This is a genomic window from Parabacteroides sp. HGS0025 (genome assembly GCF_000969845.1).
Classification (GTDB): Bacteria; Bacteroidota; Bacteroidia; order Bacteroidales; family Tannerellaceae; genus Parabacteroides; species Parabacteroides gordonii.
Window position 1 is genome coordinate 792768 of the sequence record NZ_KQ033903.1, and the last position, 57671, is coordinate 850438.

The window sequence follows — 57671 nt, forward strand, 5'->3', positions numbered from 1 at the left end:
CTTTCAGATAGGTGCCGTGTACGTTGATCGCGTCATCCATCATCCCTTCATACAGGCCGCCTACAGAGACGATTTTACCTTTACAACCGGAGAAATGGGTTGCATCCGCCTGCGTTGTAAAATAACGCGGATCATTCTCACCGCGAAGGCATACAGAGAATTTATTAAGCGTGATGTTCTCGCTCATCTGTGCCAGTAAACCCATGCCCTCGGCATAATGAACCTGGATATTATCCAGTGTCGTATTCGTATCGTAAGAGATAAAGATACCCGGTGTCGGGCGCCCCCAGCCACGCATGGCAACAACTGTTCCGGGGATCAGTTTCTTATTATTCCATTTAGTCGACTTAATTACACGGGGAGAGATTTCCGATACGCCTTTCGAACCGACAGCAATATCGCTGGTCGTATAGACGAGGCGTTTGGTGTCTCCTTCAAAAGCAATTCCCCAAGCAGGGATATGCTCCCAACCTTCTCCTTTGGCAACAAATGCACTGTCGCGTATTTCATACTCGACCCAGGGAGCCACCTCATACGTTATAGCTCCGGCTACCGTATCATTTTCCAGCACTTTCACCTGGCTGATATGCGGGTTCTCGAAGTCGATGCTGAAATTCTTCAGTGTACAGTTTTCAGAACGGATCAACGAAACGGGTAACATTCGGCCGTGGAAGATCAGCTCCGAACCTTGTCCGTCGAAAACGACGTTCTTCATATTCTCAAAAGGAAGTCCTACCAGTTTCGGGTTGTCCTGATCGTGGTTGGAGATAAAGTATTCCTTCTGTGCGGCTCCTTCCGGATAGAAATCATAACGTCCTTTGGGCAGGACGATCGTGATCGTGTCATCCGAAGTGTGGGAAGCGGCGATCTGTTCCAATGCCTTTGCCATCAACGGGGAGGCATTTTCCTTGTTGTCGGGAACAAGACCGAAATTCGACAGGTCATACGGATTCTTTGTCTGCGTACAGGAACACAACAAGGCAAGACAGAACAAAGCCCGAATAGCAGTGAGAGTTTTCTTCATATTGTTTATTATCTAGTTATTAACCGGACAAATATACGAATTCTTTGCAACCCTGTTGCATTTCTTTCTGTCTACCTTTGTATCAGTAAACGAATAAAACAGATAAAGATATGGGACATTCTTGCAGTTGCAATTGCCAGGGGCATTCCGAAGAACAACATCGTTTTCCACCTTATATACTTCCGGCCGTTTCTTTCGCCATGTTGTTGACCGGGCTCTATATGCAGCATACCGATGCAGAGCTATTCAGTAAAGAGATTGTACGGTTCGCCTGGTATCTGCTGGCTTATCTGCCGGTCGGGCTTCCGGTGATCAGGGAAGCGATAGAAAGTATCCGGGAGAAAGATGTTTTCAGCGAGTTTACCCTGATGTGTATCGCTACGCTCGGCGCCTTTTACATCGGGGAATATCCGGAAGGGGTTGCCGTTATGCTATTCTATTCCATCGGAGAGATCTTTCAGGAGAATGCGGTGGCTAAAGCTCGTAAGAACATCAGTGCCCTGCTCGATGTAAGGCCGGAAACGGCAACGGTGATCCGTGATAACGAAGCGGTCACATTCGCTCCCATGGATGTTCTTCCCGGAGAGATTATCGAGGTAAAGGCCGGAGAAAGGGTTCCACTCGACGGGAAATTACTCAGCGAGGTCGCAGCCTTCAATACTGCCGCCCTCACCGGTGAAAGTACGCCGCGTAATATCCACCGGGAAGAGGAAGTACTGGCGGGAATGATCGTCACAGACAAAGTGATCCGGATAGAAGTGACAAAGCCCTACAACCAGAGTGCGCTGGCCCGTATCCTCGAACTGGTGCAGAACGCATCGGAGCGGAAAGCGCCGGCAGAATTGTTTATCCGCAAGTTTGCGCGTATTTATACACCGATCGTAACCGGGCTTGCTTTCCTGATCGTGCTTATCCCTTTCATCTATTCGTTGATACAGCCGGATTTCCTGTTTGTCTTCAACGACTGGCTGTACCGGGCACTGGTATTTCTCGTAATCTCCTGCCCTTGTGCCCTGGTGATCAGTATTCCGCTGGGATATTTTGGAGGGATCGGGGCGGCTTCACGACAAGGTATCCTGTTTAAAGGAGGAAATTACCTGGATGCCATCACCAAAATAAACACGGTGGTATTCGATAAGACGGGGACGCTGACTAAAGGGATCTTTGAGGTACAAAGCCTGTCTGCTGCGAATCATATACCGGAAAAAGAACTGCTCCATATCATCGCTTCTGTCGAAAGCCGGAGCAATCATCCTATTGCCAAGGCGATCGTGGCATACGCCCGGGAACAACAGGTGGAAATCGACACAACCATCGATACAACCGAACTGGCAGGTTATGGACTAAAAGCAGTAGTCGACGGGAAAGAGATATTGGTAGGTAACTCCCGTCTGCTGGACTCGGAAGGAGTTTTGTTTCATCCTAATGAAACAAGTGTTTCACCTAGGAGAAACAACTGTTTCACTAGGATGAAACAAAATTCAGATACCGTGGTTGTCTGTGCGATCGACCGGCAATATGCCGGCCATATCCTGCTCGCCGATACGCCCAAAGAGGATGCGGTGAAAGCCATCAAACAATTAAAAGAATTAAATATTAATAACCTGGAGATATTATCGGGAGATAAACAGATAATTGTTTCTAAATTAGCTACCCGTTTGGGAATATCCCGGGCTTATGGCGACCTGCTGCCGGAAGGAAAGGTGGCTCATCTGGAAGAACTGAAACGTAATCCGGAGAACCGGATCGCCTTTGTGGGCGACGGTATCAACGATGCTCCCGTCCTGGCTCTCAGCGATATCGGTATTGCTATGGGAGGACTCGGCAGCGATGCGGCCATCGAAACGGCGGATGTCGTGATACAGACCGACCAGCCGAGCAAGGTGGCTACGGCGATCCGTATCGGAAGGTTCACACGCAACATCGTGTGGCAGAACATTTCGCTGGCATTCGGAGTCAAGCTGATCGTCCTGATCCTGGGAGCCGGAGGTATCGCCACCATGTGGGAAGCCGTTTTTGCCGATGTGGGTGTCGCCCTGCTGGCGATCCTCAACGCTGTAAGAATATTAAAGACTAATAAACCGGATTGATATGGATGCTTATTTAGATATACTCAACAAAAGGAAGATCAAACCGACTGCCATCCGCTTGCTTGTACTCAAAGCGATGATGGAGTTTGAACGGGCTTTCAGTCTGCTCGATCTGGAAAACTATCTCGATACGGTGGATAAATCGACTGTATCACGGACGATCAACCTCTTTCTCGACCATCATCTGATCCATTGCATCGACGACGGGTCGGGCTCACTGAAATATTCGGTCTGCGGCGAGGATTGCAGTTGTTCGATAGAGGAACTGCATGCACACTTTTATTGCCTGAAGTGTCACAAGACCTTCTGCCTGCGGAATATTCCCGTCCCGACCGTGCAGCTGCCACGCAATTTCACCCTGGAAAGTATCAACTACGTATTAAAAGGTTGCTGCGAAGATTGCTCAAAATAGACAAAGACATTATCTTTGCGGTTTAAATGATAAAAAGATATGGAACATCCGTTAAGTATTTACAACACGCTCACAAGAAAGAAGGAACAGTTTATTCCGTTGCATGAACCCCACGTAGGCATGTATGTCTGTGGACCGACGGTTTACGGCGATGCGCATCTGGGACATGCCCGTCCGGCGATTACATTCGACCTCTTGTTCCGTTATCTTACCCATATAGGATATAAAGTACGCTATGTACGCAACATAACCGATGTCGGCCACCTGGAACATGATGCCGACGACGGCGAAGACAAAGTGGCTAAAAAGGCCCGCCTGGAACAGTTGGAGCCGATGGAAGTGGTGCAGTTCTACGTGAACCGCTACCATAAGGCGATGGAAGCCCTCAATGTGCTTCCCCCCAGCATCGAACCGCATGCATCCGGCCATATCATCGAGCAGATCGAACTGGTGAAGAAGATACTCGACAACGGATATGCTTATGAAAGCGAAGGTTCCGTTTACTTCGACGTGGAGAAGTACAACAAAGACCATAACTACGGTGTCCTTTCCGGCCGTAACATCGAGGATATGCTGAACACGACCCGTGCATTGGACGGTCAGGATGAAAAGCGTAACCCGATCGACTTCGCCCTTTGGAAATGTGCACAACCGGAGCATATCATGCGCTGGCCTTCACCGTGGAGCGACGGTTTCCCGGGATGGCATTGCGAATGTACTGCGATGGGTAAGAAATACCTCGGACAACATTTCGACATCCACGGGGGCGGCATGGACCTGATCTTCCCGCATCACGAATGCGAGATCGCGCAGGCTGTCGCTTCACAGGGGGACGATATGGTTCACTACTGGATGCACAATAACATGATCACCATCAACGGTCAGAAGATGGGTAAATCGTTGGGTAACTTCATCACGCTGGATGAGTTCTTTACAGGGAACAATAAAACGTTAAGCCAGGCTTATTCGCCCATGACGATCCGTTTCTTTATCCTGCAGGCTCATTATCGCAGCACGGTAGACTTCAGCAACGAAGCGTTGCAAGCTGCCGAAAAGGGATTGAGCCGTCTGATGGATGCTTACAACCATCTGCAAAAGCTGACCGCTTCGGACGCTTCGACAGTGGATGTGAAAGACCTTCGCAAGAAATGCTACGATGCATTGAACGACGACCTGAACTCTCCGATCGTTATCTCCCATCTGTTTGATGCTGCCCGCGCCATCAACTCTGTAAAAGATGGTAAAGAGACAATCTCCGCCGAAGACCTGAAGGAACTGCAGGAAGTGTTCCATACATTCCTGTTCGATGTTTTAGGCATGAAAGACGAAGCGGCTTCCGCCGGAGGCGATAGCTACGAGACATTCGGTAAGGCGGTAGACTTGTTGCTCACCATCCGCCAGCAGGCGAAAGCCAACAAAGACTGGGCCACTTCCGACAAGATCCGTAACGAACTGACCGCTATGGGCTTCGAGATAAAGGATACCAAGGACGGGGCTGAATGGAAGTTAAGCAAATAAGGTTATGACAATCAACGAATTTCTTCAGGGCGACAAGTTTGCCCTGTTTGCCGGAGTAGAATTGTTAGAGACGGGCAACGGCTATGCTAAAGCCCGTATGGAGATCAAACCGATGCATCTGAACGGCGGCGGTGTCTGTCAGGGTGGTGCTATCTTTACACTGGCCGACCTGGCCTTTGCAGCTGCCACAAACAGCCATGCACGACTTACGTTATCCATCACTTCCAATATCAACTTCTTCAAAGCCGAAAGCAAAGGGTTTCTTTATGCCGAAGCACGCGAGGTATTCAGCCATAAAAGGCTTGCCAACTGCGAAGTGAATATTACAAACGAAGCGAGTGAACTGATCGCCACATTCAGCGGCTCAGGCTACCGGAAGGATACGGAGTTGCCGTTTGCACCGATAGAGTAGACAAAACAGATACAAAAAGTCCCGGCATACAACCGGGACTTTTTATTTGGTTACTATTCATACCGCAACGACCGGGCAGGTTTGCTAAGGATTGTTTTAGCAGTCTGCCAGCCTATGGTAAGCAGGGAGATCACACACAACAAAATCACCGGAACGAGGAAGAACCAGGCTTTCCAGTCGGTGCGGAAAGAGTAATGACTCAACCAGCCGTCCATCACCCACCACGACAGCGGAAGGGCAATGACTATCGCAATGCCGATCAGGATAAAAAACTCGCGGCCTAATTCATAGAACAATTGTGGCTTCGACGCCCCCAATACTTTACGGATACCCATTTCACGTACACGGGTCGAGCAGGAGAACATCACCAGCACCCAAAGCCCCATGCAGGAAATAAAGATCGCCAGTATGGCAAAGAGAGCAACGATCAACCCGAATACTTCGTCCTGGCGGTACTGCTGGTCGAAGAATTGGTCGAGGAAGAAGTAATCGTAGCTAGAGTCGGGGAAATAACGGTTCCAGACCGCTTCCGACTGTTGTACCAGTTCGCGGGGATTACCGTTTTCCATCACAACGGAGATATAACGCTGTTTCATCCAACTCAATTTATCATGTAAGGCAAACAAGATAGGCGTATAATCTTTGTTCAGGGATTGCTGGTGATAATCCTTCACCACCCCGATGATCTGCATAGGCTGATCGACCGTCTCCACCGAAAGACGTTCCCCCAGCGCGGCGTCGGCAGAAGCAAAACCGAGTATACGGACAGCCGCTTCATTCAGGACGATATTGTAAACGTCGCCACCGAAATCCTCGGCAAAACCACGGCCGGCAACAAACTCCAGGTCGTACGCATCCAGGTAATACACGTCGCAGCTAAGCATTTCCAGCAGACGGGTCTGCTTGGTGGCATCGCTCAGGCGGACGATCGAAAGGAAGTCGGCAACCTCCGTCCCGGGAACAGCACCGGAGACAGTTACATTCTTCACGGAAGGCAAAGACTTCAACTCTCTCTTCATCGCGGCCAGCTTCGTAGACAGCTCCTCGCAATGAGCCGGGAATTTCAGCACCAACGTCTGATCCGTACGGACACCCAGCGAAGCGTTCCGCATATATTGCAATTGAGCATATACGATCAACGTCCCGCACAGCAAAGCCAGCGACGCCGTATACTGCAACACCACCAGCACCTTGCGGGTGATCGTCGCATTCTTCGTATGCGTAAACTTCCCTTTCAGCATCCGGATCGGCTTGATACCGGACAGGATCGTTGCCGGATAGAAGCCGGACAGGAACACACCCAGGGCAAAGATCAATAGCAGCATCCATCCCAGCGAGGTCGTAACCCAGACAGAGAAACCCAGGTCGCGTCCGGTCAGGTTGTTGAATGCAGGCATCAGCGCTTCCATCAATCCGATGGCGAGTACAAAAGCGATCCCGTTCGTCACCAACGACTCAAACAGGAACTGTGCCACGATCTGCCGCCGTCCGGCTCCCGAAGCGCGGCGTATGCCGATCTCCTTAGCCCGCTCCATCGAACGGGCCACCGTCATATTGATATAGTTGATCCAGGCGATACAAAGGATAGCCAACGCCGTACAGATCAGCACCAGCATGGAGGAGCTGTTGCCTTTTGTCTCCGGCTCGTAAGCTTTCTGAGGAGTCAGGTGGATATCGCGCAGGTTGGTCAATTCGATAGCCCAGGTCTTATTCTTCAGGGCTTCTTCCGTCTTATACTTCTCCGCCATCGCCGGGAAGGCATCTTCCACCTGTTTCTTCAGGGCGGACGATTTCAGCAGGACGTACGAATAGACTTCGTGGCGGTACCAATATTCATCCATCCATTTCGGAAGAGTTTCATACGAGATCATCATGCTGTAACGCACATGCGAATTGATAGGCATATCCTTCATCACACCGGTCACTTCACAGGCTTCTTCACCGATATTACTACGGAAGATCAGGATCTTTCCGATCGGGTCGGCTCCCTTGAAATATTTACGGGCGATGCGTTCGGTAATGACCACTTTGTTCGGGCCGGCCAGACAGGTGTTCTTATCTCCTTTCAACAGATCGAAGTCGAAGAAGTTAAAGTAGTTCTTTTCGCCGTAGCCGATGTTTGTTTCGCGATACAGGAGTTCGTTGTATTTAACGATCTGCTCCGGATAATACTGGCTGCCTACACGGGTGTAATCCTCTATGCCGGCCAGGTTGCGTTTCATGGCTGTGGCATATCCGGCGGAGCTGCTGGCCCAGTTGTCGGTCAATTCCCCGTTCTCATAGAAGCGGGCTTCCACGCGGAAGATACGGTCGGCGCGGCTATGCATGTCGTCGTAGCTGTACTCGAAGGCCACATAGGTCAGGATCAGCATGGCGGCGGCCATACCGATTGCCAGGCCGAGTATGTTGATTGCGCTGAAGCCTTTCTTCTTCGTCAGGCTGCGGAGTGCGCTATTCCAATAGTTTGATATAATCATGATACTAGTTTTATTGCTTGTTACTTAGATACGACCCGTCCGTCGAGCAGATGGATCACGCGATGGGCGTAGGTGGCATCCCGCTGCGAGTGCGTCACGATCACGATCGTTGTTCCCTGGTTGTTCAGTTCGCGCAACAGCTCCATCACTTCGACGCCGTTGGTGGAATCCAGGTTACCGGTCGGCTCATCGGCCAGGATCAGCGGACAGTCGGTCACCACGGCACGAGCTATGGCTACACGTTGCTGCTGTCCACCCGACAACTGCTGCGGGAAATGACCGGCACGATGGGCGATGTTCATCCGTTCCAGCACTTCCATCACCTTCTTTTTGCGTTCGCTCTTCTTGCCGTTCAGATAGACAAGCGGCAACTCCACATTCTCGTAGACGGTCAGTTCGTCTATCAGGTTGAAATTCTGGAAGACAAAGCCGATATTCCCTTTACGGAAAGCGGTGAGCTGGCTTTCGCTCATCTTATCGATCTCCTTATCGTCAAAATAATATTTGCCGGAAGTAGGCGAGTCGAGTGTCCCGAGGATATTCAGCAGGGTAGATTTACCGCAACCCGAAGGCCCCATAATGGCAACAAATTCGCCTTTCTTTATCTCAAGGCTTACTTCATTCAATGCTTTGGTCTGTACATCTTCGGTGGTGAAGATCATAGACAGGTTCTCTGTTTTAATCATATCATGTTCTGTTTTATAAATTATTCACTCCTTAATATATGCATCGGTTTCAGGCGGATGATACGCCATACCTGACGAACCACCGTAAGGAAGGCGATCAACATCAGCAAGGCGAAAGCGACGGCATACACCCACCAGGGCTGCGAAATATGGAAAGCATAGCCTTCCAGCCAGTTGTTCATCAGAAACGCGGAAACAGGGATACCGATCACGGAAGCCAGCACCGTAAGGAGTAATAATTCACGCGTCAAAACTACAAAAAGATTTGCTTTCCCTGCACCGAGCACCTTCCGGATGCCAATTTCTCTCACCCGTGCCAAGGTAGAGAAGAGCGTCACCACCCACAGCCCCAGACAGGCAACGAAGACGGCCAGCAGGGCGGAACAGGCAAACATCCAACCGAAGTTCCTGTCCACCTTATATTGGTTATCATTAAAATCATCGAGGAAGAAGTAAGAGAACAGCGAAGTCGGGAAGAAATTGCGGTAGGTCTGTTCTATCTCCGCCAGGCGGGCAGCATCGATCGTTCCGTCCATGCGGAGGGATATATAAGGTGTCCCGATAAACGGCACGCGTTCTTTGATAAAGAAGATGATCGGTTTATAAGGGACAGCCAGCGACTGCTGATGATAATTCTTTGCCACACCGATTATCTGGAGAGGTTCTTCCACGACTTCCATCGACAACTGCTTGCCTAAAGCGGCTTCGGCGGAAGGGAAACCGAGCAGGCTGACGGCTTCTTCATTCAGGACGACTTTATTCAACTCATCCCCGTATGCTTCGGAGAAACCTCTGCCGCACACCATTTCGGGCGAATACGTCGGCAGATAATCATAATCGACGGCAAACATCTGGATCAGTTTGCTCTCCGTCTGGTCGCTTCCATAAAGTCGGTTGGTGAAATAGTTGGCGACCTCCACGCCCGGGACGGCACCGGATACTGTCACTTGCCGCATATAGGATTTCTGCAATAACTGCTTCTTAAAGCTCTCCATCTTCACAGACATATCGCTGGTGAAAGAGGGATATTTCAGCACCAGTATCTGTTTGAACGAAGCGGATGCCGTCTCATTCTGCATATACCGCACCTGACCGACGACAACGAACGTTCCTGTTATCAGGATAAACGAAGCGACGAACTGCACGACAATCAGCGCTTTCCGTATCGTATTCCCTTTCCGGCTATGCAGCAATTGCCCGCGCATAATGGCTGAAGGACGAATACCGGTCAGCAGATAAGAGGGATATAATCCGGTAAACAGCGTCCCCGCCACGATCACAGCCAGCACCAGCCCCCAGAAGCCGGGTTGCAGCAATGAATCCGCTCCGAAACTCTGCCCGGCCCAGGTATAGACGAAAGGGAGCAACACTTCCAGCCATCCCAGAGCGATCAGGGCTGCCAGCAGGTTGACGATGCCGGCCTCTATTAATCCCTGGAAAAGCATCTGCCGGCGGGAAGCGCCGAATGCCTTCCGCACACCGAACTCTTTCCCGCGTTCCAGGAAACGGGCGACCATCAGGTTCAGGGCATTCACCCAACCGATCAGAAGCAGGGCGATCGCCATCACAGAAAGGATATAGACTGCTGTACGGCTCCCCTTCGTCTCTTTTTCGTACGATTTCTGCGGGGTTAGATGGATCTCTTTCAACGGGATCAGTTCGACCCGCCAGTTCTTATGCTTCAGTGCCGCTGTCTTATATTTGTCGGAGATAGCACGGAAAGCCTTTGCGATCTCTGCTGGGTCTTTTCCCGGTTCCAGGCGGACATAGGTATAAACGCCATGGATGTACCAGATATCCTGCCGCTCCTTTGGAATGGTGGCGTACGAAAGCAGGAAATCATAATGCAGGTGCGAGTTGACCGGCATATCGGCAATCACACCGGTCACTTCAAAATGCTGTTCTGCCGTGGCGGTGCGGAAAGTCAGTATCTTTCCCAACGGCTCCGCCCCGCCGAAATAACGGTGGGCGGCACTCGCTGTCAACACCACAGTGTTAGGTCGAACCAACTGACCTTCCTTCTCCCCTTTCAGGATCGGGAAATTGAACAATTCGAAGAATGAAGGTTCGGCATAACAATACCGCTCTTCGGCAAACTGTTTATCCTGGTATGTAACCACCTGTTCACGATCCTGTGCCGTCAGCCGGACATACTTCTCGATGCCGGGAATTTCACGGCTCATGGCCGGGGCATGCCCGAAAGAGGTGGTTGCCCAGTTATCGGTCAGCGTTTCCCCTTCATAGAGGCGGCTTTCCACCCGGTAGACGCGATCGCCGTCGTGGAAAGTATCATAGCTCAGTTCGAAACGGACATAGAGCAGGATCAGCAGGGCGGCAGAGATACAGACGGACAGGCCGAATATATTGATCACCGAAAGCGACTTCCGCGCCCGCTGGCTTTTTATGACTTGCGACAAGTAATCCATATTATTGGGTTATTATCTGATTATTAAACGCTCGTTCTCACCAAACAGTTCATACCCGGAAATGATCACTTTCTCGCCCGGCTTCAGACCTTCGGTCACTTCATAATACTGCGGGTTCTGACGGCCTATCTTCACCGGGCGGCGGCGAGCGGTCGTTTCATCTTCATCCACGACATACATATACAGGCCTCCGCTTGCCTGATAGAAGCTACCACGGGGAACCAGGATGGCCTGTACCGGATCACCCAGTTGCAGGTTAAGGTGATAGGTTTGCCCGGCACGGATATTCTCCGGACGATCGGAAGTGAAATGAAGGTCGGTACGGAACTGTCCTTCGCGCACTTCGGGATAAACTTTGGTCACTTCCATATTGAACAGTTTGCCTTCGCGCTCAAAGCTGGCAGGCAGGCCGGGCATGACGCGCTCCACATAATGTTCGTCTATCTTGGCTTCCACCTTCAGTTCCGGAGTAATGACCTGGCCGATACGTTCCCCTTGCGCGATAGACTGGCCGATCTGGGCTTCCAGGTTACCCAGCTGGCCGCTTACGGGCGCTTTCACCTTCAGGTTCTCCAGACGTTCGCGGACAAGGGCGAGGCTTCGTTTCATATTGCGGATGTTCTCGTCCAGGCTCTCCAACTGGCTGCTGCGGAAGAGGTCGTCCTGTTTGATGCGTTGGTCTACCACATCCAGTTGGTCGCGGGCGGCATCGTAGTCTTCTTTCGCCTGCAGATAATCTTCGCGGGCCAACAGTTGTTTGTTATAAAGGCGTTCGTATTGCCGGTAGCGGCGTTCCTTCTGAACCAGTTCTTTGCTGAGGCCGATCCGATCCTGTTTCAGACGAAGATGTTCCTGTTCCATGCTCAGGCGGGTATTGCGGAGTTCGTTTTCCTGATACGCCAGGTCGGCTTCGCTTTGCAGGATACCGATATTCAGGAGCGGGTTGCTCAGACGCAGGATCACGTCACCGGCTTTCACCTGTGCCCCTTCCTCAATCAGACGTTCTTCCACACGCCCTCCTTCGATGGCATCCAGATAGATGATACGGTCGGGAATGACCTGCCCGATCACGCGGATATAGTCGTTAAACTCTCCCTGGGTGACGGCCGAAATAGTCAGCCGCTCCTTATCCACCTTCATGGAAGAAGTCGTGTCGCGAAAGATAAAATAGAGGATGCAGACGATCAGGAAGCCACCGCCCGCTATCGCATAAATATGTTTCTTCTTCAAACGGGATTTCCGTTCGATCCGGGTATCCATGTTGTTGTTCATAGTATATTATCGTGTTTATTTTATTCCTAAAAATGATCCTGACTGATAGAAGCGCACCATACGTTCTTTCAGGTCATATTGTAATTGCGTGCGCATCAGTTCGGCTTTTGCCAGGATATATAAATTCCGCTTTTCCATCAGCTCGAATACGGAGATCATGCCTTCCTCCCACCGCTGTTCATTCTCTTTCAGCGTAGTTGTTGCCGTGCGAAGTTGTAACTCAGCCTGCCAATGTTCCTGCGCGGCGGCCTGCAACGACAGGCAGGCCTCTTCTATCTCCTTATATAAAGAGATACGCTGCTGGTCGTTGTCATTCCTGATCTTCCGAAGACGGAAACGTTCTTTCCGTACTGAAGTAATACGCGAAAGCCCGCTAAAGATCGGGATAGAAACCCTGACGCCAATATATTTATTCAGATTATTCTTCATCTGGTTGCTAAAAGAGGTTATATTCCCCTGTTCGTCCCGCTCCGTATCGTAATAACCGGAATAAAGGCTGAACTCCGCACGGATAGAGGGAGAGAAAGCCCCCGAAGCAATAGCCAGCGACTTGCGTGAAGCCTTTTCGCGTAGCTCCATGATACGGAACTGGGGCAACGCCTCTTCCGACTGCAAATAGACATCTTCTGCCGAAAGATCTTGTAGAAGGGGGATTTCCCGGCCGGTTATATCCTCACCACCGATCACCAACGTATCTGTCCCCCTCATCTGCAACAGTTCTTTAAGAGCCAGCAGGGAAAGGCGGCAACTGTTCTCCTTCACCGTTTCCTGGTAGATATCAGACTGTAAACGGGCTTTTACCTCCTGCAAGTCGGATGGTGCACGCAATCCGAGGTCAACAAATTCGAGCATCTGCTCATGATACCGTTCGCTCAGTTTCCGTTGCTCGGAAGCCAGCTCATACATTTTCTTATCAAAAAGAAGCAGATAATAGGCGTCCATCACTTCAAAGGCGATCCGGTTTTCTTCCACCTTCTCCGTCAATCCGCCGATCTGTTTGTTCAAGCGGGTAAACTGTGCACGGTTCACACGGGTGAAGCCATCGAACACAGGCAACGAAATATCCAGTCCCATCGTACTTTCCAAGAAAGAAGAGGAAGTGTACATATTCGTCTTGGGATCGACCGAACGCCCCAAACGTTTCCCTAGAGCGCCGGATGTACTGACCGAAGGCAGAAAATCGCCGATGGCAGCAGCAAAGTCTTCACCGGCGATACGGGTGTCGAGCCGGCTGTTTTTCAGGCTCACATTCCTTTCTATGGCATACTGCATACAGGAGTCGACCGACCAGGAAGTAGTCTGAGCATGTATTCCCGGCATACAGCCTGCAAGTAGCAGGATGGCAAGCCGCAATCCATATTTTGTTGTTATTTGTGTATTCATCTTGTAAATGAATAGGCAAAACACGTGCCACAAAAATGACATCCCAATAATCAAGGCATGCCATTCCAACGCCTCCGTCAAGTGTCAAAATATTTGACGCCCGATTGTCAACTATTTTGACGGTGCGCATTGCGGTCGAAACCAGAAAAAGGTAAACAAAGATGACTCATATCTGGCAATAGGTGAAACACTCATATCATTTCCTTTTTACATGATAAAAAAGCATTAAAACCGTTCACTGTTCACCTGGCAGAGTGCGACGGCATGCAAATCAATGTATAAGACGCTTATTTCCCAGGTGAATGGTCACTCAAAAAGGTGAATGGTTTATACGAACCTTTCACCCTCGTCTTATCCGGATTACTTATTTTTACAGCTTATACTATTGCTCAGTAAATAAAAGGTCTGAACTGATTAAGGTCAATATTATAGCTTATTTACTTAACGACTAACGTCGATAAGCTTGCTGAGCATCGTCGCAAAGCTTAACAACTAAGGTCGCAAAGCTTAACGATGGCGGTGTCCGGATTTATAAGTAATAACTAAAGAGTTAGTTTGCAATAGGTTTAATGGTAATGGATAATAAGGGGAAAGATACTTTTTAAGTTGCCGGATAAATACTTATATATAGGAAGGTGAATGGTTGGATCCAACCATTCACCTTTTTATCCAACCATTCACCCTGTATATATGTTGTTAAACAAAATATAATCAATAAGTTATTATGTGCAAGGTGAAGGGTGAAAGGTTTATTGCCTGATTTTGCATGAATAGTTGCTCCGAAGCAAAGATTGCAACACTGATAGCTCAAATCGGGCAGTAAGTGAACCTTTTTTGTAACAAGAAAGTCGATATATCTTGTTTCGTCCTTACAGGACTTAAGAAAAGAGGATAGACTATCAGGAACCCAGGGTTAAAAACCCCGGGCTGATTTTGTGATCAGGCTTACAGCCTTCAAGACAACGACATCGTAAGGGCGGTTCGCGAACCGCCCTTACCAACGACACTACATTCAAAACTGGCAATACGTGAAACATTCAAATCTGCCAAGAATTGAAACATTCAACCCCGCCAAACCTTCCAGTCAATATCTTTCAGCTTATTGCTTTTACCTTTCATTTTTTTGTAATGCATTAAAAAAGACATGTGGCAAGTTGCGGCTCTGTTGTTTGAGGTCGCAAATTGCGACTTCAAAGAGGGAAACAACGAAGTAAGGGCATTAACAATAATAAATTGAAATAACAGACGGATTATTATAGGTTAAAATAGTATTAATATGTATATTTGCATTCGAAGAAGGCTTTTGAATTGAAGACTTCTGTTGCGTGTGATATTTGTGCGGCTAAATGAAAATCGGCTAAATTTTCTAAATAACGAATGCACAAAGAAAGCCCCCGCAACCCTTTACCAAATATACGTGTTATCTATGCTACTGTGTAGTAGGGATATATTATTGTATACAGATAAAGGGGGGCGTGCGGCTGACTTTTATTCGTTGTTGGGTCTTAGCCGAACCTTCATTTAGATAAAAGTTCAGTCCGCCGCCCTTTCTTTTTTTTATGAAAGGACTACTCTACTGCATAACGCCATCTAACATCCGCATATTTTAAGGACAACCGTATATGTTTTATTAATAACCTTATTAGTATGCCTGAACATATTAGCATTGAAAAAGTCGTCGAAATGACTAGCTTCCCGAAAGAAGAGATTCAAAATGGGCGAAATCCAGAAAGATAAAACTCGAAGTCAATAGGATATGAAAAAGAAAACACTAGTACAACTCCGCCACATCACCGACCGCATCCCCAAGCAATGCCCCTGCGAGATCGCTGCCTTCCTCTGCCCCATCTGTGATGAGTGGAAATTTGCTTTTTTGAACGGTTGCCTGGTATTTATGCCGGATGGAGATCCTGTCCTCGTCATGCCGCTAACCACTATTTATGGGACATTAAGAATCGGCAATACCCTCTATATCCTTTGTAATAACGGGGTACTGCATTATTTCGACCAGAAGACACACCAACATTGGGTCACTTTCCTCGACAATACGGACGAAGATATCTTCAGTAGTATGTTCAACTGATGCGGATAAAACGAATAAGCAAAGTGAAAAAAATTGACAGAGTTCGTTCAGAACTCTAGTAGTCTTATTGAATATTAAGCTATCACCGATTTCGATGTATTTGGTTATCTGATAATTCGCCCTTTATCGGATCTGTTTTCTAAGGAATAGTTTCGGGAGGGTATACCGACACGGTACCCTTTCAGAGTACTAAATAATGCTTTTTTGAAGTGTTATTTTAGCTTATTCTTTGATATCTCCGATGTTGCATTGTTTTTAATTGCCAATATTTATTACCTTTACCGCCATAATTGACAAAGTTCTGAACGAACTCTTTTAAATTGATTGTTCATAAGCCCAAAAGCCCCAGAGATACGCAGGGGCATATATTTTCAAATTGCAAAGGAAATGCAACCGGCGTGATTCATTCAATTTTTAGGTTCTTTACAGTGCAGAATAGCACCCTGCTTCTACCGTAAAAACAGAATGAGAATCAGTAGTAAAGCATATATTATAAAATAAGGTTTAAAATCATGAACAAGAACGAGTTGATCCAATACGTGACGGAAGACACCGGATTAAAGAAAAAAGATGTCAGAGCAGTGCTTCAATCCATACTCAGTGCATCTACAAAAGCCTTACAGCAAGGTGAACCGGTAACGATGATAGGTTTCGGAAGCCTTCACCCGTGGAAACAAACCAGCCGTCCGGCCAGAAATCCTAAAACAGGCGAGCCGGTCATAATCGCCCCACGCACATCCGTCAAGTTTCGTGCAGGAGTAAAGCTACTGGAAGATCTGAATAAATAAGTGTCAAATATTTTGACGCTTGCTTGCAAAGTATTCCGGAAGCGAATACCTTTACGAAAAAACAGATCGTATGCAAGCAGGAACAGTTCTTATAGTAGATGATAACAAGAGCGTACTGACATCGCTCGAGTTATTGCTGGAAGACGAATTCGAACGGGTGGAGACAGCCTCCAACCCGAACAGGATACTTTCAGTACTCGACACTATGCCCGTCGATCTCGTTATCCTCGACATGAACTTCTCTGCCGGCGTCAACACCGGCAACGAGGGCTTATTCTGGCTCCGCCGCATACAGGAAATCGTTCCCGGTCTGCCTGTTATCATGCTAACCGCTTACGGGGATGTGGAGTTGGCTGTGAAAGCCCTGAAAAGCGGAGCAGCAGACTTCGTACTCAAACCGTGGGATAACGACGTATTGCTCGACAAGATACATACCGCACTGCAAGCCGCCTGGGAAGAACCCAACAAACAGGGTATCGGAAAGAACACCGCCCCCCGACCAGCCGAACCGGCCATGATCATCGGGCACTCACCCGTTATGATGAAGCTGATCAAAGTGGTCACCAAAGTGGCTAAAACAGATGCGAATGTTCTGATCACAGGCGAGAACGGGACAGGCAAAGAAATGCTGGCTCGAGAAATACACCGCCTCTCCCTGCGCAGCCGACGGGAAATGATCAACGTGGATATGGGTGCCGTCAGTGAGTCGTTGTTTGAAAGCGAGCTGTTCGGGCATGAGAAAGGAGCCTTTACCGATGCCCGCGAAAGCCGTCCCGGTAAATTCGAAGCCGCCAGCGGCAGCACCCTGTTCCTGGACGAGATAGGCAACCTGCCAGTCGGCCTGCAAGCCAAACTGCTGGCAGTCCTCCAGAACCGTGAGATCACACGCCTGGGAAGCAACCGGAAAATACCTGTCGACATACGCCTCATTGCCGCCACCAACCGGAACCTGCCGGAAATGGTCGCCCGGTCTTCTTTCCGCGAAGACCTGTTCTACCGCATCAACACGATACAAATAGAAATACCGCCGCTCCGGAGCCGACGGGAAGATATTCCGCTATTCATCGACTATTTCCTGAAGAAATATATCGCGCTCTACAAACGAACCGGGCTGACCCTGCATCCGCAGGCTGCCGCCAAACTCGAAGCATACGACTGGCCGGGAAATATCCGTGAGTTGCAGCACACCATCGAAAAGGCCGTTATCCTGGCTGAGAAGAATATGATCCGTGCCGGCGACCTGTTCATCCGCCCTGGAAAGGCTGTCTCCTTCACCGAAGTACCCAACCTCAGCGATGTGGAACGCCAGGCTATCGAAGCCGCCATCACACAGAATGACGGGAACCTGACTGCTGCCGCCGAACAACTGGGAGTAAGCCGGCAAACCCTGTATAACAAACTGAAACGGTTCAACCTGTGAAGCGCATGTTCAGCCTACGCATCTACATACGCATTATCCTGCACGTCGCCCTCGTCATCGTGGTGGCCGGGACAGGCGTTATCGGTATCATAAGCGGCAAAGCGATTATTCTGGGGTCGGTAGCACTACTTATCGCCTTATGGCTGGCGGGAGTGCTCGTTTACTATCTCAACACCTCCAACCGGCGGATACAGCTTTTCCTGGATGCGATCGAAGACAATGAGTCGATGCTTTATTTCCAGGAGAACACCGGCACCGACGAACAACGCCGCCTCCATGCCGCCTTCAACCGTATCCACAAATTAATGACGGAAAGTAAACAAAGGGAATTCGACCGCGAGCTCTACCGGAAAGAATATGAGTCGTACGACAAACTGATGCACGTGCTGACCCACGAGATCATGAACTCGATCGCTCCCATCGTCTCCCTCTCCGGCACGCTTCTCTCCTATTTCCAGACCAAAGGAAATGCCCGGAGCAACGACGAGATCACCGATACGACCATCCGCAAAACCATCCGCGGACTCGACACCATCAAGAGCCAGGGACAAAGCCTGATGAACTTCACCGACTCTTACCGTCAGCTGGCCCGGCTGCAACCGCCCAAGCCCAAGCCTTTCTCCCTGTCGCGCCTGATAAGGAATATCGAAATACTGTTTCAATCAGACCTGCACCGGCAGCATATACAATTCCGGGTAGATCTTTTCCGGGAAGAGATAGAAATAAACGCAGACGAAGAACTGCTCTCGCAAGTGCTGATCAACCTGTTGAAGAATGCCATGCAAGCTCTCGAAGGCCAGGACAACGGCAAGATATCACTGACAGTAATACAAGTCCGGACAACTACTTATATAGAGGTGAAAGACAACGGCCCCGGCATTCCCCACGATATACTGGAAGACATCTTCGTCCCTTTCTTCACCACCAAAGACACAGGTACAGGCATCGGCCTCAGCCTCTCGCGGCAGATCATACGCATGCACGGCGGCGAATTGCAGGTCAGCTCCCGTCCTTACAGCGAAACATCATTCACGATCTCCCTGCCGCTAGCGCCTGGGAATCTCTACGCGTGAAGTAAGCGGATAACGTAATCCTTTGGATGATTTATAATAGACTTCGGCCGCACCGATCTTCAGCTTAGCCCGTATCTTCACGGGGATATGGTTTGCATCGTCACCGATCCAGATCTCGGCTGCCGCCTTACTTTGGGTAAAGGCATCGTCATAAATATCGATAAAGAAATGACGGGTACGGTATTTCAACGTCTCGCTACGTTCCACGATCTGCTGGCCGGTATACCGGAAACTTATATTGATCCGGTCGCGCCCGATCGCCACATGAAACGGGAACTCATCACCCTGCTTCATCTTTTCCCAATCCAGCGAACGGAGATACATGGTGGCACCCAGCATATCGAACATATATTGTTCGGAGACAAGCAGGGTGTCGATCTTCGTCCGGCTCGGCGTGTAGCGATGGGAATGTGCGGAGGTGTGTCCGTCGGTATACGAGAATTTCAAATCGTCTATCAGGTAATAATCATTCTCATTCACCCGTTTCTCACTGCGGAGCAGTAACATCTCGGGAGAGAAATAACAGTCGATGGTATCGCGCATCGCAAATATCTTCTCAAACATGCCCGACGTACGGAACAACAGGCGGTAATGGTAAGCTGGCTTGCTTTCATACCGGGCATCCTGCACAGACAAAGAAGCTTGTCCCGCACGAGGCATCAGAAGCCCCCATTTGAAGTACAACTCATACTGTACCGTCTCGCCGGCGCTGAACCGATCTTTCACCGGAATGGCCTGTGCCTCTGCCATTGTCGGAAGGAATAGCCATAAAGCCATCACTCCTAGGCAAATCAACCTAAAACGGCATACCGCTGCGGCCACTGTTGCTCGTGCTACCACTGCTGTTGCGTGAAGAAGATTGTTGTTGTCCTTCATTTTTATAGTCTCTTTTCTTCTTGGTTGCTTCTTTTGGTTTATTCTTCGTGATCTCGAGCGGCTTCTGTTTAGCCCACGGAGTAGCCTTCACATCCCAGGTTTCTTCTACCTGCCAGTTCTGCATCACATCGTATTTTACCGGCGAATAGAACACTTCTTCCGGCTGACGCTTTGCAGCATAATTGCCGGTATCCCATTTCCCGTTGCCGTTGAGGTCGACCACCAGACGAAGATAATACTTATCCGGTTTCAAGTCCATGAAAAGGGCACCCCCGTCTTTCACCTTCACTTTTCGTATCGGAGCATCGCTGCCGTTCAGTAGCTCGACATAAGCAGTCGTATCGACCCCTACGATATTGATATACAAATGGCCGTATTCATCTTCTTTCTTGATCTTGAACTCACCGGAATAGGGTTCGTTCCATTTGTCATAGATGCTGAAGATCGTAGCCGAGTCGACTTCCAAGCGATATTCCTCACCATATTTCCACGGACGGCGTATAAAGTAATTCAGGCTGTTCGTCGAGTCCGGGAACAGCTCGAAATCGACCGGAGTCCACACCGTATCGACTTTCTGATCCAGGTAGAACAGCTCTTTCGACAAATCGAGCACCGGTTCGTTGAATGTAACAGACACCGTATCGAACAAGTCCATCGACCCCGGAGCATCGACCTGCATACCGAGGAAGACAATCGGTTCGGGCTCATCATCCTTCTTCTTTTTCTTCTTCTCCGGACGGCGGCGCATCACAAACTGAAGCGTATCCGTTTGCGGACGAAGTATATTCAGCGAATCGCTCTTCGGATAAGACAATTCCACCCGCAATGTATCCTGTTTCCAGACAACCGAGTCGGTCAGCCAGAAGTTAACGGCCGTTCCGCCTTCCGTCTCCTGCATAAAATACCAGGATGAATCGGACGGGGTGAAATTAATCGGACGGGGAAGCGGGATCGTATCCAACGGAGAGTTGAAACGGACTACCAACAGGTTTTCCTGCTGGCGCTCGGGCTTCAACAGATACTGGCGTACAAAATCTTCTTTGAACAGACGTAGCTCGATATCATTGGGAAAATAGCGGGTAAAGGCTACCGTCTTGATCGTGTCGATCGTCAGGCTGTCTTTCCAAAGCGTATCCTGACGGCTGGTCAGCTCGAAGGAAGGGATGATGATAGAGTCGTTGAAAGCAATCTCTTCGCCCGGCTGGTCGAACTTATAATCGCGGTTCACATCATTCAGACCGAATATGCGGTAGCTGCCCGGAGAGATATTGCGGATCGTAAATTCTCCTTTATCGTTCGTACGGGAAGTACGGTCGAACGGCATTTTCACGAAAGCCGAGTCCTCCAGGTTGCGGTGCAGACCGATCGTGATACCGGGCATCGGTTCCAGGTTCTCCGCATTCAACAAGATACCCGACACTTCCAGCGTATCGATATTCTCTCCCGTAGAAAAGGCGAAAGAGTAATTCTCGAATACATTCTTTTCATTATTGTCGGAGATCGAATTGGTAAAATCGATCGTATAGGTCGTATTCTCTTTCAGCGTATCTTTCAGCTCGACAATGACTTTCTTTCCGGCTGCACGGATGATGGGCAATTGCAACTGCGGCGGCGTGACGATCACATTCTCCGACGGCTTATCGAGTTGCACCAGTTCGTCAAACAAGATCTCGACTCTTTTCCCTTTGTAGTTCGTCTGGTTCGGAGCCGGCGTACTGCTGACGTATTTAGGCGGCGTCTCATCATAAGGCCCCCCGTTCGGAGAAGCCATATTCGCACACGAATACATCGTGACCAACAGGAATACCCCACAGACAGCCAGCAGTAAATCTCTTATATATCTATTTCCCATTCAAATCCTTTTTAATCAGAGGGCAAAAATAGGGAAAAATCCCGTGACTAATAGTGATATATACGCTAAATAAGAAATCTTTGCATTCTTAAGAAGATGAAAGAGGTTGTTCCATGTTAAGATTCTCCTCGTTGTTTTTATTTCACCGACTCCTTTTGTGTAATAACCACGCTCTCCGACGAACTCAAAAAGCCTGCGACATCAATAACAAGCTTCCGTTCATAGGGAAACTTGTTCTGTGCGATGTCAACCTGAAGATCTCCGGCCTTGTTTTTAATGATTTTAAACCAGTCGCCGGCCAGTGTATCCCTATAGAGAATAATATCCTTCATCCGTTCGTCCGAGTATTTGTAGGTCGTATTATGCAGAGTCGAGCTTTCGCCATTGACCATAGTCCGGCTACGCAAAACATACCAGGTGATCCTATCGGCTCCCACTCCGACAGTCACACAGCTATCCGAAGAACCGACAGTGAGATTATTTTGTTCCAGATTAATCATTGATAATCTTCCCGGAGCTTCTATGGTATCATCACAGCTTATCATGCCAAGGATGCAAACTAAATATACGGCGATCTGTTTCATAATGCAATATTTACAGTTTCAAAGATATAAACACGCCAACACATGAATTATATGCGACGAATATAGCAAATAATTCTTAATACACAAGCGATTACAGCCATTCTTTATTAATTAAAATCAGAGGCCGGATAGCATGCCTGCCAGAAGGGAAACGCCAGGGTATCTCAACGTTTCAAATACCTGAATCCGATCCGGCAATACAGGCACTTTTTCTTCTCGCAATATTCCCGTTTCAACTGGATAAGCGCCTGGCTGTCTCCGGCATGGCAAACGTTGATCCCTGCCCGGGTGAAAGCGGTTACAATCGTATTCTTCTCCGGGGGAAGCGTTTCGAGGATACGGATGGCACGTTCGCAATATTCCGGACGTTTATTTCTCACTCCATAGGCAAACATTACCGGGACAACCGTGTTGATCAGCAAGATACACAGAGAGTTCTCTCCTATCGGCTTATCTTTCTTTTCCGAAACACTGCGAAAATGATAATGTGTTTCCCAATAATCAGAAGGACGAACCCGGAAACACTGTTTGATCTGCCCGACATTCCCCGCTTCCAGGATAACGGAAAATAACGTATCGTGCTGCACCCAGACGGAAGCCAGTTGTGCCAGTTTCAGGTAAGGGAAATTGACCGGACGGGTGCGCAGGCTCCTGAACTGCGAGTCATCCAAAGGAGTCAATCCGAATTTATGCCGCAGGAACTGGTATTCGCGTTGAAGCAAACGGTAATAATGGCAATCGCCCGGTTCTTCCAGCATGCCGGCCTGGCCGAATAGCAAGGCTTCAACCTGCGAATGGCTTCCGCGTTGCTTCTGAATATATCGTAAAGGCAGGCTTTTGGCCAGACGCTCGAAGATATCATTATTCACTCCAAAGCCGAAATTACGGGTTAAAGTAATATAAAAGACCTCATTCCAGTCATTCCCATACTGATCCAGGAGACGGAATATATCAGCCGTTTTCCGTTCCAGCCGTTCGCTTAAGAGGGCACTCAGCCAGGAAGTTACATGAACAGGTTCTATCTGAGGAATATAACCGGCACAAGGAAAGGAGATATCACGGTATAACAACCAGTCGATATTCTGCGCGACCGACTCCGGCACGGCCAACTGCATTTGTGGAATAACCTCTCCATTCGTGCGGTAAACGATACAATCGGAAACTTCCACAAGATGAAGGATGACCGCATCATAGGCCTTATCTTTATCATGGCGATGAAGCAGCCAGTCGGAAGCTTTTGTATGGATTTCAATACATCCGGCCCAAAGCGTACCGTCTATCTTCACCTTGGCATTGAAGAAGTCGGGGCCCGCATCGGTATTGGGTATTCCGGGGTCGATCACTGAGATTATACTTCCGTCGGTAGTAAGAAGCGTAGTGGTTGGATACAGCCTGTATTTCCAAACATAATGTAATAAACGTTCCATATTATTTTCAGAGTTAAGATTTATGCCACAAATCTAATTCATTTTCTTTATATTTGCACCCCTGAAGGCTAAGTTATTAGCTCTATTTATTCATTTTATTCTGAAAAGATATGAAGATTGCACTTATCGGCTACGGCAAGATGGGTAAAACCATCGAACAAATTGCATTGAACAGAGGACACCAGATCGTCTCTATCGTAGATATAAACAACCCGGAAGAATTTCAGTCAGACAATTTCAAAAGCGCAGATGTCGCCATCGAGTTCACGACTCCGGCCACGGCTTTCGACAATTATATGAAAAGCTTCGCAGCAGGTGTCCCGGTTGTTTCCGGCACCACCGGATGGCTCGACCGTATCGGTGAAATAAAAGAGAAGTGCGCCAAGGAAGGAAAAACGTTCTTCTATGCGTCCAACTTCAGCATCGGCGTGAATATCTTTTTCGCATTGAATAAATACCTGGCGAAAATAATGAATAATTTCCCCGTATATAATGTCAGCATGACGGAGACCCACCATATCCACAAGCTGGATGCTCCCAGCGGAACAGCGATCACGCTGGCGGAAGGTATTCTCGAAAACGTAGACCGGAAAGAACGCTGGACACTGGAAACAGCCGAACAGCCCACCGACCTGCCTATCCATGCTATCCGCGAGGGAGAAGTGCCGGGTATACATGAAGTCACTTACGAATCAGACGTCGACTATATCAGCATCAAGCATGATGCCAAGAGCCGTGCCGGTTTCGCTCTCGGGGCAGTTGTCGCTGCCGAATTTACTGCCGGGAAAAAAGGGTTCCTCGGTATGGATGATATGCTTAAATTTTAATTCCACAGAAGTCTACAAATGAAAAAGTTTTCCAAGAAACAATGGATCAAGTTCGGCATCGCAGCCGTATTGTATATACTCTTTTCAATCTGGATGCAGAACCTTTGGCTGCTGCTGGGATTGATCGTACTGGTGGATATTTTCCTGACGCATTATATTCCCTGGGGAGCATGGAAACGGTCGAAGAATCCTGCCGTACGCAATGCGTTGGAATGGGTGGACGATATCCTGTTCGCTCTGATCGCAGTTTATTTTATCAATCTGTTCGTTTTCCAGAACTACCAGATACCGAGTTCTTCGCTTGAGAAGTCGTTGCTTGTAGGCGATTATTTGTTTGTAAGCAAACTGAGCTACGGGCCGCGCGTGCCGAATACGCCGCTGTCTTTCCCGTTGGTACAGAATACACTGCCGTTCTTCAACTGCAAATCGTATCTGGATTGGTCGGAATGGGGCTACAAGCGTGTGAAAGGCTTCGGCCATGTGAAGCGCAACGATATCGTGGTGTTCAACTTCCCTGCCGGCGACACAGTTGCCCTGAAACAGCAGAATCCAAGCTACGACGAGCTGGTGGCTATGTACGGCCGCGACCGTATCTGGATGGATAAAAACACTTTCGGAGATGTGATCTATCGTCCGGTAGACAAACGAGAAAACTATGTGAAACGTTGTATCGGTATGCCGGGTGATACCATCGAGTTGCGTAACAACCAGGTTTATATCGACGGAAAAGCCGCTAAAAATCCGGAAAACATACAGTTCAACTACTACGTGGAAACAGACGGTTCACCGATCACGGAAGAACAGTTCCGCCTGATGGATGTTAGCAAGGACGACCGGATGTTGGCATCCAACAACGGATATTATCAAGATGCGATGTCTTTCTTAGGCTTCAAACCTATCGCTTCCGGCCAGTTCAACCCGATCTACAGGATGCCTCTGACACCGAAGGCACTCGCCATCGCAGAGAAGTTGCCTTCCGTAAAGAAGATTGTTATCGAACCGGATGCCTTGGGTGGGCCTACTTATCCTGCCTGGTATGAAACAGGTTGGACACGCGATAACTTTGGCCCGTTATGGATTCCGAAGAAAGGTGCTACAATTCCTCTGAACGAACGCAACATCGCCTTATATGGCCGTTGCATCAAGAATTACGAAAACAATACGTTGGAAGAAAAAGACGGACAGTATTATATCAACGGTAAACCGGAAACAAGCTATACCTTCAAATACGACTATTACTGGATGATGGGCGACAACCGTCACAACAGTGCCGACAGCCGTTCATGGGGATTTGTTCCGGAAGATCACATCGTAGGTAAACCGATCCTGATCTGGCTATCGCTGGATAAAGACCGCAGCCTGTTTGACGGTGGTATCCGCTGGAACCGCCTGTTCAGGATGGTGCATCCGGATTAATAAAATATGGCAAAACGTTCCTTTATATCTGTAACGAGATGGCTGGCAACTATTGTGTTGCTGGCGGGGATCGTAATGGCAGTCCGGTACTTTTGTATGGAGTCATTCCACGTCTCCACCGACTCGATGGAAGTGGCCTTGCATAAAGGGGATTATATCCTGGTCAATAAACTGCCCCTGAAAGATAATCCGGGGCGCAACCGGGTAGTGCTCTTCACCAGTCCGCTGCTGAAAGACACCGTATCGAATCCTTTATTCCTCAGCCGATGTATCGGTATGCCGGGCGATACCATCCGGATCAGCAACGACGGATACCGGGTAAACGGCAAACTGATACCGCATTCTCCCCGGTCGCTCAGTACTTATATCGTGACACAGGATGCGCTGGACGAGGTGTTGAGTACCCAGAAAAAACTTAACATCCCGCTCAGGAACCTGAAAGAGGAACCGTTCGGTATTTCCATCAGCCTGACATCTTTCGAAGAATATCAACTCCGTGAAGAATTGTCGGAAGAGGCCAATATCCGTTTCCTTAAAAACCCGATGGAGAGCTATGAACTGATCGTTCCCCAAAAAGGAAGAGCCTACCGGCTGGATGCCGCTGCCCTCACTGCTTGTCGTGAAGCGATCCAGACGGAAGCCGGAGACAAAGCCGTTTTCCGCGATGGCAAACTGTTCCTCGACGGACGCGAAGCCGCTTTCTTCTTTTTCGATCAGGATTATTACTGGATGCTTTCGGACAATGCCAATGAAGCGGTCGATTCACGCCACCTCGGATTTATCCCCCGCAACCATATCATAGGAAACGCCTGGCTTTGTTGGTACAGCAAAGAGCGGCAACGAATTTTAAAACCCGTAAACTAAACATGCAACCCGTATATATTTCATCGGCTTATCTGGGCCCGGTACAACAATATTGTAAACTTTTCCAATTCAAAGAAGTACGGATAGAGACGGCAGAAAACTATCTGAAGCAGACCTACCGTAACCGTTGTACGATCGCAGCCGCCAACGGCCCGTTATCTTTGTCCGTACCGATCGTCAAGCCCGATACACTGAAATGCCTGACGAAAGATATCCGTATCTCCGACCACGGCAACTGGCGCCACCTGCACTGGAATGCGTTGGTTTCAGCCTATAATATGAGCCCGTTCTTTGAATATTACGAGGATGATTTTGCCCCGTTCTACGAGAAGAAGTTCGAATACCTGTTCGACTTCAATGAGGAATTAAGAATATTGGTTTGCCGTCTGCTGGATCTGCCGGCAGAGGTCGTATATACCGAGGAGTATCATCCGGAAGTACCGAACGATTTCCGCGAGATCATCCGTCCAAAACACGAAGGGGAAGATCCCGCCTTTATCCCGCAACCCTATTACCAGGTATTCCGGGATAAATTCGGATTCCTCCCCAACTTAAGTATCGTAGACTTACTTTTCAATATGGGGCCGGAAGGGATTCTGGTCTTACGCGATTCTATTCACCGGCTCCCTTGATCAAATCAGGCGACAGGCCGGCAATATTTTCCAACAGCTTTTCCATGTCTTTGGGAAAAACATCCCCGATATTACCGATGCGGAAGGTGTCGGCATCCGAGATCTTACCCGGATAGATCACAAATCCTTTCTGCTTCAGTGCCTCGTAGAATGCGACAAAGTTGAAATCGGCGGAAGGGTACAGGAAAGAGGTGATGATCGGGCCTTGCGATGCGTCGGGAAGCAGCGTCTTAAATCCGAGGGCACGCATACCGTCAACCAGCGTACGATGATTTTGTTTGTAACGCTCGTAGCGGGCGGCAATACCTCCTTCTTCGTTCAGCTCCTTCATGGCCTGGAAGAAAGCGCGGACAACATGCGTCGGAGAGGTAAAGCGCCATTTACCTCCGCCCTTCTCCATCGTTTCCCACTGGGCATAGATATCGAGCGAGAGTGAACGGGCTATCCCTTTGCAGGCCATCAGTTTCTCTCTCTTTGCAATGATGAAACCGAAGCCGGGAACGCCCTGGATACATTTGTTGGCACTGCTCACCAGAAAGTCGATACCAAGCGCTTTCATGTCGATAGGCACACCGCCGAAGCTGCTCATCGCATCCACGATAAAGGTGATACCACGGCCACGGATTACATCGGCCACTTCTTCGATGGAGTTCAGCAGTCCGGTAGTCGTTTCACTATGCACCATAGAAAGGTGAGTGATACCGGGATTGGCTTCCAGTGCACGGCGGGCCACTTCACCGGTGATCAGTTCCGTTTCATGGAGCGACACCAATACATGATCGATATGATAATAACGGGCTATCTCGGCCATACGTTCACCGTACGCACCGTTGGCGAGGATAAGCAGTTTATCGGAAGACTTTACGGTTGCGCCGATAGTTGCTTCCACACAGTAAGTACCGCTGCCTTGCAACAAGACAGTCGTATATTCGTCTTCGCTGAGTCCGGAAATGGCCAGCAGGCCTTTGCGGATCGGGGTCACGATACCTTCGTTATAATCTTTATCCCAGGTACACCAATCCTGGAGCATGGCTTCGCGTACTGTCTGTGAAGTACTTAAGGGGCCGGGAGTAAGCAACAGATAATTTCTCATTTGGATGGATATGTTATGTTTTTGTCTTATTCTTAATTAATGATCTTAACGGTTGATCTTTTCGATACAAGCCGGAAGTTCGGTGATATTGTCGAGTACGAAATGTGCTCCGGCCACCATCATACGTTCGCGGACTTCCTGCTTCAGGGCAGCCAGTTCATCGGGTGTACGGCGGTTGTATTCTTCTTCTGTAATGCCCATTTCATTACTACCGGTGATGATGCCGATACTCCATACTTTAGCGTTAACACCTTCCTTGATATCGGCAATCGTATCGCCCACCTTCACGACGTTATCGACGGAAGGGATAGCGAGGTCGATCATATTCTTATAGATCATATAAGGGGCAGGACGTCCGGCAGGCAAGTTATCCGGAGTAACCAGATTGTCTACGACATAGCCTTTAGCTGCGGCACCGGGGCGCACAACATCCATCATGGCCTGTGTATAGCCTGTAGTTGAGCCGATCTTGATACCGCTTGCGCGCAGTTCCTTTATTGTATCCAGTACGCCGGGGATCGGGGTGGTGAAGTTGCTTAACGAAGCGAACAGGTGCTTTTCGAAGCTCATGTACATTTCGTTTACATCTTCCATATTCCAGTCGCGGCCATAACGTGCACGAAATTTTTCGTTCACTTCCGGCATGTTGAGGATGGCTTTGATATGGTCGATCTTGAGCAGTCCCATCGGCTCACGTGCCTGGCGGTAGGTAATATCTATTCCCTTTTCTTCAGAGAACACTTTCAGGAAAGCATTCAGCGGAGCGAAACAACCGAAATCGACAGCCGTTCCGGCCCAGTCCATAATAACACACGAAATCTTCTTCATAACTAACTTATATATTTATATTATTATACTAGTTTATCTGTCAGGCAACAGTGATGGCATTCTGCGGAGTGGCTTCGATCGTCTCTTCACGGGGGCTGTCACACCTGTTTCCTTCCGGAAACGCTGGTGCAAATATACGAAGGAACAAACGAAAGTGACACAGCAAAAGATACCTACATATCCGGCAAACTGGTTATAAAATACTGCCCAATCGATATCCGGGTTACAGAATTCTTTCAAGACAAGCACCAGCACTGTCCCGGTATATCCCAGGAAGTCGGTCGTTACGATAAAGAAGCCTACATTACCGCGAATCCTGAAACAAGCGATGAAACGGTCGAAAAAGATCGTCTGGAAGGTCAAGTAAGCAATATACAGGCACAGGCTCTGGATAAACAGCCATATAACAGGTGAAAGGCGGAGTTGCTGCTGTCCGAAAGAGACGACCGACATAACGATCATCCCCGCGATGATCAACCCGAATAAAACGGAAAGGGCTTTCAGATTATCCTTCACCAGCACCATCAACCCGAATATGCCGAGGATGATCAATGTAACTACACTGTCGATCTGGGCAAAGAGCCAGGGCGAATAGGCAGAGACATCGATAATATTCACCAGAAAATCTTCTTTTATATCACGCAAAACGACAATCGCAATATTAGCAATGAACAGCATACTCAGGAAAGGCATAAAGCTTTTGAAGAGTTCCCAGCGCTGCTTGCCATTCAGCGTTTCGCGTTCCGACTTCATGGCGATATCTTCTTTGTTCGGCTCCGGCAGTTTGTTCAATGCCCAACCGAGCAACAAGAGAAGAGGGAGAGCTACAGCCCCGATCAATGCCGGCATCCAGAACTCGCTGACATGAAGATGGTTCATTACATACAGTCCGACAGACTTGGCCGTACCCGAACTGATCACCATGCTGACACCCAGCAGACTTGCCAGGATATCAGTCACCCGCCGTCCTTCGATAAAGCTGAAGATCACTCCCCACATACAGCCCAGTGATAAACCATTCAGGAACATGGCTGCCACATTGAACGGAGTGGAAAGCAACCCGAACAGGATCAGCGAAGCCTCAGCCAGCAATACGGAAGTCAGGATAAACTTAAACCGCTCTTCCGACTGCAGTTCGGATATGAGTTTAATGCCGATAAATTTGGAAACTACATATCCCAGGATCTGTGAGATCGTTACCACCACCTTATAATCCATATCGAAAAATTCTGCATTCTCGAAAGAAGCAGCGGTAAAAGGTTTGCGGAGTGCATAAACCAAAGAATAGGATAATAGAGCGGCGCCTCCGGCCCATAAGATGAAGAGAAAGTCGGAAAGACGCTTCCGGGTTGTTTCGTTTATCTGCAAAAAGTTATTCATATTCATGCTGTCGTTTTGTTTCCGGCAGCAAAAGTATTCCAGCGATATTACAGGAATATTACTGAACGCATGAATCTATATTATTAATATATAATGCATTATCAATAAATTATAAAGAAATATTTATGTAACATTCATGTAACCGGAATGCAATATCACGGCGGTTATTTTGCATAATAATTACAAACAACAAACGCATGACAAACAACTTCCAGGAGTTTTATAAACGCATCGGTTATTTGCGTAGCAGTGGGGTAAAAATGAAGGAAATAGCCGACTGGATCAGCATTGCCCCGAGTGTTCTTTCTTCACTTTATACAACCGTATTGCCCGATTATTTCGAATCGATTAAGACCAATCATCCCGACGAGGCGCTCGACCACGCATTGGCACAAGTGAACAACGTTTCCAAAAGACGGTTACTGGCCAATATGGAGAAAATGCTTACCCGGCTGGAAGAACTCGAACCATCGCAGCAACCCGGCAAGAAAGAAAACCCTTTTATGGAACTGCTAACGGAAGAAATGCAACTGACTACCGGCAAGGTATCGAGTATCTGCGGATTATATACCAGCTACAGCCTCTCCTCTTCGTCCGATTGTCTGAAAATGGAGCCGTTTATCATCGCTTTATCCGAAAACAACGACCATGTCCGTATCGGCCGGCTGAATGCCTACGGGGAAGCTCAATGGGGCATTGGCGTCAGCGGAGATCCCCAAAACTTCTACTGCATGTTCAGCGAAAGCCGGACTTCGCAGTTCATCCCCGTCACGCTATACTTGCAAATACCGTTCTTCAACCAGCCCAGGCAATTAAGAGGTTTATATATGGGATTGGATTACAACCGTAATCCGGTTGCCCGGCGAATCGTCCTGATAAAAGAATCCGAAAGCACTTCCACCGACGACTTCCTGGCGATGAAAAGCGGCCTGGTCGCCAAAGAAGATTTCACACCCGAACAACAGGCTTATTACGACTACACCTGCCAGACCGGCGACTATATAAAAATGTGTACCGTGCCTTCCCTCCGCATGGACGAAAGCGACCTTATAAAAGAAAAGAAGATGCTGGCACTGTAAGCAACAGGCTGGAACAAATGCAGCAAGCCTGTTGCAATACCTGCAACTACCCGGCGGAAGTTCCGCGAGCTTGTTGCATTAGTGTAACGATTCGGCGGAATTCCCGCGAGTTTATTCCTTCTGGAATTTTCGGCTCACCTTAACCAGGTTGGCAGTAAATGAAACCACATTCTGTGCTTCCTGTACCATATTCAGATAAACCATGCTGACTTTCGTGCTGCCGCTTTGTCCCTGGATACGTTTCAACTCACCTTTCTTTAAGGCTGTAAGCTGATTGGTCAGTGTTACGGATTCGGCCACTACATCGTCCAGACGGTGGTAATCGTTCTTTTCAATCATAGAAGCACTGCGTTTGAGGTAGGCAATGATACTTTCCGTCATCTTGCCGAAATCGCCTTTCTGCACTTCACTCAGCGGACTGAAGTTATTATCGACATGTTCCTTGCTCGGTTCTGTGAGGCGGCGGATACTGAAGATGATCTCGCTGGCAAAATCATTTCCCTGGTAATAGTACAATCCTTTTTCTACGGCAATATCATGTTCCAGATGGGTAACGCCCAATGTTCCGACACGTTTTACCTGCTTCAGGTGAACCTTCTTCTCTTCCACCTCATTCAATACTTTACGTAACTCACGGAGATTTTCATTCATAAAACCGTGAACCGACCTGTCGAGTGCGTCAGCGGCAAACAATAAGACAGAATTTAATTCCTCGCGGCTGTGTTCACGGAATAAAGAAAGCGCTTCGTGGCTGTCTGTCGTATCGCGCAGTTTAGCTACTGTTGTGTTGACTTCTTCTTTCAGGGCTTCTTTCTTTAGTTTTTTCTTGTAAGCCATCTGGCTGCGGATCAGCATATAAACTGCCAGTCCGACCATTGCAGCCATCGCCGCAATCCCTCCGAAATAAATAATGATAGCTACCAGGAAGCAAATCGTGAATGCTGCACCGGCCGTAATAAACCATCCACCGATAACGGACAGTACGCCGGTAATACGGTAAACCGCACTTTCACGTCCCCAGGCACGGTCTGCCAGCGAACTACCCATTGCGACCATGAATGCCACATAAGTAGTAGAGAGCGGCAACTTCAACGAAGTACCCAGTGCGATCAACAATCCCGAAAGCACCACGTTTACCGAGGCACGAACCAGGTCGAAGCTGGCTCTGTCTTCCAAAATGATCTCATCATTATTAAAACGGCTGTCTATCCAGTCTTTTACCCGGGGAGGAACTACACTGAGAAGAGTGCTCGATGCATTATTGCAGGTACGCACCAGCATACGTGCAACCGGCGAAGTTCCGAAACTCTCATTACCTTCCGACTGACGGGCCAGGTCGAGCGAAGTCTTTACAACGCTGTGTGCCTTTTTGGAAGTGGCCAGCGCGATGACCATCACCAGTCCCGAACCTACCAGGAAATACCAGGGCGTTTGTGCCGGAGCGAGCAACGATTCCATCAGGAATGTATCTGTAGTGGTCGTTCCGCCCTGCGCCATCAGGTCTATATATGAGGAATATCCAACGAGGGGCACACCGATAAAGTTCACAAGGTCGTTACCGGCAAAGGCCAGCGCCAGGGCAAACGTACCCATCAGGACAATCACCTTAAAGACATTTACTTTCAGCCAGTGAAGCACCTGCATCAGGATGGTGAAAAAGATAAATGCCCCCCAAACGACCTTATCTGTATTACTATATATCAGAGTCTTCAGTTCGCCGTCCATGAATGCGCTTTCCTTCAACCCTTTTATCAACATAAAATAAAGGATTGAAGTGGCTGCAAGTCCGCCGAACAAGGCTATAAAATATTTTGTGTGTTTCTTATAATTAAAGGTGAAGATAAGACGCGACAAATATTGCACGACCGTTCCGAAAAAGAAAGCGATTGCCACCGAAAGGAAGATCGCAAGGATTACGGTAAAGGCCTTATCCGTATTCAGCAGGTTTCCCAGTTGTAAAGCGTCGTCGGAATGGGCAATCTTAACCAATGCAATAGCCACCGTACCGCCTAACAATTCAAAGACCAGAGAGACTGTAGTGGAAGTGGGCATCCCCAATGAGTTAAAGATATCCAGCAATACCACGTCCGTCAGCATAACGGCCAGCAGGATACACATGATCTCGGAGAAAAAGAAGTGTTGCGGCTGATAAATCCCGTGCCGGGCAATATCCATCATACCGTTTGACAAGGAAGCGCCGACAAATATACCTATCGCGGCGATAACCATAATAACTTTGAAAGATGCGGCCCTCGAACCGATTGCAGAGTTTAGAAAGTTTACTGCGTCATTACTGACTCCCACCGACAGATCGAACACCGCCAGCACAAAGAGAAAAATTACGAGGAACAGATAAAATGTTTCCATAATTGATTGTTACATATTCGACTACAAAGGTCTGAAACAGATATTTCACATGTGTTACATGGATGTTACAAACATGTTACAGCCGACATTTTTGTATTTCATGTAAAAAAAACATTTAAAATAGGATATTGCACTAAGGGTTTTTCAATTCAATTACGACTTAATTATTATATTTGTTAGCTTTTAATCATTGATAGGATACAAGGAGAACATAACACAATGGATCTGCGAAATGGCATTAACCGATTCGCAAACGGCACTTAAATCGTTATATCTGGCTTACTTTCAGAGGCTGATGCGATTTACGAAACTTTATGTTTCCTCTTCAGTAGAAGCAGAAGAGATTGTATCCGACACTTTCCTGGCTGTATGGAACAACAGAAAATCACTCTTAAAAGTATCCAATTTCGACTCTTATATTTATTCCATTGCGCGGCATAAAGCTATCAGTTATTATCGTTCCATCCATATGGAGCAAATTGAATTGAATGAAATACCGCTCGATCTTTTTACTCAAACAGATACGACACCGGAAGACGATTTGATCTCGAAAGAAAGGATTAACCAACTGAACAAAGCCATAGACGCCCTTCCTGCGAAATGTAAAATGGCATTCAAATTAGTGCGGGAAGATAAACTCAAATATAAGGAGGTGGCTGAGATACTCGATATTTCCATAAAAACCCTCGAAGCGCATCTGGCAAATGCAGTTAAAAAACTACGCGATTCACTCGCTTCAGAGCAATAAACAAAAAAGCCAGACATAGCAATCAAACCCTCTTATTTCGAAACATCGCGAACCGCGGTGTTCTCTATTTCAAAACTACATTAAACAGGCAAGGCGTACTGTAACGATCAGCGAGCATCACATGAAGATATGGAATGAAATTTGATTGGTTATCAGCTAAAATTGGCTGGTTTATGAAACAAATCATACTGACAAATAGGTTACATTTGCTTCTGAAAACTTATTGGGAAATAAGGGGGTCGGTTAAGTTAGAGAGGGAAAGGCTTGGAGTTAAATCCAAACTTTCCCTTTCATTGTTTTTGTCTCTTCCGTAAAAGTGATATTTTTTCTTCTCATCCAGTAGGGGTATTTATGGATTTCCTGTCTTATCAATAGAAATAGAATTCAAGTTTTTAGCCAATATCTTTACAATATCACTTCGATTTTTCCATTTTTTTCGTTCCTTTACAGTATCAATTACTGTAAAGGAACATTTTTTTCATGAAGCACATAGCAACCTGAATGATTTCAGCAGCAATACAATGGGAGGAAGCCAGCATGACTTATCGATCGGTGTCAACTACTATTTTAATAAATACATATCTTCCCGCCTGAACTATGCACATCTTTGGATGGATAAATACTCGGCATTAGGTAAATGCGGGATTAATATGATGCAACTCAGGCTACAAGTTCGGTTTTAAATAATTATTTCTGTTTTTTTAAACTCCTGTCTAGGGGTTTTTCTCATATGCTGCGACTATAATTATAGAATCAAATGATAGCATGGAGAATAAAGTAGATCATATTATAGCCAGAGTTCTGAATGGGGAAGCCTCTTCGGAGGATATCTTGTTCCTGAGTAAATGGTTGAATGAAGACGATAAAAACCAAAAAGAATTCTGCGAGCTGAAAAACTACTGGAATGCGGAGGTAAACACGCATACCGAAATATATCCGATCGTTTCTGCTGAAAAGTTACAACAAAAAATCAATAACCAGACCAAGCGGACTCAGAGCAGGCAATTACTGAAATCTATAATCCCATTGGCTGCCGCAATAGCTTTACTATTCGCTCTTTCAATAAACATGCTGCTTCCGAAAGAACAGCAACCGCCTACCGAATATTATACATATCTGACCAGCGAAAGTACCGGTAACCTAACGATGGATGACGGAACTAAAATTACCCTGAATAAAAACAGCCGCCTGACCTATTCGAATGAGTACGGAAAAGAGGATCGTTCTGTGAAGTTAACCGGAGAAGCTTTCTTCGATGTGGAAAGAGACTCTCTAAAACCTTTTAAGATAGAAATGGGAAATGCTTCTGTCACGGTTTTAGGAACGACCTTCAATATTAAAACGGAAGAAAAGAGCAACAAAATCACAGCTACACTGATAGAAGGCTCGATCCGCTTCAAAGCGGCTGATCAGAATATCATCCTGAAGCCCGGCCAGCAACTGACTTTCCATCAGAATACCAGCCATATCAATATCGAACACGTAGATACGGATATGTTTACATCCTGGACCAGCGGATTGTTGAAGTACAAATCGATCCCGTTCGTAAAACTCATATCTGAATTGAAGGAGAAGTTTCAGGTGGATATTATCATCCGGAATAAACAGCTGGCCAATCCGGCTCTTGTTGTTTCAGGAACTTTCAGTGAAGATCAGAGCATCGGAGATATACTAAAAGTTATATCGAATAGCCTACCCTTTCAATGGAAAAAGACAGATGATACGTATATTATTAAATAACACAGTTTTCAACCTTTAAAGATAATGCCTATGATACAAAAGAAAGAACATAGCTAACCAAAAAACCGGCCATACAAAAGTATAACCGGTTCTATTCCTAAAATTAACATTGCATCCGCCACTCCGCGACCAAACATTGTGGCGATGCAGATTATTAATCTTTAAATCAATACAAAAATATGGAAAATGTTTCGTATTACAAGTCTTTCCTTTCCAAAGACTTAAAAAAAATCTTTGCAATTATGAGAATCACTGTTCTTTTCCTGTTTACAGTTTTGCTTCAGGTGATGGCGGTAGAGTCGTCTTATTCGCAGTCTGCTAAATTATCGGTTAAAGCAGAAAAAATGTCCCTTGCCGATCTTTTTACACAGATAGAGAAGCAAAGCGAGTTTCTGTTCTTTTATGTCGATAAAGAAGTAGACGACATCCGTGTAAATGTGAAAGTATCCGACAAGCCGATAGAAGAAATTCTCTCTAATGCGCTGAAAGGTACCGGCCTTACTTATATCATCAACGACCGGAATATCAATATTATTAAAAGAAATACTACCCTGCAGCAATCCAGAAAGAGAATAACAGGAACGGTAGTCGATCCGGCAGGCCTTCCTGTCATCGGAGCGAATGTTGTGGAAAGCGGTACATCAAACGGAACTATTACAGATATAGATGGAAACTTCTTGTTGGAGCTGCCGGAAAATGCAACTATACAAGTCAGCTATATCGGCTATAACCCGCAATTCATATCTGTAAAAGGAACATCGACATTCAATATACAACTGGAAGAAGATACAAAGGCATTGGATGAAGTAGTTGTTGTTGGATACGGCGTGCAGAAAAAAGTATCTGTCACAGGTTCATTAGCCACGACAGCCGGTAGCGATCTGGCGAAAGTTCCGACCCCAAACGTAACAAATACACTAGCCGGACGTATGCCGGGACTTGTTTCTTACAACCGTAGCGGTGAACCGGGCTACGACGATGCCAAACTGTTGATCCGGGGAGCCAGTACAACCGGAGACTCTTCACCCCTCGTTGTTGTCGACGGAGTGGCCGACCGTGCAGGCGGTTTCAACCGTATCGACCCGAATGATATCGAAAGTGTCACGATCCTAAAGGATGCCTCAGCAGCCATTTACGGATCACGTGCAGCCAACGGTGTGATACTGGTAACAACCAAACGCGGTAAAGAAGAAAAAGTAACGATCAATTACAATGGAAATGTAGGTATCAGTTCACCGACTATTCTACCTAAAATGGCATCTTCAGCCCAATATGCCGAGTTGTTGAACGAGATCAATCCGAATACTTATTCAGCCGAACAAATCCAGAAATTCAGAGATGGTAGCGATCCGGTCAACTATCCGAATATCGATGCTTTCGACTTGCTGACCCGCCAGGCTTTACAGACACAGCATAATGTATCTGTCTCCGGCGGTAGCAAGATTGTTAACTTCTACGCCTCGTTAGGTTATCAATACCAGGATAACTATTATAAAAACAGTGCAAGTAACTATAATCAGTATAACTTACGTTCGAACCTGGATATAACACCGCACAAGAATGTAAAAATCGGTTTGAACGTTGCTTTCCGTCAGGAAGACCGCAACTCTCCTATTTACGGTTCGGAAGACATCTGGCGTTATATGATCAAATACAATCCGATGGTTAATGTCTGGTGGCCGGGCACCGATTACGGTAATAACGCTTCCAAGCAAGATAACTTCGCACCATCAACAGGTCTGGATAATACGATGGGATACACAAAAGATAAAAAATCATATCTGAACACCGATATCACCCTGCACCTCGATCTACCCTGGATCACGGAAGGTTTATCGATCGATGCCGGTGCTTATATCGACCGCAGCGATTTCTTCTGGAAGAAGTTCCAGCACAAATATAACCTGTATAACTACGATCAAACGAACAACGAATACACAGCTGTCGAACAAGGTTCAAATATTCTCGAACAGAAAATGGAACAAACGCTGGGTATCACCTTCAATGCTCGTCTGAATTATGCCCGTGTATTCAACGATATACACAACCTGAATGTCTTCGTGGCATACGAACAGTACAAAAGCCGTTACGACTATATGCAGGGACGCCGGCAAGATTTCATCTCCACGTCGATCGACGAACTGTTTGCCGGCGACAGCAACAGCCAGACGAACGACGGTACGGCCAAAGAGACAGCCCGTATGAACTATTTCGGCCGTGTCGATTATGGTTTGATGGATCGCTATCTGTTCCAGTTTAACTGGCGTTACGACGGTTCCGAAAACTTTCCTTCAGGTAACCGCTTCGGTTTCTTCCCCGGCGTATCGGTGGGCTGGAGAATATCGGAGGAAGATTTCTGGAAAAATAATATCTCCTGGATGGACTATTTCAAAGTCCGTGCATCCTGGGGACAGATGGGTAACGACAAAGTAGATCCGTTCCAATATATGACAGCTTATGTATTCGACAATCCCGGCATTTTCGGCAACGGCATTCAGAATGGTGTATGGCTGAACCGTACAGCAAACCCCAATATTACCTGGGAGGTAGCCAACACTTACAATGTAGGTATCGAAGCAAAGTTCCTGAATGATTTCAATTTCGAAATAGACTTTTTCAAGACGAAACGTAACAACATCCTGGCAAAGCGTGATGCTGCCATCCCTGATTATGCAGGTCTGACACTACCGGACGAAAATATCGGGGAATGTTCCAATATGGGTACGGAGTTACTCTTAGGTTACACTAAACAACTGAATAAAGACTGGCGTCTGAATCTGAGCGGCAACTTCTCTTACAACAAAAGCAATATCGATTTTATCGACGAGCCATCGACAACGCTCGACTGGCAGCGCCGTACCGGATTATCGATCGGAACGAATGCCGACCGCTACCTGATGTATCAGGCCGACGGTATTTTCCGTACTCAGGAAGAACTGGATGCCTATCCTCACCTGTCGAATGCACGTGTAGGGGATGTACGCTTTGTCGATGTAAATGGTGATAAAGTGATCGACGGTTCCGATAAAGTGCGGCAGGATAAACCCGCCATCCCCCGTATTATGTACGGTATCAATCTAGGTGTAAACTATAAAGACTGGAGCCTGAATATGCTGTTCCAGGGAGCCGCACAGGTTTGGCAGTATACTTTTATGGAAGCCGGTACGATCGGCAACTTTACCCAGGACTTCTATGACAACCGCTGGACAGAAGACAATATCAATGCTAAATATCCACGCACTTATAACAGAGATGCAACCGTAACAGGCGGCGGCGACTTCCGCAACTCATTCTGGTTAAACAACGCTTCTTACCTGCGTCTGAAAAGCGTCGAGTTATCCTACACTTTGCCGCGACAACTGCTAAGTAAAACACCGTTAAGCAATGTCCGCTTCTCTTTAAGCGGCTATAACCTTCTAACCATTACAGGCATTAAGAATATCGACCCAGAAACTGAAGAAAACGATCAGGGATGGGCAGCCTGGAATACCCCTCAGTCTAAAGTATTTAATTTCGGAGTGAACGTAACATTTTAATAACTACTATCATGAAAACATATATAAAATATATCCTGGCAGGGCTTCTCTCAACTTCCCTGTTTCCATCCTGCTCAGACATCCTGGATAAAAAGCCGCTGACAGAGATTTCAGAAGATGACCTATGGAATGATCCGGCACTGGTAGAAGGCTTTGTCAACTCCCGTTATAACCAGGTCGGACATGGCTGGACCGAGTCGATGCAAAGTTCGGCAGTAGATGAAACGGAACTGACCTGGCTGCGTGGTTGTGAGGTAATCAATTTTGCCCGCGTAAGTCCGACCGACTTGGGCCGCATGAATGGTGGCTGGTGGGGCTGGGATAACCGCGGATGGTCTACCAAATGGGCCAATATCTCCAATTGTAATATCTTTTTCGAACGGATCGATGAAGTCCCGTTCACCGACGAAGAGCGTCGAGCCCGTCTGAAAGGAGAAGTACGTTTTATACGTGCACTGGAATACAATGACTTGATTACCCGTTGGGGAGCAATGCCGCTTATCACTAAAAGTTTCACTCTTAACGATGTAGATGAAATCCTGACACTCAAACGTGCTACTTACAAGGAATGCGTTGACTTTATGGCAGACGAACTGACCCAAGCAGCCCAAGAGCTTCCGGCCGCTTACAGTGGCGATAACTACGGACGTGCGACAAGTGTTGCCGCCCTGGCCCTCAAATCACGTATCCTGTTATACGCAGCCAGTCCGCTAATGAACGAGAACGTCAAACTTGAACAGGTAGGTTATACTTCACCCGACCCTGACCGCTGGAAAAAGGCGGCAGACGCAGCCCAGGCAGCTATAGATGCCGCATTGGCAGGAGGTTATGCTTTGTTCAATAACTATTCAGACCCGTCCGAAAACTATCAGAATATATTTCTGGACGCAACTTCTTCCAATAAAGAAGTCCTGTTCGCACGTATGGGTACAGCCAGCAATCTGGGAGAAAACCTGTCCAGTCTCGAACAATGGAACTTCTCGAACGGTTTCGGAGGCTGGGGTGGCAACTGTCCACTTCAGGAACTGGTAGACGATTACGAATTCCAGGATGGAACGGCTTTCGACTGGAATAATCCTCAACACACTTCCGCCCCGTACGAAAACCGCGATCCGCGTTTTTATGCCACTGTATTGTACGACGGTGCATCGTTCAAAGACCGCACACTGGAAACATACTGGGATGTGGATGCCAGCGGCAACGAGGCTGGTACAGGCGGTAAAGACTCCAAGTTTGGCGTAGAGAACTGGAATACTTCCATGACCGGGTATAACCTGAAGAAATTCATCGACGAAACCTATGTCGGCAACTCCTGGAATTTCACTAACAAGAAGAACTGGATCTGGCTGCGTCTGGGCGAACAATATCTGAACCTGGCAGAAGCCCTCTACCATACAGGCAACGAAGCCGGAGCACGCGCAGCGGTCAACACGATCCGTCAACGTGCACAAATGCCGGATATCACCTCTTCCGGCACCCAATTACTGGAAGACATCAAGCATGAACGCCGTATCGAGCTGGTATTCGAAGAACACCGTTACTTCGATGTACGCCGCTGGAAAGAAGGACCGAAGTACCTCGGCCGTACCGTTCATGCCATCACTATCAAAAAATATCCCGACGGGCATAAGACTTATGAGGTAAGTCCTTTGAGAAGCGACGTAGGCGGCAACCGTGTTTTCCAGGACAAAATGTACTGGTTACCGATCATGAAGTCAGAGATCGACAAGAATCCGAACCTGGTTCAGAACCCGGAATATTGATCTTACCCATAAATATACGGAAAGGCATGCCGCTCAAAAGGCAAAGCATGCCCTTTCCTATTGAATAACGAACGTTTTTATTCAAACTACAATTTAGAACAATATGAAGAAATTTCTTATTAGCCTGGCCGTTTTGCTGGCCACATCTCCGCTTTTTGCACAGGATATGGCCGTTTCCGGACCAGACAAGAACCTGACAGTCACTGTAGCGGTAGAGAAAGGATCCCCTGTCTATTCTGTTACCTATAAAGGGAAAGTCATTCTTGAAAACTCTCCGCTGGGCGTTGTTACAAACATCGGCGATTTCAGTCGGGGAATGACATTGTACGGACACGAAACCGGAAGTGTAAATGAAGAATATACATTAAACCGTTGTAAAACCTCGCAGGTTCACTATAAAGCGAACCGTCTGTCCTGTACCTTCGAAAACACCGGCCGGAAGAAGATGGATATTATTTTTCAGGTAAGCAACAATGATATCGCCTTCCGGTACGAGTTTCCTCAATATGGGCATACAGCATGTATGGTAATTGAAAAAGAAGCCACAGGCTTCGACTTTCCTTCCCATACAACTACTTTTCTGTCTTCACAGTCAGCTCCGATGATCGGTTGGGAACGTACCAAACCCAGTTACGAAGAAGAATATACATTCGACGAACCGGTAGGAATGCATTCCCAGTACGGTGCCGGATATACCTTTCCTTGCCTGTTTCATGTAGGAGACAACTGGGCTCTTGTTTCCGAATCAGGTGTAAGCAGCTTGTACTGCGGTTCGCATTTAAGCGAAGGGAGTAAAGACGGGCTTTACAGAGTTGCCTATCCTTCGCAGGAAGAGAACAACGGCAACGGAACAGCTACCCCCGGACTGGCTTTACCCGGAGCTACCCCGTGGCGGACTATCACAATAGGCGATAACCTGAAGCCGATTGTGGAAACAACCATTCCGTTCGATGTCGTAAAACCATTGTACGAACCTTCGCAGGATTATAAATTCGGTCGTTCCACCTGGAGTTGGGTAATGTGGCAGGACGAAAGCATAAACTATGACGATCAGATTAAATACATCGACCTGGCTTCTACTCTGGGATACGAATATGTACTGATCGACAACTGGTGGGATACAAAGATAGGTTACGAACGTATGGCGGAACTGATTAAATATGCCAAATCTAAAAATGTAGATGTATTCCTATGGTATAACTCCAACGGTTACTGGAGCGATGCTCCGCAAGGCCCAAAACAACGGATGTCCACTTCCGTTGCCCGCAATAAAGAGATGAAATGGCTGAAAGAACAAGGCGTGAAAGGACTAAAAGTCGATTTCTTCGGTGGCGACAAACAGGAAACCATGAAATTATATGAAGATATTCTGGTAGATGCCAACGAATACGGCCTGATGATTATATTCCACGGTTGTACACTACCCAGAGGTTGGGAACGCATGTATCCGAACTATGTCGGCAGTGAAGCAGTGCTGGCTTCCGAAAACCTTATCTTCAACCAACATTTCAATGACAACGAAGCATTCAACGCCTGTTTGCATCCGTTTATCCGTAATACGGTCGGCTGCATGGAATTCGGAGGAACTTTACTGAACAAGCGATACAACCGAAACAACGATGGCGGAACAATTCGTATCACAACAGACATATTCCAACTGGCCACCGCCGTACTTTATCAGAACCCGGTACAAAACTTTGCCATCGCACCTAACAACCTGACAGATGTTCCTGCATTCGTTATCGATTTCATGAAGCAAGTTCCGACCACCTGGGACGAGATCTGCTTCATCGACGGTTATCCCGGTAAATACTGCGTACTGGCACGACGTCATGCCGAGACATGGTACGTAGTCGGCATCAACGCAGGCAAAGAAACATTGAAACTGAAAGTAACACTCCCCATGCTGGCCGGACAAAAAGTGACAAAGTACGACGACAATAAAAACCGTTCGCCGCGTATATCAGAGTCTAATGTTAAAACAAACGGTGAGTGCCTACTTGAAATTATACCTGACGGAGGTATTATACTGGTAGGTAGTTCTCAAAAATAAATCATTTCACCTCATACGACTCTAATTAACACAACCTTAACGAATGAGCTCAATGCCAGGCCTGCATCCATCGGATAGATATAGTTTTGGTGTTGGGCTCATCTGTTTTCGGAAATTTCAAATCTTTCTTTATAAATCAATCAAAGAAACAAAATAAAGGATTACTTTTGCGCCCGATTTGGTGATACAGCTACATTCCGTACCTGTATAAAAGGGAATCCGGTTAAATGCCGGAGCAGTGCCCGCTACTGTAACACCCATTCCGAAGAAAAGCATCTCTTCATGCCACTGTTTTCGTTTGCAGGAAACGGGAAGGCGCTTTTCAGGGTGAAGCCAGGAAACCTGCCGGTCAGACATAAATAATCAAGTTTTCCCGGGGTCAGGAAAGCCTTTATTAATTCTTAGAAGAACTTCGATGAAAAAGAAAGTTTCACTTACGGCATTATTATGCTGTATGGTAGTATCTATGTTCGCTCAGATATCATTGAGCGGTAAAGTTGTCAATGCCGAAACAAACGATCCGGTGGTAGGAGCCAATATCCGTATAGACCACAGCCTGGCCGGGTGCACGACCAACGGGAAAGGAGAATTCACCATCAACAACCTGCCGGAAGGCGAACATCTGCTAAGCGTCACACATGTCAGCTTCCTTCCCCAGAAATATACTGCCAATACCGGTGAAAAAGATATCCTGATTAAAATGACCGAAAGCTATATCAACCTCGGACAGGTAGTAATAACCGGAACAGGAACACACCGCCGCATGAGCAACTCGCCCGTTCCTATCCAGGTCATTACCGCCAAAGACCTCGGTAATGCCAACGTGACCAGCCTCGAAGACGCCTTGGTCAAGCTCACTCCCAACGTCACGACCATGACGAACGGCATGGGAACGACCCTGAGCCTGAACGGGATGAACGAAGATTATATGCTACTGCTCGAAAACGGTAAACGACTGACTGGCGACGATCGCTATACCCGTATCAACATCGGGAATGTGAAACGCATCGAAATCCTAAGCGGAGCCGCTTCCGCTCTTTATGGTAGCGACGCGATCGGCGGTGTTATCAACATCATTACCGACGATGCCAAGAATACGGTCAACGTATCCAACTACACTCATTATACCAGCAAGGGACGGTTCAGCGAAAACATCAACGCAGATATCAACTCCGGCAAATTCTCTTCCTACACCTCTTACCAGCGCCGGGAAGCCGACAACTGGCAGGTGAACGACACCGACGAGAACGGATACAAGACCGGCCGCCCGATGTCGACAGGCTTCATATCCGACAATATCAGCCAGCGTTTTGCCTATAACGCAACCGACCGCCTCTCCTTCTATGTACGTGGTAATTACTACAATTACAACACACGCCGTCCGGAAACGGCTACTTATTTTAAAAAAGGTAAAAAGAAGGATGAAGACGGCAAACCGATCTACGAAGAGACGCAAGCTTATACTTACAACATGCTCCACGACACCTATACATACGGTGCCGGAGCCAAATACATGATCAATAAATCAGCCTATATAGATGCCGACTTCTTCGCCGACAACTATACATCCAAATACGACTATTTCCTGAAAAGCGGTGATTTCGAACGTGGAGACAAAGAAACCCGTAAGAAGACAAGATATTATAATGCCACCGTTAAAGGGATCTTCAAACCGAACAGCTGGAACAAGGTTTCTACCGGTATCGAATATATCAACGAGAACTTCAGCAGCGAGTCGGACAATATCAGTTTCAAGAACATGTACACATTCGCCCTATTCGCACAGGATGAAATCACCATCTTAAGGGACTTGCAGGCCGTAGTCGGTGTACGCTACCTTTATAATGAGAATTTCAAGAACTACGCGACACCGAATGTCGCCCTGATGTATAAGATCGACCACTTCAATTTCCGTGCCTCTTACGCAACAGGCTACCGCGCACCGACACTCTCCCAGCTGTATGCCACAGACGAGGCAAAAACAGCGAGCCGTTATACCATCGGCAACCCCAACCTGAAGCCGGAGAAAAGCAATTTCTTCTCTCTGAACGGAGAATACACATGCTCACGCTTCTCGATCGCAGCGACCGGATTCTATAACGATATCAAAGACATGATCAATTATCGTGTGTTGAGTGATGAAGAAATACAACAGATGGGATTGGGTGAGCTGCATGAACAGTTCTCGACCATCCGCCAGCGCGACAACGTAGACCGTTCGAAGATCAAAGGGATCAGCGTCAATGCCAACTTCTATCTGGGTGCCGGACTCACCCTGGGCGGCGGTTATATCTATACCGACACCGAAGCCAAAACACTGGAACACGACAGCAAGACCAATAAGGACGTAGTTGTAATCACCCCCGTAGACAAAAGTGTGAAGAACGCCGCCAATGTACATGCCCGCTGGGATCACGACTGGAACAACTACCACCTCAACGTCAACCTGAGCGGCCATATCCAGGGCGAACGTTATTCAAGCACATACGGTTACGCCCCCAAATACCAGCAATGGGATCTGAACACGCGCCACACGTTCAACCTGGATGCCTTTATCCTCGAACCGGGTATCGGTATCGAGAATATCTTCAACAAACGGGACGACCGCCCCTGGAACAGTAACTTCTCGACCATTAATCCGGGACGCGCTGTTTATGTCAGCTTGGCTGTTAAATTTAAAAAGTAAGACATCAGCTTGTATAGCTACTAGGCTTAACGTCCTTTCCAACTAAACACAAAGTAGGGACTAAGTAATTCAAAGCTCACTATCCATTATTGCCAGGGTGTACAGGGTAATCGACTAGGGTGTACACCTTAGCAAATCAACCTGTACACCTTGTTTCAACAACCTGTACAGGGTAGCAATAAGGAGTGGTAGGCTTTGAATTACTTAGTCCCTACTTTCATATTAAATATAGATAAGCCAAACAATAGTTTCTGCCTATACACAAAGTTGCTTCATTGTATCTGCCACCTATTCTATATAAAATATTAAAAACAACTATCACTACTGTCACTCATCAATAAACGCCAACATAATCAAGGCTTACAGAAGTGATAGTTGTTGTTTTTAACTATCACCACTACTATCACACTATCACCTTGTCTTGTCCTGAAATTAGGCATATATTATTCCTTTCACTCAATTAAAAGACTTATTTTCAGAAACATACAAATCAACCTTACTTAATTCCAGGAGATTAGCACCTTCGACATTCAGACATGAGCATCGTCAATACAGAAGCATAAAACAAGCCAAGACGGGCATTCAGACCTCTATCAATATATTGTTAGCGATACTGCGATGAATAAAATATGAACCAAGAAAACCTGTCCCTATGAAGCAAGTTTTCCTGGTTCAATTCAGTTAATCACAACTATATTTACTTGCAGTAATTCAACACTTCCACATTCTTTACCGTACTCTTGAAATCTCCGGTCTTTTCCAACGGGAATACCAAGGTACGGACATAACTCATCGAGTCCTTTCCGCCGTTGAAGAAGCGTTTCTGGATATTCAGCTCCTCTTGCAGTTTACCGTTGATGTATAAACGGGTAGACTTTTCATCGCCACTGATGGCAACAGATGTCTCCTCTTCAGGATAGAACTGGTAATTGAATGTATTCAGGTAACCGTCGCGGGCAAAACCCAGCTTACCGCTGACCGGATCGGACAGATAGAAAACAGCATCCGGCGAACGGAACAATTCTGTTCCGGGAGTTTCCTTTACCGACTGAACATCAAACGAGACCGTGTAATGGTAACCGATCTCTTTCAATCCGGTCTTTGTATTCGGTGGCAAAACATCCTGGTTGTAGATGGCACGAGGCTTGTTACCCATACGGCCAGCCACGTTTACGCCCGGGCCTTCGCTCAGTTCCATCCGTTGCGTATTGAAGGTTTCATAAGGGACTTTACAATCCTTGCCTGTCCACATCTTCACAGCCAATGTCTGCAAAGCAGGGAAAACACGGTAATGGATATCCTTTGTACTGATGCCGTTGCCCGCATGGTCATTCCATACGGCAAACATTCCACCTTTGATCTGTTTATGTTTCTCGGGGAAAACCTCTTTACCGATATGCGCTGGAGTCCATTCCTTATACAGCATTTCCGTATTCAGATAATCGTAATAATAACCGGCAGCCGGGACGATATACAGATAGCCGTCGGGCACACTCACCAGGTCGTATCCCTGTTTGATCATTTCCTTCGGGTCGGCATAACCGTTATACCAGGCACTCATCAGAACGTTTTTCGATTTGACGGGTGTCTCACCTTTGGCATGGGTCAACGCTCCCCAGACACAAGCCTGCTTGCCGAAGCCTTCAACAAAACGGATATAATGATCGGTGAATTCGCGGAATTTCTCTACTACATCCTGCTTCTTATTCGAATATTCGTCTGTCCCGATATGTACACGTTTTCCGATAAAGACAGGATTACGGCCTTCCAGATATTCGCGGAAAAGACTGTCGACAAACTGGTAAGTTTCCGGTTTGAACAGATCCAAGTGATCCATACCGTATTCCGCGCTACCGATCTCCGGACGGTAATGTGTCAATGCCAGCGAATGGGCGGGAACGTCTATTTCGGGGATGATCTCCACGCCGAGGCTATCCGCCATCAACTGGAAATCGATAAATTCCTTCTTCGTATAATAACCGTCGCGGGCAGTCAGTCCCGGGAAGAATTCGCTTTCCAGACGGAATGCGCCATAGGTCTTGTTCCAGTCGTGTTCGAAGTATTGTTTGAAAGCGTTATCATTCAGGTGAACCTGCAACGTATTCATCTTATAATAAGCCATCATCTTTACATAATCGCGCAGGAAATCCATCGGGATAAACTTACGGCCGCAATCCATCATAAAACCACGGATGGCATAATCCGGATAATCACGCATCGAACCTTTCGGCAAAGCCTGGTTACCATCCTGTTCCGTCATTTGAAGAATAGTACGGGTCGCCCAGTACAGACCTTTTGCTTTAGGAGCCGAAACGGTTACACGGTCGGCAATTTTCACGGCATAACCTTCTTCACCCAATTGTTTGTCTCCGGATAAGGAGAAAACGAAATCACCGGCGGAAGCTCTACCCTGTACGACTGTCAGTCTACGTCCGAACATCGTTTCGTAATCATCGGCAAACTGATTGGCGATCTTGTCGATGGCCGGATCTTTACCTACACAGACAATGCGGGAAGTCGCGGAAGGAGTAAACATTCCCTGTCCCCCTCTCCATTCCTGCAATTCGGGTATTACAAACGGTTTTTCGTTATTAGCGGCATAGCCTTTACCCACAAAGAGCGTACATGCCACCATCAGCATTAAATAGCGTTTTATATTCATTGTATTTTAAATTAAGCGCACAATATTACAGCTTTTTAATCATCCTTACAAGCTTAAAATGAAGGAATAGTTAAAAGATAACTAATTAAAAGGCGGTTTCTGAATGATTTATTACTTTTGTGCTCAAAAACATATTAATGAGTTACAATTGGAACACACGGACGGAGTTATTACTGGGGGCCGACCGGATGGAGTATTTGTCACATTGCCATGTTTTAGTCGTAGGATTAGGGGGCGTCGGAGCTTATGCCGCCGAACAGATTTGCCGTGCCGGGATAGGACACATGACAATCGTGGACGCCGATACCGTAAATGCCAGCAATATAAACAGACAGTTACCGGCATTACATTCCACCATCGGAATGCAAAAAGCCGAGGTGGTAGGACAACGCCTGCTGGACATCAATCCCCGTTTAAAGCTGACCGTGCTGAACGAATTTTTGCGTGACGAGCGGACAGAGGAAGTATTATCTGCAACAAAATACGATTTCATCGTGGATGCGATCGACTCACTCAGCCCGAAAGTCTATCTTTTATACTATGCCAACAGACGCGAGATCCCTATCGTCTCCTCTATGGGGGCAGGTGCAAAGGTCGACCCGTCGCAGGTTAAACTGGCCGACATATCCAAAACCTGCAACTGCGCACTGGCGAAAGCCGTACGCAAACGGCTCAGGGGACTGGGATTGAATAAAGGTATTCCGGTTGTTTTCTCAACAGAGATAGCCAACCCGGAAGCCGTAGTGGAAGTAGAAAACGAACAGTGCAAACGGACAACTACCGGGACAGTTTCTTATATGCCCGCCATATTCGGCTGTTACCTGGCATCGTATGTAATAAGAAATATATAATCAGGAATGATACAGACACAAGGAATTACCAAGAGTTTCGGCAACTTACAGGTATTGAAAGGCATCGACCTTACGATCAATAAAGGTGAAGTGGTAGCCATTGTAGGCCCCAGCGGAGCAGGGAAAACGACTTTATTACAGATCATCGGGACATTAGACACTCCGGATGCGGGCAAACTGTATATCAACGAGACTGAAACCGGTAAACTTTCCGAAAAGGAACTGGCGGCTTTCCGCAATAAGAACATCGGTTTTGTATTCCAGTTCCACCAGCTGTTGCCCGAATTCACCGCATTGGAAAATGTAATGATCCCGGCATTGATTGCCCGCGAGAAAGCATCCGACGCCGAGAAGAGGGCAAAGGAAATACTCGATTTCCTGAAACTGTCCGACCGTATGACGCATAAACCGGCCGAGCTTTCGGGGGGAGAGAAACAGCGTGTGGCTGTTGCCCGCGCATTAATAAACAACCCGGCAGTGATCCTGGCCGACGAACCTTCAGGCAGCCTGGACACCAAAAATAAAGAAGAATTACACAGCCTCTTTTTCGAATTGCGCGACCAGATGCACCAGACTTTCGTTATCGTTACCCACGACGAACAGCTGGCATCGAATACGGATCGTGTGATCCATATAAAGGACGGGGTTGTTTTAGGATAAGTATAAACAAGTAGAATTATTTATGGCAAACAAAGATAGAGTAACTTTTGGTAGTAAAATCGGAGTGATATTGGCAACAGTAGGTTGCGCCGTAGGCTTAGGTAGCATCTGGCGTTTCCCTTATATGGTGGGAGCCAACGGAGGGGCGGCTTTTCTGTTGGTATTCATGATATGCACTGTCCTGCTCGGCCTTCCGATCATGATTACGGAATTCTTCATCGGCCGCCATTCGCGCAGTAATGCTGCCGGGGCTTTTAAAAAGCTGGCTCCGGGCACCCAGTGGTCTTTGATCGGTTACAACGGTGTGCTGGCGGCTTTCCTGATATTGGGTTTCTATTCCGTAGTTTCCGGCTGGACTTTAGAGTATATCTGGCAGGCTATGACCGGTTCGCTGGCCGGAAAAACAACGGCTGAATTCACAACCGCCTTTGAGACATTTTCATCGAGTGCACTTCGCCCGATAGGTTGGACAATCGCTTTCATCGCATTGACGCACATCGTTATAGTGTCCGGAGTAGAAAAGGGGATCGAAAGGGCTTCCAAAATTATGATGCCGGCGCTCTTTATCATACTTCTCATATTATGTATTCGTTCCGTCACTCTCCCGGGTGTACAAGAAGGGCTTTCTTTCCTGTTCAAACCTGATTTCGACAAGATAACTTCTTCCGTCATATTAAGTGCAATGGGGCAAACGTTCTTTTCATTAAGTATCGGTATGGGATGCCTGATTACTTACTCCTCTTATTTCGGGAAAGATACGAACCTGCAATTAACGGCTGTACAGGTCACCGTATTGAATACGCTGGTGGCATTACTGGCCGGTATCATGGTGTTTCCTGCCGTATTCAGTTTCGGCATCGAACCAACGGCGGGCCCGGAGCTGGTATTTATCACACTCCCGAATATCTTCGAACAGTTGCCGTTTGGCAATATCTGGTCGTTCATATTCTTTATCTTGTTGGCTTTGGCCGCCCTGACATCTACTATCTCCCTGCATGAAGTGGCTACGGCTTATGTGCACGAAGAATATCACATGACAAGAAAGAAAGCTGCCTGGATCGTTTCAGCAGGTGTCGCTGTCATCGGAGCGGTTTGCTCACTCTCTTTCGGCTTGCTGAAGGAATACACGATCGGCGGCCTGATCATTTTTGATGCATTGGATTATCTGACCGCTAAGATTATGATGCCTCTCGGGGGGATGATGATCTGCGTTTTCGTTGGCGTACGCATTGAAAAGAAAGTGCTAAAAGCCGAACTAACCAATAAAGGCACCATCACTTTCTATTTCTTCAACGCATACGCATTCTTCATAAAATACATCGCCCCTGCCGCTATCGGCCTGATCTTCCTGAACGAACTGGGACTGATCAAAAAGATCATCTCCTTGTTTTGATAAATAAAAGGTATAAGTTACTTGCTTATTTACAGGTAACTTATATCTTTGCAAAAGTTTAACATTAACAATACCGAACTATGAACTGGCGTGATTTATTTTATTTCTCCCAAGGAGAACGCAGAGCCTTGACTCTCCTGCTCTGTCTTATTTCTATTTCCTGGATCATTTTATTATTGACAGACAACAAACCGGAACAGATCCCTAAAGAGAATGCTCTGATCATTGAACCGGCTAAACCGGCTCAAACAATCGCTTCAAACAGGCCGGAGCCCGAGAAGGCCAAAACACCTGCATCCGAAAGAAAAAACAATTCCTTCCGGGAGAAAAAGGAATTTCATCCGAGAGGAACTCCAAACATACCCGGAAGAAAGACTTTCCCAAAAACAGAGAAATATCCAATCGGAACAGTGGTCGAGTTAAATACCGCCGATACAACTATTTTGAAGAAAGTTCCCGGAATAGGAAGTACTTTTGCCCGCCGTATCATCAAGTATCGGGATCTGCTGGGCGGCTTTTACTCTGTCTCCCAACTTTGTGAAGTATATGGGATCGATGAAGAACGGTATAATGCGATGAAATCGTGGTTTTCGGTAGATGTGGAAAGTATTTGTGAATTATTTGTGAACCAGGTGCCAATCAAAAGCCTGTACAGACACCCTTATATAAGCAAACAACAGGCAGATATTATCGAACAATTACGTAAACAGAAAGGAAAACTCTCCGGTTGGGAGAACCTGCAACTGCTGGAAGAATTCACCGAAGCAGATAAAGAAAGGCTGACTCCTTATCTGTCATTTGAATAAAACAGGAAGTTTATCTACATTTGTAAAAAAGAAAGCTATGATTTACCTCAAACAAGTTCAATTGCTCAACCCTGAAGAAGTAGAAGGGCCGCTGGAAGATCTTAAATATCCGTTTAAGGCCGCAGCAGTACGACATATAGACTCGATCGTATTCCGTAAACCCGTCACTTTTCTGGTCGGTGAAAACGGAGCCGGCAAATCGACCCTACTGGAAGGGATCATGTTCAAATACGAAGAACGGGATGAAGGCCAACAAGGTATGCTTTACGACGGCGTGGAAGCATGGAAATCATATTCAAACGTCCTGCCGCAATGTATTCGCCTGATTGAGGAACGGAAACCTTTCGACCATTTCTTCTTCCGCGCCGAGTCATTCTTCGACCATGCAGCCGAAATAGATGCCAAATCGATGAAAGACATACTCAAATACGGACGCGATTATTCGATGGGAGCTTACGGAGGACACCGCCTGCTGGAACAGTCGCATGGCGAAAGCTTTCTCAGTACCTTCCTGAATTATGCAGGAAGAAACACGCTCTTTATCCTCGATGAACCGGAAGCAGCCCTTTCACCTCAACGGCAACTGGCATTATTAGTCCGTATCCGTGAACTGGTTGAACAAGGCTGCCAGTTGATTATCTCCACCCACTCGCCCATTATCATGGCTTATCCGGAAGCGGATATTTATTCGATCGAAGAGGACGGAGCATATATCACCCCGTATGAGGAAACACAACATTACCAGTTAACGAAGTATTTCCTGACTCATACGGAGCAAATGCTCAGGGAACTGGGAATAAAGTAGAATTACTTTTCCCAGGCATTTACGATCTCTGCAACATAAACGTTATGCGGATTACCAGCCATAGCGCTGTACCATTTTTCAAACAATGCCGGATCGACGAAAGAATCCTTATCCATCTTGGTCACATAAAGAATCTTACACTCCAATGTCAACCGGGATTCCTCAAAACAAGGGTTTCCTTGTTCGGTGAAGCAGGGAGTCAGCCCCGTTGCCGCCACTTTATCTATATCGCGGCCCGACTTGGAGCCACAGATCTTATGGGCTGCCTTGTGCTCCTCACCTAGGAAAGAGAGCGTAAAACTTCCCTTTTCATCGATGAATTCGCGGGTATAACGCTCCGGGCGGACAAATACGAATACCACCGGTTTGTTCCATAGGAAACCGACACCGCCCCAACTGGCTGTCATCATATTAAACTTCTCCTTGTCGCCGGCACTGACCAGCATCCACTCTTTCCCGATAATTTCAATAAAGTTATCCTTTATCAGATTGGGTTCAATTGCTTTCATACTCTATACGCTTTAATTTCCTCCAAAGATACAAAGAATATCATTTACCGGTACTCATTACACCGGAGTCGTTGTCGGCATTGTTCAGACGCTTCTGCCCGGCTTTATAAGTACGGCCGAAAGAGAAGTTATACGTGACGGAAGCGACGAACAGACGGGAGCTTTCCTTGATGTACATCGCTTTCTTGTAGGAAGCATACTGGTTCCAGTTCTCTGTCTTCACCTTATAGTTATCGGAGAACGGGTTGAATGCACCGACACCCAGCGATAAATTCTTATGGCTGTAACGCACCATGAACAGCTGGATATTCTCGCCTCCTTCCAACGTTTCGCCCCAGAACCAGTTCCAGTTCGTATTCATCTGATACATCAGCATGAACTTCTTCCAGGTAAGCGACGCCTGTGCTTCACAATACCAGTTGGTATAACGGTGGGAATAAGTATTCCCGTTACTGATATAATGGTTTACACCGCCGGTAAAAGAGAATTGCAGGATATCTTTGATCGGCCCGATACGGAACATGGCGGAACCGGTCACACGCTGCCAGTTTTTCTGGTTATTCCAGGTTTGGATGATCTTGTTCCCTTCCTGGTATTTCTCATCCATAATAGGATTAGGCAGATATTCGTACGCACCGTCGAGGTTCGTATAGAAGATGCCTTTCTGATATTCGTAAGTAAGTGCCAGACGGTAGCGCATATAGGCTTCCAATTGCGGGTTGCCGCGTTGTAGCTGAAGGGAGTCGATCACCTGTTCGATCGCACTCAGGTTACCCAGGGAAGGAGAAGAATTACCTACATAACCTCTCAGACGGAGAAATGACTGTCCGGGCAAAGCGTATTGCAGAGTAAAACGGGGATTAAAGGTATAATACTGGTACGAGTCGTCCGTCCCTTCCTGTTTGTAGAATGAACGCGATACGCCGACACCCAGCGTATAATCCAGTTTCTTAACCTTTCCTTTAAATTCCCCGTAAAGGAAGCTTTCCGATTGATCCATGTGTGTATCATAATCATGCCCGTTCCGGTATTCGTTATCGGAGAAAGATTGTGTGTGACGGATACCGCCGCTCAGACGATTTCCGTTAGTCAGCTTCTTTTCATAGATCGCTTCACCGATCAGGGAATATTTATTTCCGGAAACACGGTTATTGATATCCGTCAGTAATTCCTCACCCCGGCTTTCCTGGTAGAAACGATGGGAAGAAGTGCGGTTGTAAGTTCCCACCACGTTGAACACCAATGTCTGGTCATTCTTCAGATTACGCTGGTAATATAAGTCCAGAGCCGGAACCTGGTTATCGCTGCTATTCAGGTCGACCATATCTACATAATCCGCTGGATTATCCTGGTTAGATAAAACCCCGCGATAATCCCAGTGCGGCTGATGGTTATTCCAATAACGGAACGTAGCGTTGAACAGATACTTTTCAGGATCCTGCACACTGTAATTCAGGTTCAGGTTATGCATGAACATACGCCCGTGTGCAGGGTCACCCTCTTCTTTCCGGTGTAATACAGTGCCGTCGGCCAGATGGAATATTTCTTCATTATCTCTGGAAAGGCCATAGAAATCGCGCGGCCCGATCCGGTAAGAAGCACCAAACTCCGATTTCTTATGATTGATCTTTCCTGAAACCCGGTGTTCTCCCCATAAAGCATTCAGTCCCTGGCTCATATCCACACTGAGACTTCCTCCCGTTTCAGGCCGGCGAACGATATAGTCGAGTACGACTTCGGCATTTCCATAACGCAAACCCGGATTATCATGGAATTCGATACGAATAATATCAGCAGGTAACAAGGATTTGACTTCATCCAACTCCACCTTCACTCCATTGATGCGTAGCTGAACTTCTCCATTTCCCGGTACTTTAATCTCGTTCGAGATCGGGTTTACCGTTATCTTCGGCAACATCAACTGTTGCAACAAATCCATTCCGTTAGTAGATGCTTTTACCTGACGGTCGGAAGGAAACACCAGTTTACGGTCGGAGCGGCTACTCGTGTTGGAAGCACTGACGGTTACACCATCCAGTGAGACGGCCGCATCTTCCATAGGGATATCATTCAATGTTATACTCTTATTAAATCCCTTCAAAGCAACATATTGCGTTTCGTACCCCAGGCTGGAAATAGCCAGCAGGTAATCGCCCGCCTTTACCTTATCCAAAGCAAAATGCCCCTTTTCATCGGTAGTTGTTCCGGTTATAAAGACAGAGTCTAGCGTTTGTAGAACCACATTGGCAAATTCAAGCGGCTCTTTATTCCGGCCGTCTTTCACCAAACCTTTTATCCCTAAATTTTGAGCAAAAGCTCCCTGCATCATGCAGCCGAGCAGCATGATCCCGAATATAATCCGTTTCATAAGTTTATTGTTTATTTCTTTCCGGCAGGGTGGCCTATCCTGCCTTTTTGTTTGTTTCTGCTAGTAAGACGAAACAACCCGGAAAAAGGTTACACCATTCAGCAGGAAAAAATGCAACTATTTTTTCACACCTGTTTAACATCTTAATCTACAGAATAAAAGAAAACCTGTATCTTTGAGACAAAACGAACAAAACACATGGATATATTAAACACCTGGATTAGCGCCATCAACGATGTATTATGGTCGTACATACTAATAATCATGCTGTTGGGCTGTGCAATATGGTTTACCTTCAAAACCCGTTTCGTACAGTTCCGCATGATTAAAGAAATGATAAAATTGCTTGGCGACTCCACCGGAAAAACTAAAAACGGTGAAAAACATATTTCTTCCTTCCAGGCTTTTGCGGTTTCATTGGCCAGCCGCGTAGGAACAGGCAATCTGGCCGGAGTAGCCACAGCAATTGCAGTCGGTGGCCCGGGTGCCGTATTCTGGATGTGGATCATTGCCTTATTCGGAGCTTCCAGTGCATTTGTCGAATCCACACTGGCTCAACTGTACAAGAAAAGAGGGAAAGACTCTTTCATCGGCGGGCCTGCTTATTATATGGAGCGCGGACTTGGATTACGATGGATGGGCGTATTTTTTGCCGTATTGATCTCTATCACGTTCGGCTTTGCCTTTAATTCCGTACAGAGCAATACGATTTGTGCAGCATGGGAAGGAGCATTCGGGTTCGACCACCGGATCATCGGCGGGATACTGACCGTACTCACTATCCTGATCATTTTCGGAGGTA

42 protein-coding genes and 1 riboswitch (2 of these 43 cut by a window edge) are annotated in these 57671 nt (G+C 47.1%); of the genes, 25 read left to right on the forward strand and 17 right to left on the reverse strand.

Features of this window, described 5'->3' with window-relative positions; all coding sequences use genetic code 11:
- Positions 1-1024, reverse strand: the 5' portion of a protein-coding gene (locus tag HMPREF1212_RS20260; RefSeq protein WP_046150852.1) for an alpha-1,3-galactosidase-related protein. 803 nt of this gene lie to the left of the window's left edge; 1024 of the gene's 1827 nt are visible here — the first part of the coding sequence; the start codon lies at positions 1022-1024; its stop codon lies off the left edge, out of view.
- A 110-nt stretch (positions 1025-1134) separates the two neighbouring features.
- On the opposite strand from HMPREF1212_RS20260, the gene HMPREF1212_RS20265 reads away from it, so the two are divergent.
- From HMPREF1212_RS20265 to HMPREF1212_RS20280, 4 genes are read left to right on the forward strand one after another with little or no spacing between them, the layout of a single operon-like run.
- Complete coding sequence (locus HMPREF1212_RS20265) at positions 1135-3114, forward strand: heavy metal translocating P-type ATPase (RefSeq protein WP_046150853.1); 1980 nt, start codon at positions 1135-1137, stop codon at positions 3112-3114.
- The gene (locus HMPREF1212_RS20270; RefSeq protein WP_028726541.1) at positions 3110-3526 is read left to right on the forward strand and encodes a Fur family transcriptional regulator; all 417 of its coding nucleotides are present in this window, start codon (positions 3110-3112) and stop codon (positions 3524-3526) included. Before HMPREF1212_RS20265 ends, HMPREF1212_RS20270 begins: the two co-directional genes overlap by 5 nt.
- A 39-nt stretch (positions 3527-3565) precedes the next feature.
- Positions 3566-5044, forward strand: coding sequence for a cysteine--tRNA ligase (gene cysS, locus HMPREF1212_RS20275; protein ID WP_046150854.1), 1479 nt, complete (start codon positions 3566-3568; stop codon positions 5042-5044).
- 4 nt (positions 5045-5048) lie between these two features.
- Positions 5049-5456, forward strand: a complete 408-nt coding sequence (locus tag HMPREF1212_RS20280) for a PaaI family thioesterase (protein ID WP_046150855.1) — start codon at positions 5049-5051, stop codon at positions 5454-5456.
- 53 nt (positions 5457-5509) lie between these two features.
- Here the strand turns inward: HMPREF1212_RS20280 and HMPREF1212_RS20285 are convergent, their stop codons facing one another.
- Genes HMPREF1212_RS20285 through HMPREF1212_RS20305 form a run of 5 tightly spaced genes read right to left on the reverse strand, consistent with a single transcriptional unit; the run spans position 5510 to position 13700 of the window.
- Complete coding sequence (locus HMPREF1212_RS20285) at positions 5510-7933, reverse strand: ABC transporter permease (protein ID WP_046150856.1); 2424 nt, start codon at positions 7931-7933, stop codon at positions 5510-5512.
- A gap of 20 nt (positions 7934-7953) precedes the next feature.
- Entirely contained in the window at positions 7954-8619 is a 666-nt protein-coding gene (locus tag HMPREF1212_RS20290; RefSeq protein WP_028726546.1) for an ABC transporter ATP-binding protein, read from the reverse strand.
- A 20-nt stretch (positions 8620-8639) separates the two neighbouring features.
- The gene (locus HMPREF1212_RS20295; protein WP_046150857.1) at positions 8640-11045 is read right to left on the reverse strand and encodes an ABC transporter permease; all 2406 of its coding nucleotides are present in this window, start codon (positions 11043-11045) and stop codon (positions 8640-8642) included.
- Positions 11046-11057: 12 nt separating this feature from the next.
- Complete coding sequence (locus tag HMPREF1212_RS20300) at positions 11058-12305, reverse strand: efflux RND transporter periplasmic adaptor subunit (RefSeq protein ID WP_028726548.1); 1248 nt, start codon at positions 12303-12305, stop codon at positions 11058-11060.
- Positions 12306-12332: 27 nt separating this feature from the next.
- Positions 12333-13700: a TolC family protein gene (locus tag HMPREF1212_RS20305; RefSeq protein ID WP_044191460.1), complete on the reverse strand. Its 1368-nt coding sequence runs from the start codon at positions 13698-13700 to the stop codon at positions 12333-12335.
- A gap of 1756 nt (positions 13701-15456) precedes the next feature.
- Between HMPREF1212_RS20305 and HMPREF1212_RS20310 the strand changes: the two genes are divergently transcribed.
- From HMPREF1212_RS20310 to HMPREF1212_RS20325, 4 genes are all read left to right on the forward strand, one after another.
- Positions 15457-15783, forward strand: a complete 327-nt coding sequence (locus HMPREF1212_RS20310; RefSeq protein WP_046150858.1) for a hypothetical protein — start codon at positions 15457-15459, stop codon at positions 15781-15783.
- A gap of 512 nt (positions 15784-16295) precedes the next feature.
- Positions 16296-16571: an HU family DNA-binding protein gene (locus tag HMPREF1212_RS20315; RefSeq protein ID WP_046150859.1), complete on the forward strand. Its 276-nt coding sequence runs from the start codon at positions 16296-16298 to the stop codon at positions 16569-16571.
- Positions 16572-16641: 70 nt separating this feature from the next.
- Positions 16642-17991, forward strand: coding sequence for a sigma-54-dependent transcriptional regulator (locus HMPREF1212_RS20320; protein ID WP_046151261.1), 1350 nt, complete (start codon positions 16642-16644; stop codon positions 17989-17991).
- A gap of 5 nt (positions 17992-17996) precedes the next feature.
- Entirely contained in the window at positions 17997-19064 is a 1068-nt protein-coding gene (locus HMPREF1212_RS20325; protein ID WP_046150860.1) for a sensor histidine kinase, read from the forward strand.
- Here the strand turns inward: HMPREF1212_RS20325 and HMPREF1212_RS20330 are convergent.
- From HMPREF1212_RS20330 to HMPREF1212_RS20345, 4 genes are all read right to left on the reverse strand, one after another.
- Complete coding sequence (locus HMPREF1212_RS20330) at positions 19038-19841, reverse strand: DUF3108 domain-containing protein (protein ID WP_369800855.1); 804 nt, start codon at positions 19839-19841, stop codon at positions 19038-19040. The genes HMPREF1212_RS20325 and HMPREF1212_RS20330 overlap by 27 nt on opposite strands.
- A 19-nt stretch (positions 19842-19860) precedes the next feature.
- Entirely contained in the window at positions 19861-21792 is a 1932-nt protein-coding gene (locus HMPREF1212_RS20335; RefSeq protein ID WP_046150862.1) for an Ig-like domain-containing protein, read from the reverse strand.
- A gap of 137 nt (positions 21793-21929) precedes the next feature.
- Entirely contained in the window at positions 21930-22376 is a 447-nt protein-coding gene (locus tag HMPREF1212_RS20340) for a hypothetical protein (RefSeq protein WP_157317081.1), read from the reverse strand.
- 164 nt (positions 22377-22540) lie between these two features.
- A complete protein-coding gene (locus tag HMPREF1212_RS20345) occupies positions 22541-23803 on the reverse strand; it encodes a DUF2851 family protein (protein WP_046150864.1) in 1263 nt (420 codons plus the stop codon).
- 110 nt (positions 23804-23913) lie between these two features.
- Here HMPREF1212_RS20345 and dapB point away from each other — a divergent pair, with 110 nt between their 5' ends.
- The 4 genes from dapB to HMPREF1212_RS20365 are packed head-to-tail and all read left to right on the forward strand — an operon-like array spanning position 23914 to position 27542.
- Complete coding sequence (dapB, locus tag HMPREF1212_RS20350) at positions 23914-24630, forward strand: 4-hydroxy-tetrahydrodipicolinate reductase (protein WP_046150865.1); 717 nt, start codon at positions 23914-23916, stop codon at positions 24628-24630.
- Positions 24631-24648: 18 nt separating this feature from the next.
- Positions 24649-26046: a signal peptidase I gene (lepB, locus tag HMPREF1212_RS20355; protein ID WP_046150866.1), complete on the forward strand. Its 1398-nt coding sequence runs from the start codon at positions 24649-24651 to the stop codon at positions 26044-26046.
- A 6-nt stretch (positions 26047-26052) separates the two neighbouring features.
- Positions 26053-26910, forward strand: coding sequence for a signal peptidase I (lepB, locus tag HMPREF1212_RS20360; RefSeq protein ID WP_028726560.1), 858 nt, complete (start codon positions 26053-26055; stop codon positions 26908-26910).
- 2 nt (positions 26911-26912) lie between these two features.
- Complete coding sequence (locus HMPREF1212_RS20365; protein ID WP_046150867.1) at positions 26913-27542, forward strand: WbqC family protein; 630 nt, start codon at positions 26913-26915, stop codon at positions 27540-27542.
- Here the strand turns inward: HMPREF1212_RS20365 and phnW are convergent.
- The 3 genes from phnW to HMPREF1212_RS20380 are packed head-to-tail and all read right to left on the reverse strand — an operon-like array spanning position 27523 to position 30843.
- Complete coding sequence (gene phnW, locus HMPREF1212_RS20370) at positions 27523-28635, reverse strand: 2-aminoethylphosphonate--pyruvate transaminase (RefSeq protein ID WP_046150868.1); 1113 nt, start codon at positions 28633-28635, stop codon at positions 27523-27525. The genes HMPREF1212_RS20365 and phnW overlap by 20 nt on opposite strands.
- Positions 28636-28680: 45 nt before the next feature.
- Positions 28681-29463: a phosphonoacetaldehyde hydrolase gene (gene phnX, locus HMPREF1212_RS20375; RefSeq protein WP_046150869.1), complete on the reverse strand. Its 783-nt coding sequence runs from the start codon at positions 29461-29463 to the stop codon at positions 28681-28683.
- Positions 29464-29496: 33 nt separating this feature from the next.
- Complete coding sequence (locus HMPREF1212_RS20380; protein WP_232430170.1) at positions 29497-30843, reverse strand: DUF5690 family protein; 1347 nt, start codon at positions 30841-30843, stop codon at positions 29497-29499.
- A 197-nt stretch (positions 30844-31040) separates the two neighbouring features.
- On the opposite strand from HMPREF1212_RS20380, the gene HMPREF1212_RS20385 reads away from it, so the two are divergent.
- The gene (locus tag HMPREF1212_RS20385) at positions 31041-31922 is read left to right on the forward strand and encodes a hypothetical protein (RefSeq protein ID WP_046150870.1); all 882 of its coding nucleotides are present in this window, start codon (positions 31041-31043) and stop codon (positions 31920-31922) included.
- A gap of 111 nt (positions 31923-32033) precedes the next feature.
- On the opposite strand, the gene HMPREF1212_RS20390 is transcribed toward HMPREF1212_RS20385, so the two are convergent.
- On the reverse strand, positions 32034-34289 hold the full coding sequence (locus HMPREF1212_RS20390) for an inorganic phosphate transporter (protein WP_046150871.1): 2256 nt from the start codon (positions 34287-34289) through the stop codon (positions 32034-32036).
- A gap of 232 nt (positions 34290-34521) precedes the next feature.
- Here HMPREF1212_RS20390 and HMPREF1212_RS20395 point away from each other — a divergent pair, with 232 nt between their 5' ends.
- The 6 genes from HMPREF1212_RS20395 (at position 34522) to HMPREF1212_RS20425 (ending at position 46815) form a co-directional block, all read left to right on the forward strand.
- On the forward strand, positions 34522-35037 hold the full coding sequence (locus HMPREF1212_RS20395) for an RNA polymerase sigma-70 factor (protein WP_046150872.1): 516 nt from the start codon (positions 34522-34524) through the stop codon (positions 35035-35037).
- Between the two features lie 765 nt (positions 35038-35802).
- Entirely contained in the window at positions 35803-36777 is a 975-nt protein-coding gene (locus tag HMPREF1212_RS20400) for a FecR family protein (protein ID WP_046150873.1), read from the forward strand.
- 242 nt (positions 36778-37019) lie between these two features.
- Positions 37020-40313, forward strand: a complete 3294-nt coding sequence (locus HMPREF1212_RS20405) for a SusC/RagA family TonB-linked outer membrane protein (RefSeq protein WP_157317083.1) — start codon at positions 37020-37022, stop codon at positions 40311-40313.
- Positions 40314-40324: 11 nt separating this feature from the next.
- Positions 40325-42076, forward strand: coding sequence for a RagB/SusD family nutrient uptake outer membrane protein (locus HMPREF1212_RS20410; protein WP_046150874.1), 1752 nt, complete (start codon positions 40325-40327; stop codon positions 42074-42076).
- Between the two features lie 103 nt (positions 42077-42179).
- A complete protein-coding gene (locus tag HMPREF1212_RS20415; protein WP_046150875.1) occupies positions 42180-44129 on the forward strand; it encodes a glycoside hydrolase family 97 protein in 1950 nt (649 codons plus the stop codon).
- A 162-nt stretch (positions 44130-44291) separates the two neighbouring features.
- Positions 44292-44494: riboswitch (cobalamin riboswitch) on the forward strand.
- Positions 44495-44544: 50 nt separating this feature from the next.
- The gene (locus tag HMPREF1212_RS20425) at positions 44545-46815 is read left to right on the forward strand and encodes a TonB-dependent receptor (protein ID WP_046150877.1); all 2271 of its coding nucleotides are present in this window, start codon (positions 44545-44547) and stop codon (positions 46813-46815) included.
- Positions 46816-47512: 697 nt separating this feature from the next.
- On the opposite strand, the gene HMPREF1212_RS20430 is transcribed toward HMPREF1212_RS20425, so the two are convergent.
- On the reverse strand, positions 47513-49477 hold the full coding sequence (locus HMPREF1212_RS20430; RefSeq protein WP_046150878.1) for a family 20 glycosylhydrolase: 1965 nt from the start codon (positions 49475-49477) through the stop codon (positions 47513-47515).
- Between the two features lie 137 nt (positions 49478-49614).
- On the opposite strand from HMPREF1212_RS20430, the gene HMPREF1212_RS20435 reads away from it, so the two are divergent.
- The 5 genes from HMPREF1212_RS20435 (at position 49615) to HMPREF1212_RS20455 (ending at position 53992) form a co-directional block, all read left to right on the forward strand.
- Positions 49615-50328, forward strand: a complete 714-nt coding sequence (locus HMPREF1212_RS20435; RefSeq protein ID WP_028726572.1) for a tRNA threonylcarbamoyladenosine dehydratase — start codon at positions 49615-49617, stop codon at positions 50326-50328.
- Between the two features lie 6 nt (positions 50329-50334).
- Positions 50335-50988, forward strand: a complete 654-nt coding sequence (locus tag HMPREF1212_RS20440) for an ABC transporter ATP-binding protein (RefSeq protein WP_046150879.1) — start codon at positions 50335-50337, stop codon at positions 50986-50988.
- A gap of 22 nt (positions 50989-51010) precedes the next feature.
- Positions 51011-52381, forward strand: a complete 1371-nt coding sequence (locus tag HMPREF1212_RS20445) for a sodium-dependent transporter (RefSeq protein ID WP_046150880.1) — start codon at positions 51011-51013, stop codon at positions 52379-52381.
- A gap of 80 nt (positions 52382-52461) precedes the next feature.
- Positions 52462-53187: a ComEA family DNA-binding protein gene (locus tag HMPREF1212_RS20450; protein ID WP_046150881.1), complete on the forward strand. Its 726-nt coding sequence runs from the start codon at positions 52462-52464 to the stop codon at positions 53185-53187.
- A 37-nt stretch (positions 53188-53224) separates the two neighbouring features.
- On the forward strand, positions 53225-53992 hold the full coding sequence (locus tag HMPREF1212_RS20455) for an AAA family ATPase (RefSeq protein ID WP_028726578.1): 768 nt from the start codon (positions 53225-53227) through the stop codon (positions 53990-53992).
- Between the two features lie 2 nt (positions 53993-53994).
- Here HMPREF1212_RS20455 and HMPREF1212_RS20460 read toward each other — a convergent pair whose 3' ends face one another.
- Positions 53995-54501 carry a flavin reductase family protein gene (locus tag HMPREF1212_RS20460; RefSeq protein ID WP_028726579.1) on the reverse strand — a complete coding sequence of 169 codons (507 nt, stop codon included), beginning with the start codon at positions 54499-54501 and terminating at the stop codon, positions 53995-53997.
- Between the two features lie 40 nt (positions 54502-54541).
- Complete coding sequence (locus tag HMPREF1212_RS20465; RefSeq protein WP_046150882.1) at positions 54542-56869, reverse strand: TonB-dependent receptor; 2328 nt, start codon at positions 56867-56869, stop codon at positions 54542-54544.
- 198 nt (positions 56870-57067) lie between these two features.
- Between HMPREF1212_RS20465 and HMPREF1212_RS20470 the strand changes: the two genes are divergently transcribed.
- On the forward strand, positions 57068-57671 hold the 5' end (the start) of the coding sequence (locus HMPREF1212_RS20470) for an alanine/glycine:cation symporter family protein (protein WP_046150883.1). It continues 797 nt past the right edge of the window; only the first 604 of its 1401 coding nucleotides appear in the window; it begins with the start codon at positions 57068-57070; its stop codon lies beyond the right edge, outside the window.

Excerpts from the sequence above, each read along its gene's own strand:
- HMPREF1212_RS20300 (WP_028726548.1), bottom strand. The coding sequence starts at position 12,305 with ATGGATACCCGGATCGAACGGAAATCCCGTTTGAAGAAGAAACATATT.
- lepB (WP_046150866.1), top strand. The coding sequence starts at position 24,649 with ATGAAAAAGTTTTCCAAGAAACAATGGATCAAGTTCGGCATCGCAGCC.
- HMPREF1212_RS20330 (WP_369800855.1), bottom strand. The coding sequence starts at position 19,841 with ATGGCTTTATGGCTATTCCTTCCGACAATGGCAGAGGCACAGGCCATT.
- HMPREF1212_RS20390 (WP_046150871.1), bottom strand. The coding sequence starts at position 34,289 with ATGGAAACATTTTATCTGTTCCTCGTAATTTTTCTCTTTGTGCTGGCG.
- HMPREF1212_RS20405 (WP_157317083.1), top strand. The coding sequence starts at position 37,020 with ATGAGAATCACTGTTCTTTTCCTGTTTACAGTTTTGCTTCAGGTGATG.
- phnX (WP_046150869.1), bottom strand. The coding sequence starts at position 29,463 with ATGAAGAAGATTTCGTGTGTTATTATGGACTGGGCCGGAACGGCTGTC.
- HMPREF1212_RS20335 (WP_046150862.1), bottom strand. The coding sequence starts at position 21,792 with ATGGGAAATAGATATATAAGAGATTTACTGCTGGCTGTCTGTGGGGTA.
- HMPREF1212_RS20280 (WP_046150855.1), top strand. The coding sequence starts at position 5,049 with ATGACAATCAACGAATTTCTTCAGGGCGACAAGTTTGCCCTGTTTGCC.
- HMPREF1212_RS20445 (WP_046150880.1), top strand. The coding sequence starts at position 51,011 with ATGGCAAACAAAGATAGAGTAACTTTTGGTAGTAAAATCGGAGTGATA.
- HMPREF1212_RS20305 (WP_044191460.1), bottom strand. The coding sequence starts at position 13,700 with ATGAATACACAAATAACAACAAAATATGGATTGCGGCTTGCCATCCTG.
- HMPREF1212_RS20435 (WP_028726572.1), top strand. The coding sequence starts at position 49,615 with ATGAGTTACAATTGGAACACACGGACGGAGTTATTACTGGGGGCCGAC.
- HMPREF1212_RS20455 (WP_028726578.1), top strand. The coding sequence starts at position 53,225 with ATGATTTACCTCAAACAAGTTCAATTGCTCAACCCTGAAGAAGTAGAA.
- HMPREF1212_RS20425 (WP_046150877.1), top strand. The coding sequence starts at position 44,545 with ATGAAAAAGAAAGTTTCACTTACGGCATTATTATGCTGTATGGTAGTA.
- HMPREF1212_RS20440 (WP_046150879.1), top strand. The coding sequence starts at position 50,335 with ATGATACAGACACAAGGAATTACCAAGAGTTTCGGCAACTTACAGGTA.
- cysS (WP_046150854.1), top strand. The coding sequence starts at position 3,566 with ATGGAACATCCGTTAAGTATTTACAACACGCTCACAAGAAAGAAGGAA.
- HMPREF1212_RS20430 (WP_046150878.1), bottom strand. The coding sequence starts at position 49,477 with ATGAATATAAAACGCTATTTAATGCTGATGGTGGCATGTACGCTCTTT.
- HMPREF1212_RS20400 (WP_046150873.1), top strand. The coding sequence starts at position 35,803 with ATGGAGAATAAAGTAGATCATATTATAGCCAGAGTTCTGAATGGGGAA.
- HMPREF1212_RS20410 (WP_046150874.1), top strand. The coding sequence starts at position 40,325 with ATGAAAACATATATAAAATATATCCTGGCAGGGCTTCTCTCAACTTCC.
- HMPREF1212_RS20295 (WP_046150857.1), bottom strand. The coding sequence starts at position 11,045 with ATGGATTACTTGTCGCAAGTCATAAAAAGCCAGCGGGCGCGGAAGTCG.
- lepB (WP_028726560.1), top strand. The coding sequence starts at position 26,053 with ATGGCAAAACGTTCCTTTATATCTGTAACGAGATGGCTGGCAACTATT.
- phnW (WP_046150868.1), bottom strand. The coding sequence starts at position 28,635 with ATGAGAAATTATCTGTTGCTTACTCCCGGCCCCTTAAGTACTTCACAG.
- HMPREF1212_RS20395 (WP_046150872.1), top strand. The coding sequence starts at position 34,522 with ATGGCATTAACCGATTCGCAAACGGCACTTAAATCGTTATATCTGGCT.
- HMPREF1212_RS20385 (WP_046150870.1), top strand. The coding sequence starts at position 31,041 with ATGACAAACAACTTCCAGGAGTTTTATAAACGCATCGGTTATTTGCGT.
- HMPREF1212_RS20465 (WP_046150882.1), bottom strand. The coding sequence starts at position 56,869 with ATGAAACGGATTATATTCGGGATCATGCTGCTCGGCTGCATGATGCAG.
- HMPREF1212_RS20290 (WP_028726546.1), bottom strand. The coding sequence starts at position 8,619 with ATGATTAAAACAGAGAACCTGTCTATGATCTTCACCACCGAAGATGTA.
- HMPREF1212_RS20265 (WP_046150853.1), top strand. The coding sequence starts at position 1,135 with ATGGGACATTCTTGCAGTTGCAATTGCCAGGGGCATTCCGAAGAACAA.
- HMPREF1212_RS20460 (WP_028726579.1), bottom strand. The coding sequence starts at position 54,501 with ATGAAAGCAATTGAACCCAATCTGATAAAGGATAACTTTATTGAAATT.
- HMPREF1212_RS20325 (WP_046150860.1), top strand. The coding sequence starts at position 17,997 with ATGTTCAGCCTACGCATCTACATACGCATTATCCTGCACGTCGCCCTC.
- HMPREF1212_RS20380 (WP_232430170.1), bottom strand. The coding sequence starts at position 30,843 with ATGAATAACTTTTTGCAGATAAACGAAACAACCCGGAAGCGTCTTTCC.
- HMPREF1212_RS20345 (WP_046150864.1), bottom strand. The coding sequence starts at position 23,803 with ATGGAACGTTTATTACATTATGTTTGGAAATACAGGCTGTATCCAACC.
- HMPREF1212_RS20320 (WP_046151261.1), top strand. The coding sequence starts at position 16,642 with ATGCAAGCAGGAACAGTTCTTATAGTAGATGATAACAAGAGCGTACTG.
- HMPREF1212_RS20415 (WP_046150875.1), top strand. The coding sequence starts at position 42,180 with ATGAAGAAATTTCTTATTAGCCTGGCCGTTTTGCTGGCCACATCTCCG.
- HMPREF1212_RS20310 (WP_046150858.1), top strand. The coding sequence starts at position 15,457 with ATGAAAAAGAAAACACTAGTACAACTCCGCCACATCACCGACCGCATC.
- HMPREF1212_RS20450 (WP_046150881.1), top strand. The coding sequence starts at position 52,462 with ATGAACTGGCGTGATTTATTTTATTTCTCCCAAGGAGAACGCAGAGCC.
- HMPREF1212_RS20365 (WP_046150867.1), top strand. The coding sequence starts at position 26,913 with ATGCAACCCGTATATATTTCATCGGCTTATCTGGGCCCGGTACAACAA.
- HMPREF1212_RS20285 (WP_046150856.1), bottom strand. The coding sequence starts at position 7,933 with ATGATTATATCAAACTATTGGAATAGCGCACTCCGCAGCCTGACGAAG.
- HMPREF1212_RS20315 (WP_046150859.1), top strand. The coding sequence starts at position 16,296 with ATGAACAAGAACGAGTTGATCCAATACGTGACGGAAGACACCGGATTA.
- dapB (WP_046150865.1), top strand. The coding sequence starts at position 23,914 with ATGAAGATTGCACTTATCGGCTACGGCAAGATGGGTAAAACCATCGAA.
- HMPREF1212_RS20340 (WP_157317081.1), bottom strand. The coding sequence starts at position 22,376 with ATGAAACAGATCGCCGTATATTTAGTTTGCATCCTTGGCATGATAAGC.